Annotated in this window: 42 protein-coding genes and 1 pseudogene (1 of these 43 running past the window's edge); 26 read left to right on the forward strand and 17 right to left on the reverse strand. The window is 67.4% G+C overall.

Annotated features, from left to right (window positions below):
* Positions 1-67: 67 nt before the first annotated feature.
* A complete protein-coding gene (locus J3U95_RS02155; RefSeq protein ID WP_208277070.1) occupies positions 68-385 on the reverse strand; it encodes a hypothetical protein in 318 nt (105 codons plus the stop codon).
* Between the two features lie 8 nt (positions 386-393).
* Positions 394-852 (reverse strand): penicillin-insensitive murein endopeptidase, encoded by a 459-nt coding sequence (locus J3U95_RS02160; protein WP_208277071.1) that lies wholly within the window; start codon positions 850-852, stop codon positions 394-396.
* A 231-nt stretch (positions 853-1083) separates the two neighbouring features.
* Here J3U95_RS02160 and sodC point away from each other — a divergent pair, with 231 nt between their 5' ends.
* Positions 1084-1605 (forward strand): superoxide dismutase family protein, encoded by a 522-nt coding sequence (gene sodC / locus J3U95_RS02165; RefSeq protein ID WP_208277072.1) that lies wholly within the window; start codon positions 1084-1086, stop codon positions 1603-1605.
* Positions 1606-1656: 51 nt separating this feature from the next.
* Here the strand turns inward: sodC and J3U95_RS02170 are convergent, their stop codons facing one another.
* The 4 genes from J3U95_RS02170 to J3U95_RS02185 form a co-directional block, all read right to left on the reverse strand.
* Positions 1657-2505 (reverse strand): alpha/beta fold hydrolase, encoded by an 849-nt coding sequence (locus tag J3U95_RS02170; RefSeq protein WP_208277073.1) that lies wholly within the window; start codon positions 2503-2505, stop codon positions 1657-1659.
* Between the two features lie 171 nt (positions 2506-2676).
* Positions 2677-4293, reverse strand: coding sequence for a M28 family peptidase (locus tag J3U95_RS02175; RefSeq protein WP_208277074.1), 1617 nt, complete (start codon positions 4291-4293; stop codon positions 2677-2679).
* Between the two features lie 71 nt (positions 4294-4364).
* Entirely contained in the window at positions 4365-6605 is a 2241-nt protein-coding gene (locus J3U95_RS02180) for a M28 family peptidase (protein WP_208277075.1), read from the reverse strand.
* 122 nt (positions 6606-6727) lie between these two features.
* Positions 6728-7390, reverse strand: a complete 663-nt coding sequence (locus J3U95_RS02185; RefSeq protein WP_208277076.1) for an energy transducer TonB — start codon at positions 7388-7390, stop codon at positions 6728-6730.
* A 397-nt stretch (positions 7391-7787) separates the two neighbouring features.
* Here J3U95_RS02185 and J3U95_RS02190 point away from each other — a divergent pair, with 397 nt between their 5' ends.
* Genes J3U95_RS02190 through J3U95_RS02210 form a run of 5 tightly spaced genes read left to right on the forward strand, consistent with a single transcriptional unit; the run spans position 7788 to position 13438 of the window.
* Positions 7788-8438 (forward strand): response regulator, encoded by a 651-nt coding sequence (locus tag J3U95_RS02190; protein WP_123071681.1) that lies wholly within the window; start codon positions 7788-7790, stop codon positions 8436-8438.
* A gap of 4 nt (positions 8439-8442) precedes the next feature.
* The gene (locus J3U95_RS02195; RefSeq protein ID WP_208277077.1) at positions 8443-9390 is read left to right on the forward strand and encodes a hypothetical protein; all 948 of its coding nucleotides are present in this window, start codon (positions 8443-8445) and stop codon (positions 9388-9390) included.
* Positions 9387-10928, forward strand: coding sequence for a sensor histidine kinase (locus J3U95_RS02200; protein WP_208277078.1), 1542 nt, complete (start codon positions 9387-9389; stop codon positions 10926-10928). Before J3U95_RS02195 ends, J3U95_RS02200 begins: the two co-directional genes overlap by 4 nt.
* Positions 10929-10933: 5 nt before the next feature.
* Entirely contained in the window at positions 10934-12625 is a 1692-nt protein-coding gene (locus tag J3U95_RS02205) for a M14 family zinc carboxypeptidase (protein ID WP_208277079.1), read from the forward strand.
* A gap of 48 nt (positions 12626-12673) precedes the next feature.
* Entirely contained in the window at positions 12674-13438 is a 765-nt protein-coding gene (locus tag J3U95_RS02210) for a DUF6928 family protein (protein WP_208277080.1), read from the forward strand.
* Positions 13439-13499: 61 nt separating this feature from the next.
* On the opposite strand, the gene J3U95_RS02215 is transcribed toward J3U95_RS02210, so the two are convergent.
* The 3 genes from J3U95_RS02215 to J3U95_RS02225 form a co-directional block, all read right to left on the reverse strand.
* A complete protein-coding gene (locus J3U95_RS02215; RefSeq protein WP_208277081.1) occupies positions 13500-15305 on the reverse strand; it encodes a DUF885 domain-containing protein in 1806 nt (601 codons plus the stop codon).
* 19 nt (positions 15306-15324) lie between these two features.
* Positions 15325-16452: a branched-chain amino acid ABC transporter substrate-binding protein gene (locus tag J3U95_RS02220; protein WP_208277082.1), complete on the reverse strand. Its 1128-nt coding sequence runs from the start codon at positions 16450-16452 to the stop codon at positions 15325-15327.
* A gap of 86 nt (positions 16453-16538) precedes the next feature.
* Positions 16539-17024 carry an Lrp/AsnC family transcriptional regulator gene (locus J3U95_RS02225; RefSeq protein WP_109345463.1) on the reverse strand — a complete coding sequence of 162 codons (486 nt, stop codon included), beginning with the start codon at positions 17022-17024 and terminating at the stop codon, positions 16539-16541.
* Between the two features lie 152 nt (positions 17025-17176).
* On the opposite strand from J3U95_RS02225, the gene J3U95_RS02230 reads away from it, so the two are divergent.
* From J3U95_RS02230 to J3U95_RS28705, 4 genes and pseudogenes are all read left to right on the forward strand, one after another.
* A complete protein-coding gene (locus J3U95_RS02230) occupies positions 17177-18715 on the forward strand; it encodes an aminotransferase class V-fold PLP-dependent enzyme (RefSeq protein WP_208277083.1) in 1539 nt (512 codons plus the stop codon).
* A gap of 190 nt (positions 18716-18905) precedes the next feature.
* Complete coding sequence (locus J3U95_RS02235) at positions 18906-27020, forward strand: GH36-type glycosyl hydrolase domain-containing protein (RefSeq protein ID WP_208277084.1); 8115 nt, start codon at positions 18906-18908, stop codon at positions 27018-27020.
* A 10-nt stretch (positions 27021-27030) separates the two neighbouring features.
* Entirely contained in the window at positions 27031-27900 is an 870-nt protein-coding gene (locus J3U95_RS02240; RefSeq protein ID WP_208277085.1) for an outer envelope protein, read from the forward strand.
* A 40-nt stretch (positions 27901-27940) separates the two neighbouring features.
* A pseudogene (locus J3U95_RS28705) lies at positions 27941-28072 on the forward strand (YkgJ family cysteine cluster protein); the annotation flags it as partial.
* 24 nt (positions 28073-28096) lie between these two features.
* On the opposite strand, the gene J3U95_RS02250 reads toward J3U95_RS28705, so the two are convergent.
* Positions 28097-28654, reverse strand: a complete 558-nt coding sequence (locus tag J3U95_RS02250; protein ID WP_208277086.1) for a hypothetical protein — start codon at positions 28652-28654, stop codon at positions 28097-28099.
* A 210-nt stretch (positions 28655-28864) separates the two neighbouring features.
* Here J3U95_RS02250 and J3U95_RS02255 point away from each other — a divergent pair, with 210 nt between their 5' ends.
* Genes J3U95_RS02255 through J3U95_RS02265 form a run of 3 tightly spaced genes read left to right on the forward strand, consistent with a single transcriptional unit; the run spans position 28865 to position 30538 of the window.
* Positions 28865-29278, forward strand: coding sequence for a hypothetical protein (locus tag J3U95_RS02255; RefSeq protein WP_208277087.1), 414 nt, complete (start codon positions 28865-28867; stop codon positions 29276-29278).
* Positions 29278-30285 carry a helix-turn-helix transcriptional regulator gene (locus J3U95_RS02260; RefSeq protein WP_208277088.1) on the forward strand — a complete coding sequence of 336 codons (1008 nt, stop codon included), beginning with the start codon at positions 29278-29280 and terminating at the stop codon, positions 30283-30285. Before J3U95_RS02255 ends, J3U95_RS02260 begins: the two co-directional genes overlap by 1 nt.
* A gap of 16 nt (positions 30286-30301) precedes the next feature.
* Positions 30302-30538 carry a hypothetical protein gene (locus J3U95_RS02265; protein ID WP_208277089.1) on the forward strand — a complete coding sequence of 79 codons (237 nt, stop codon included), beginning with the start codon at positions 30302-30304 and terminating at the stop codon, positions 30536-30538.
* On the opposite strand, the gene J3U95_RS02270 is transcribed toward J3U95_RS02265, so the two are convergent.
* From J3U95_RS02270 to J3U95_RS02285, 4 genes are all read right to left on the reverse strand, one after another.
* Positions 30535-32229, reverse strand: a complete 1695-nt coding sequence (locus J3U95_RS02270) for an ATP-binding domain-containing protein (RefSeq protein WP_229519600.1) — start codon at positions 32227-32229, stop codon at positions 30535-30537. The genes J3U95_RS02265 and J3U95_RS02270 overlap by 4 nt on opposite strands.
* Before the next feature lie 34 nt (positions 32230-32263).
* Positions 32264-33247: a LacI family DNA-binding transcriptional regulator gene (locus J3U95_RS02275; protein ID WP_208277090.1), complete on the reverse strand. Its 984-nt coding sequence runs from the start codon at positions 33245-33247 to the stop codon at positions 32264-32266.
* Positions 33248-33263: 16 nt separating this feature from the next.
* Complete coding sequence (locus J3U95_RS02280) at positions 33264-35603, reverse strand: GH92 family glycosyl hydrolase (RefSeq protein ID WP_208277091.1); 2340 nt, start codon at positions 35601-35603, stop codon at positions 33264-33266.
* A gap of 184 nt (positions 35604-35787) precedes the next feature.
* On the reverse strand, positions 35788-36369 hold the full coding sequence (locus J3U95_RS02285) for a YdeI/OmpD-associated family protein (RefSeq protein ID WP_208277092.1): 582 nt from the start codon (positions 36367-36369) through the stop codon (positions 35788-35790).
* 163 nt (positions 36370-36532) lie between these two features.
* Between J3U95_RS02285 and J3U95_RS02290 the strand changes: the two genes are divergently transcribed.
* Positions 36533-38143, forward strand: coding sequence for a CehA/McbA family metallohydrolase (locus J3U95_RS02290; RefSeq protein ID WP_229519601.1), 1611 nt, complete (start codon positions 36533-36535; stop codon positions 38141-38143).
* A gap of 3 nt (positions 38144-38146) precedes the next feature.
* On the opposite strand, the gene J3U95_RS02295 is transcribed toward J3U95_RS02290, so the two are convergent.
* A complete protein-coding gene (locus J3U95_RS02295) occupies positions 38147-38722 on the reverse strand; it encodes a TMEM165/GDT1 family protein (RefSeq protein WP_208277093.1) in 576 nt (191 codons plus the stop codon).
* A gap of 182 nt (positions 38723-38904) precedes the next feature.
* Between J3U95_RS02295 and J3U95_RS02300 the strand changes: the two genes are divergently transcribed.
* A complete protein-coding gene (locus J3U95_RS02300) occupies positions 38905-40761 on the forward strand; it encodes a M1 family metallopeptidase (protein WP_208277094.1) in 1857 nt (618 codons plus the stop codon).
* Entirely contained in the window at positions 40758-42371 is a 1614-nt protein-coding gene (locus J3U95_RS02305) for a serine hydrolase (protein WP_208277095.1), read from the forward strand. Before J3U95_RS02300 ends, J3U95_RS02305 begins: the two co-directional genes overlap by 4 nt.
* A 47-nt stretch (positions 42372-42418) precedes the next feature.
* Here the strand turns inward: J3U95_RS02305 and J3U95_RS02310 are convergent, their stop codons facing one another.
* Entirely contained in the window at positions 42419-44032 is a 1614-nt protein-coding gene (locus tag J3U95_RS02310) for a S1C family serine protease (RefSeq protein WP_208277096.1), read from the reverse strand.
* A gap of 122 nt (positions 44033-44154) precedes the next feature.
* Positions 44155-44940 (reverse strand): class I SAM-dependent methyltransferase, encoded by a 786-nt coding sequence (locus J3U95_RS02315; RefSeq protein ID WP_208277097.1) that lies wholly within the window; start codon positions 44938-44940, stop codon positions 44155-44157.
* A gap of 330 nt (positions 44941-45270) precedes the next feature.
* Here J3U95_RS02315 and J3U95_RS02320 point away from each other — a divergent pair, with 330 nt between their 5' ends.
* The 10 genes from J3U95_RS02320 to J3U95_RS02365 all read left to right on the forward strand — a co-directional run.
* A complete protein-coding gene (locus tag J3U95_RS02320; protein WP_208277098.1) occupies positions 45271-46905 on the forward strand; it encodes a TldD/PmbA family protein in 1635 nt (544 codons plus the stop codon).
* 13 nt (positions 46906-46918) lie between these two features.
* On the forward strand, positions 46919-48253 hold the full coding sequence (locus J3U95_RS02325) for a TldD/PmbA family protein (protein ID WP_208277099.1): 1335 nt from the start codon (positions 46919-46921) through the stop codon (positions 48251-48253).
* Positions 48254-48349: 96 nt separating this feature from the next.
* Positions 48350-49987 (forward strand): TldD/PmbA family protein, encoded by a 1638-nt coding sequence (locus J3U95_RS02330; RefSeq protein WP_208277100.1) that lies wholly within the window; start codon positions 48350-48352, stop codon positions 49985-49987.
* 10 nt (positions 49988-49997) lie between these two features.
* Positions 49998-51335, forward strand: a complete 1338-nt coding sequence (locus J3U95_RS02335; protein ID WP_109345448.1) for a TldD/PmbA family protein — start codon at positions 49998-50000, stop codon at positions 51333-51335.
* 15 nt (positions 51336-51350) lie between these two features.
* Entirely contained in the window at positions 51351-51974 is a 624-nt protein-coding gene (locus J3U95_RS02340) for a DUF4159 domain-containing protein (protein WP_109345447.1), read from the forward strand.
* A gap of 3 nt (positions 51975-51977) precedes the next feature.
* A complete protein-coding gene (locus J3U95_RS02345) occupies positions 51978-52982 on the forward strand; it encodes an AAA family ATPase (RefSeq protein WP_208277101.1) in 1005 nt (334 codons plus the stop codon).
* 14 nt (positions 52983-52996) lie between these two features.
* A complete protein-coding gene (locus tag J3U95_RS02350; protein WP_208277102.1) occupies positions 52997-53881 on the forward strand; it encodes a DUF58 domain-containing protein in 885 nt (294 codons plus the stop codon).
* A 4-nt stretch (positions 53882-53885) separates the two neighbouring features.
* Positions 53886-54869 carry a BatA domain-containing protein gene (locus J3U95_RS02355; RefSeq protein WP_208277103.1) on the forward strand — a complete coding sequence of 328 codons (984 nt, stop codon included), beginning with the start codon at positions 53886-53888 and terminating at the stop codon, positions 54867-54869.
* A complete protein-coding gene (locus J3U95_RS02360; protein WP_208277104.1) occupies positions 54853-56949 on the forward strand; it encodes a hypothetical protein in 2097 nt (698 codons plus the stop codon). Before J3U95_RS02355 ends, J3U95_RS02360 begins: the two co-directional genes overlap by 17 nt.
* Positions 56946-57671 carry the 5' end (the start) of a hypothetical protein gene (locus J3U95_RS02365; protein WP_208277105.1) on the forward strand. Its footprint extends 810 nt past the window's final position, so 726 of the gene's 1536 nt are visible here — the first part of the coding sequence; the start codon lies at positions 56946-56948; its stop codon lies off the right edge, out of view. The genes J3U95_RS02360 and J3U95_RS02365 overlap by 4 nt, the downstream gene beginning before the upstream one ends.

The raw sequence follows: 57671 nt of genomic DNA on the forward strand, positions 1-57671 counted from the left end.
CAATGCCGCGTTGTAGTCTTTCCAGTTGGTCGTTCGGTACTTCAGCTTTACGGGAGCAATCATGCCGTCAGTTTACCCGTGCTGCGCCTCGGCCGCTGATGGGCCGATTTGTGCAACAAAGCCCTCGAAAGCGGGTTCCACTTCCCTCGGTGCATGCATCATGTTTGTCTGGTCCAATCGCATCGAAGATATGCCTGGCCGCTTCACCTTCAACAGAGAATGCAATCTTCTTGTCGTCCGCCTTCGGAGGGACTGGATCTCCAAGTCCGCCGCCGTACAGCCAGTATGACGCTGTTGCCGGCTTATACGGTTCGAGGTTGTCGCTGGCGACAGCAAGGGGCGAGACCAAGAGGATCAACAAAAAACGCGAGAGTTGAATGTTCATCGCCTGCCTCAAGCTAGCCCAACATGAAAGTGATCGTCGTGCCCACGGCTGGGCCGGACGCCAGTAATGGAAGTGTCATTAAAAATTATCCCTTGAACGTAGGGATGGCGCAGGAATAGTCCAATCAAGACAGCGGTTGCTGCCTGATCATATTGCGGATCGTCGATGCTGCATCCGATTTCACGGCCGTCTTTCCGGATTGTGCGGACATCTACTTGCAGCCCGTCTCGATGTGAGCGATGAGGCTTGAATTCGGCACCATTCGCGAGACTGATATTTCCCACGCCGAACTTTCGGCGGTCGAGTTGACTCCACTGGTAGCCCACCAATAACAGAAGCGTGATCATGCGAGGATGCGCATATTGTCCCTGTCCTTGGCCAGGCATGCCGTAAGTGTAGTAACCGCCACCCTCGTATCGCTGCGGGAGAACGAAGAAGCCACGATTGTCCTGCGGTGATGCTGTCATCGACGCTCTCCAGGATAGGCTTGGACACCATGCCTACTTTAATCAAGCGACATCGCTAAGAGATGACAAAAGGCAAGCATTGAAGAGGAGAGAAAAGGGTGTAGTCGACCAGAAGGTGCATTGATATATGGGGCGGCGCGCCACAGGCCAGCAGAACACCCCCATGCATGAGAATGGTCTACACTGAGTTGGCTTTTTACTATCCCTGTAGATTTCTCGAAGGAGCAAACAATGAAAATGCGATGGATGAGCGCCGTCCTGCTGAGCGCCGTATGCGCTACCGCAAGTGCCGCCGATAACACCGTGACTCTCAAGCTGGCCACCGACAAGGGCGATGGCGCCACCGTTGGCACTGTAAAGCTCAGCGAAACCAAATATGGTGTGGTGTTCACGCCCGACCTCAAGGACCTGCCCACAGGCCTGCACGGCTTCCACATCCACGCCAACGGCAGCTGCGCGCCGAACCAGGCCGACGGCAAGACCGTCCCTGCCGGCGCGGCGGGCGGCCACCTCGACCCGGCCAAGACCAACAAGCACGGCACCCCATGGGGTGACGGCCACCTGGGCGACCTGCCTGCGCTGACCGTTGATGCCAAGGGCGTCGCCACCAATCCAGTCCTGGCGCCGCGCCTGAAGATGTCGGACATCAAGGGAAAGGCCCTGATGGTCCACGTCGGCGGTGACAACCACTCCGATCATCCAGCGCCGCTGGGTGGCGGAGGCGGCCGCATGGCTTGCGGCGTGATCCAGTAAGCCTCGACTCGCACTGAAAGCGGATGGCAGCGCATGGCGCGCCGTCCGCGATCAATCCACGCGTACTTGCCCGCGCAGCCACACCAGGCTCGATGCGGCGTAGTTCATCACCGAGATATGCCCATCGTCCGGCCGCTGCCACAGCTCGGCCCAGCGGCAGTGACGCGCCAGCCATTCGCTGTGCGATGCTGGCACCACGCGATCGCGCATCCCATGCACGAACAGCGTTGGACAGGCGATATGCGTGCAATCGAACCCCCACGGCGTCACATAGGCGATATCGTCATCGATCAAGCCGTCGACCCCTTTGGCCACCGCCGGTCCCACCACGCTGTCGAACCATGACCACGGCCCCGCCAGCGCCTCCCAATCCTCGGGCGTGAACATCTCCCGGTCGAATTCGAGCCCGAGCGCCTCATGATATGCCTTGGCCGCGCGCCCCTGCGCCGCCGCGCGCAACGCCGCCGCGCCATATGCGCCCATGCCTTTGAACCAGTCGAGTCCCTGCGCGTCGGGCGGCGCCAGGCCCGCGATGCTGACCGCGCCCACTACCCGCTCGGGCAGCAGGGCGGCGCAAGCCAGCGCATGCGGCCCGCCGCCCGAATGTCCCATCACCGCGAAGCGCCTGACGCCCAGCCGGTCGGCGATACGCTCGACGTCGAAGGCCGCCGAGGCGACATCCCGCCCGCTGCGTTCCGACGAGCCGCCATACGCCGGGCGGTCGTAGCCGATCCAGCGTATGTGCAGCTGCGCCGCGAGGGCGAACAGCGGCTCGGGCGGGCGGCCGATGTTCGGCGTGCCGTGGTGCCAGAACACGGCCAGCTCCTGCTCGCCGGGTGGCGCCAGGTCGTAGAAGTGCAGCGTGCGGCCGTCGCCGAGCACCAAGTCTTCTTCCCGCATCGTTCGCCTCTCTCGTCAGTGGATCGGAAATCGTTGGCCCCAAAACGGGTCGTTCCCGCGGAGGCGGGAACCTAAGTGTGCCAGCGTTATCGTAACGCGAACAACTTGGGTTCCCGCCTGCGCGGGAACGACGTGCTACTGCTAACTAAACGTGAAGCCTGGCGGGTGCGATTACTTCGCCGCGCGCGCCTTACCGAACGGATCGCCTTCCTTCCACGCCGGCATTTTCGGCGCATCGGCCACCGCGCGGCCCAGGTTCAGCGTGTACTGCGCCTGCTGCACCATGCCCGACAGGTCCCAGCTCGGATCGTATTCGTCATTCGCCTGGTGGTACTTGTCGCGGTAGGTCGCGGCCTTGGCGTTGTTCGCTTCGACGTCCTTCACCCAGCTGCGGCCCGCGCCCACCGAGAAGGCAGGCACGCCGGCCTTGGCGAAGCTGAAGTGGTCGCTGCGGAAGTAGCCGCCGGCCAGGTCAGGCTTGGCCGGAGCCACGCTCAAGCCCATGGCCTGGGCGGTGGCGGCGGCCATCGCGCCCAGTTCGGTGCGCTCGCTGCCTGGTACGCTGACGTCCTTCACCAGACCCACCCAGTTCAGGCTGTCCAGGTTCAGGTTGGCGGCGGTCTTCTCGATCGGCCACAGCGGCTTGGCGACGTAGGCGGCGCTGCCCAGCAGGCCTTGCTCTTCGGCGGCCACCCACAGGAACATCTGGCTGCGCTTGGCCGGATGCTTGACGGCCTGCTCCGCCATCGCCAGCAGCGCGCCGGTGCCCGAGGCGTTGTCGACCGCGCCGTTGAAGATGGTGTCGCCTTCAGTGCCTTGCTTGCCCATGTGGTCCCAGTGCGCGCTGTAGATCACCACTTCGTCCTTCAGCTTCGGATCGGTGCCCGGCACCACGCCGGCCACGTTGAACTCTTCGAGCTTGCGTACTTCCGCGCGCGCCGTGCCCTTCAGGCGGGCCTTCAGGGTCACCGGTTTGAAGTTCTTGTCTTCGGCGGCGGCGCGCAGTTTATCCAGGTCCTGGCCGGCGGCGGCGAACACCTTGCGTGCGGTGTCATCGGTCATCCAGCCCTGCACGCCGGTGCCCACTTTACCTTCGGTGAGCTGGAAGCGCTCGGCGTTGGCCCAGCTGTTCTGCACCACGCTCCAGCCGTACGAGGCCGACTTGTCGGTGTGGATCAGGATGGCGCCGGCCGCGCCCTGGCGCGCCGCTTCCTCGAACTTGTAGGTCCAGCGGCCGTAGTAGGTCAGGCCTTCGCCGTTGAAGCGGTTCGGTTCCGCCGCGGTCGGCAGCGGGTCGTTCACCATCATCACCAGCACCTTGCCCTTCAGGTTCATGCCCTTGAAGTCGTTCCAGCCGCCTTCTTCCGGCGCCACGGTGCCGTAGCCGACGAAGACCAGGTCGGCATCCAGCTTGTGCTCTGCCTTGCCGTCGCCCGGGCCCCAGACCCAGTCAGCGCCGAACTGCAGCGGCAGCGCCTTGCCGCCAGCGGTGATCGCGATGTCGCTCTTGGCCGGCAGCGAACGCACGCCGGCGATCTTGACCGCCTGGCGGAAGCTGTTGCCGTTGGCTGGCTTGAGGCCAGCGGCCTTGGCCTGCGCCTCGAGGTAGGCGACGGTCAGCTCGCCGCCGCGCTGGCCAGTGCCGCGGCCTTCCATGGCGTCGTCGGACAGGTGGGCCAGGTGCGCGCGCAGTGGCGCTTCCTGGACGGTTTGCGCATGGGCCGGATAGGCCAGCGCCAGGCTGCCGGCGAGGGCGGTAAGGACGAGGGAAGAGACGATCTTGTACATAAAATCCTGCGACTTGAGTTGATCGGGAAGGGCACGTTCGTGGCGTGCGCGGAACATTTTATGACAAGTCATCAATAAAATCGCAGGATATCGGTGGACATCGTCATTCCCGATTGTTCCCGTAAATACGGGGCGTCTTCGTCGCGCGACGGTAGCAGGTGCTGGGGCAGGCCGGGCATGCGCTCCTGCACGGTGATCGCGAAAATCTCATCGGGCGCGCTCTCGATCTCGAAGTGCAGCACCCGGTCTTCCATCCCGTACAGCGACAGCAGCCACGGCGCCTCCTTCGACGTGAGCGGCACGCCGTCGAGCCGCGAGCGCAGCGCCTTGGCGCCCGACATGCGCAGCTCGATGTGCGGCGCGCGATTCTTCGAACGCACAGTGAACGTGCCGCGTCGCACCTTGCCGACGGTGTTGAGCAGGGCGAAGCATTCTGGGAAGGCGATCGCATCGTCGCGCGGCGCTTCGGCATACCACTGGCGCGGGCTGTTCCAGCCGAAGACTTCGACGAAGATGGTCGGCTGGCGGCCGGGGAACAGCTGGCCGATCCAGTCGCCCTGCGCCTGCTCCGGCAGCAGCCAGTAAGCGCGCCAGGTGTTCGCGTCCTTGTAGTAGACCAGCCGTTCGAGGCCATCGGATGCGGGTGGCAGCGTGGCGCGCGGCGCCGCCTGTCCGGGCAGGGCGAAGCAGCTTGCGGCCAGCAGCGCCAGCGCGGCGGCGACGGCCGGCGCGATGGACAGCACCAGCAGCAGGCTGGCGAAGCACAGCATCGGCAGCGCCATCAGCATCGGCGGCAGGTACATGTGGTGCGGCGCGAGCAGCAGCCAGGCATCGCGCAGCGCCGGGGGGAACAGCGCAGCGGCCGGCGCCAGCCCGGCCACCAGAATCAGCAGCCGCAGGGCGAAGGCCTGGCGCCGGCCCCAGCGCGACTGCAAGGCCAGGAAGGCGGCCAGCGCCGCCGCCAGCGGCCAGGCCAGCACATAGGCAGCGCCGGGCAAGAAGAAGACAACCAGCAGCAGCGTCAGCGCAGGCCAGGCCAGCGCGCCGAGCACCATCGCCGCGGCGCCGACGCTGCGCCGGAACAGATACAGCCCGGCGACGAAGACGCAGGCCGCGACCACCATTACCACCAGCGGCAGACGATGCTCGCCCGCGAGACCGGCGGCGGCAATCTCTTCGCGCCAGGTCCAGCTGCCGACCCGCACCACGAGCAGCAGGAAGCACACGCCGAACACGCCTTGCGCCGCCTCGACCGCGCCGTCCGCGCCGAACTGGCGGCGCCAGGCGAAGGCCAGCATCAGGCAGGACAGGATCGCCGGCGCCCAGGTGAGCCAAGCCGTGTGCTGCACCAGGCCCACGACGGGCAGCGAAAAATAGGCGGCCGCCGCCTGCGTCCCGCGCTCGAGCGGCGTGTCGCCGTAGGCTTGCGCCAGGCGCAGCATCGCGTCGCCCAGCTGCTGCGGATTCCCTTCGCCGCCGGCGAACAGCAGCACCGGCGTATCGAGCGCCGCCAGCGGACCGACGTGCGGCGCGTCGTTCAGCATGCGCGCCAAGGTCGTCTCGAGCGAGGAGCCGCGCAGCTCGGGCGCGGCGCGCATCCAGCCGGCCAGCGCGACGCCGCCCGCGCCGCTGGTCTCGACCAGGCGCAGCCCTGCATCGCCGGCAGGATCGAACTTGAGCGCCAGGCCGATATTGGGGGCCAGCGGATGCTGTTCGACGAAGCCCTTGGCGCCCAGCGCGCCGACGTGGTGGCCGTCGGCGAACAGCAGCACGACGTCGTTGGCGGGCGGCGCGGCGCGCAGGGAGCGCGCCGTTTCGAGCAGGGCCGCCATGGTGGCGGCGCCGCGCGCGGTATCGCGCATGGCGTTGCCGCTGTCGTAGTGCGCCGTTAGCAGCAGCGCCGGGCGGCGGCCCGCATCCGGCGCGCTGCCGGGAATCCTGGCGACGACGTTATGGACGATGCCGACCGTGTTGTGGATGGCGCCAAAATAATAGACGACCGACTTGCGCACCGTGGCGCGCTGCACCGCCGGCGCCAGCCCCATCGCTCGCAGTTCCGACAGCAGATAGGCGCGCGCCTGGGCATTGCCTTCGGTCGCGATCGAACGCGGACTGGCTGCCAGCACCCGCATGTGCTCCTGCACGCGGGCGTTCCAGCTGTTGGCCGCGATCTCTGCCTTCGGCTCGGGCGGCGCCGGTCGCGTCAACGCCATCCAGCCCAGGATGGCCAGGACTACCAGTCCCAGGCCACCGCCAAGGGCGTGCATGAACCCGGTGAGACGTATCGCCGGTATCGGTGCGCTTGCTTCCATGTGTTCTCTCTCCATTGTTGTTGTGATCGGATATCGCCCGCGCCGGCGTCTATGCGCCAGTCATAGGGGCGAAAAAAAGCCCGCCGGATGAAGATTGGCGGGCTCAAGAGGGGAAAACGGTCTTACTCGAGTGTCCAGACATAGGCGAGCTGCGCCCACCCGGCTTCGGCTGTGCCGCCGTTCATCGCCGGCTGGAATTTGCACAGGCTCAGGGCGTTCACGGCGGCGCGATCGAGCTCACGCGAGCCGCTGGAAGACTGGATGCGGGAGTCCTGCACCCGGCCATCGGTCCCGACCAGCAGCGCCAGCGTCACGGTCCCGGTCTCGCCATTGCGCGCAGCGCGCACCGGATAATCGGGTTTGGCGCAGCCATTGGCGTCGGCCAGCACGGCGCTACGCATCTGGCCGCTGTTCGACGACGGCTCGGCGGCCGGCTGCGGCGGGGCCTCGGACTGGGTCTGCTGGGCCGGTTCGGGCGACGGTTCGGTGCTCGCTTCGATGACCTGTTCGGGCGGCGGCTCGGCGATATCGACTTCCACCTTCGGCACCACGACTTCGGGTGGCGCGGCTTTCACTTGCGGCTTGGGTGGTTCAGGTGGCGGCGCAGGCGGAGGAACCTCAGGCTGAATCCACACCAGCTTGTCTTCCAGCATGGCCGGCAGCGAAATCGACTTGGCGTTCATCGTGCTGATCACGCCCATCGCCACCAGCACGTGCAGGCCGGCCACCAGGGCGAACTTGCCGGCCTTGCCGCCGGCGCCTTGATTGATGTCAGAAAAATGCATGGCAACCTCCTTTATTCGTCCCGCCATCCCTCGGGATGCCAGGTTTACTACCTTGGAAGAATGCATATCTACAGCTCGTTGGAATCAATATATGCTATGTCCTAGCAATTTGCAAATCCATAATCTGGTAAATTTGTTTCTAGTTGTGTGTGCGCCAACGTACCAAGCAGTGCCAGCCGTAGGGTGGACGGCTCCGCCGTCCACGCGTCCAGCAAAAGGAAGCGCCCAAAAAACGCCTGCCAGAGAGCACAAAAGTTCTCCGCCTTTCCATTCGCTTCCCCGCCCGTTGTATGAAATAATTCCCAACTGTGCCGTGGCTTTTCGCCCCGGCCTCAGCAAAGCCAGACCCACGCCAGACACTGGGAAAGCACACCGGCCACGCGCCAGGAGAATCAAATTGGCAGAACAGAACAAACCCATCCGCGTCATGCTCGCGGATGATCACCCGATCGTCATGACCGGTTTCGCCATGTCGCTGGAAGCGGCCGGCATGCAGGTGGTGGGACAGGCCAAGACCCCGAGCGAGGCGACCGCGCTGTACGCCGCCGAGCATCCCGACGTCGCCGTGCTCGACATGCGCTTCGGCACCGAGCTGACCGGCATGGACGCGGCCCAGGCCATCCTCAAGTCCGACCCGTCGGCCAAGATCGTCTTCCTGAGCCAGTTTGACCAGGACAGCCTGATCAAGGAAACCTACCGCCTCGGCGCCCACGCCTTCGTCACCAAGGATTGCGACCCGGCCGACCTGGCCACCGCGGTGCGCCATGCCCACGAGGGCAAGCTGTACTTCCTGCCGCATATCGCATCGCGCCTGGCCAGCATGGCGGTGCGCGGCGAAGTCACGCCGCAGTCGCAGCTCGACGAGCGCGGACTGGAGATCTTCAAGCTGATGGCCGAGGGCATGACCAATGCCGAGATCGCGGAGCGCCTCGACCTGTCGACCAAGACCATCAGCAACATCAGCCAGTCGATCAAGGAAAAGCTGGGCGTGCACCGCCAGGCCAGCATCACGCTGCTGGCGGTCAAGCACGGCCTGATCGAGCCCTGACGCGATGGCCATCCTCCCGCGCCGCATGCCCCACCAGCGCAGGCGCGCGCCCGCGCTGGCGCCGCTGCTGGTCCTTGCCTTCATGCTGGCGCTTGCCGGCAGCGTCCACGCCGCCCAGCAGGCGGAACGCGAGCGCGAAGAAACGCAGGGCTACCGCTTCCAGATCCTGACCGGCGACGACAGCGCCGTCACCCACCGCATCGCCGACGACCTGTACAAGCGCCTGGTGCCCACCTTCGCCGCCTTCCGCACCGAGCTGGCGCAGAAGCGCCGCATGCTGTATGTGGCGATCGGCCCGACCGCGCTGCGCGACGCGCTGTCGCGCCGCTGCGATTGCGTGGTGATCTCGGCCTATACCTCGAGCCAGGTATGGCGCACGCTCACCGCGCGCCTGCCCAAGCCGCGCCGCATGGCCATGACCGCGATCTATGCCGAGCCGGCGCCGAACGACCAGATGCGACTGGCCGAGCTGCTGTACGGCCGCCCGGTGCGTGTCGGCGTGCTGCTCGGCCCCGACACCGCCTTCCTGAAGCCGGCGCTGATTGATGCGACCGAGATCCAGATGTATGCGCCGGGCGACGACCTGAATCACACGCTGGGCAGCATGACGCGCGCCGAGACCTTGCTGGCGCTGCCCGACAGCGACATCTACAACGCCGAGAACGTGCGCAATATCCTGCTCTCGACCTACCGCCGCAAGCAGGGCGTGATCGGCTTCTCGGCCGACATGGTCAAGGTGGGCGCGCTGGCAACCACGTATTCCGAGATCGAGGAGATCAATGCCCAGGTGGCCGAGCTGGCCGCCGACTTCGTGCGCACCGGCGAACTCGATCCGCCGCAGTTCCCGCGCTACTTCCGCACGATCATCAACGAAGGGGTGGCCAGTTCGCTCGACCTGCGCGTGACCGACGCCGCCCGCAACTTCGCACGGCGCGCGCCGCTCCCGCAATGAACCTGCGTTTCTGGCGCGGCTGGGGTGTCGGACGGCGCATGGCCGTCATCACCATGCTGCCCGTGATCCTGCTGTTCACCTCCTTCGTCTGGTATTCCTGGTATGCGCACCGCGCCCAGGTGGCCGAGGAGCTGGCCGAGCGCGGACGCATCCTGGCGCGCGCGCTGGCCGAGACGTCCGAATACAACGTCATCTCGGGCAACCTGTCCGACCTGCGCCTGACCATCAACGGCCTGGTGCAGTCGGACCGCAGCATCTATAAAGTCGACGTGATCGACGGCAGCGGGCGCGCCGCGGTGCGCGTGGTGTCCGACTCGGCCAGCGACGCCCAGGCCCATTACTACGAGGCGCCGATCCGCAAGCAGGTGGTGTGGATCAACCTGTTCTCGGACAACGGCACGCCGCACGTGTCGGCATCGAGCGATTCGCGCCCGCCCACGCTCACCACCGAAGTCGTCGGCTGGGTGCGGGTGACGATGTCGCCGGCGAACATGATGGCCAAGCAGACCGACCGCTTCCAGATCGAGCTGTCGATGGCGGCGCTGGCGCTGGCCGCGAGCGGCATCCTGGCCTGGGTGCTGGCGCGCTCGCTGATCGTGCCGCTGCGCGAGGCGATCGGCACCCTGCGCCAGATCCGGGGCGGCAACTACCGTGTCCATCCGCCGGTCACCACCGGCGGCGAGATCGGCGAGCTGCAGGCCTCGATCGGCGAGATGTCGCTGGCGCTGGACGAATCCAAGCGCGACCTCGAGAACAAGGTGGCCGAGCGCACGCGCGACCTGCTGGCCTCGCGCAACGAGGCGCTGCGCGCCGACGCCGACAAGCGTAAACTCATCCAGAAGGTCAACGAGATCATCGAAGACGAGCGCAAGAGCATCGCGGTCGAGATCCACGACGAGCTCAATGCTTCCCTGATCGCGGCGAGGCTCGAGGCGCAGTCGATCGGCCTGCTGGCGGCCAAGGCGCCGCCAGGGCCCGAAGTCGACGAGATCCGGCGCAAGTCCGAGGCCATCACCAAGCTGGCGCTCGACCTGTACGCCAACGGCCGGCGCCTGGTGCGCCGCCTGCGCCCCGAAGTGCTCGACATGCTGGGCCTGCACGGCGCGGTGGAAGAGATGGTGCGCCACTACGACACCACGTCCGGCTGCCGCTTCGACCTGCACAGCGAGGGCGATTTCGCGCGCCTGTCGAACGAGCTGGCGATTTCCGCCTATCGCATCGTGCAGGAAGCCCTGTCCAACGTCATGAAGCACGCCGCCGCGCGCTCGGCTCACGTCAGCCTGCTGCTGGACGAAGGCAAGGGCATGCTGCGCATCCGCGTGGTCGACGACGGCGCCGGCTTCGACACCGCCAGCGCCTCGGAAGGCATCGGCATCATCGGCATGCGCGAGCGCGCCTATGCGCTGCACGGCACGATCGAGGTGCGCTCCAGCCCGGGCGAAGGCACCGACGTCGCGATCGCGCTGCCGCTCAACCTGCCGGCCCAGGCTCAAGCCGTGCCGGCGACGATTTCCGAAGCATCAACCTCACAACGATAAGATCCATGTCCACTGAACTGCTGACGCCCTACGAGAAGGGCAACCTGAACCAGACCACCACCTGGCTTGATTGCATCGCCTGGTACGAAGACCTCGCGCGCCGCTTCCCTTCCGTGCTGCGCTTCGAAAAGGTCGGCGTATCGGATGCGGGCGTGCCGATCCACGCGGGCGTGGTCAGCAGCGATGGCGTGTTCGAACGCGAGGCAATCAAGCTCGCCGGCCGGCCGGTCTTCTTCAACAATAACGGCATCCACCCGGGCGAGCCGGAAGGCGTCGACGGCTGCATGGCGATCGTGCGCGACTTCTGCCTGCAGCCCGAGAAACTGGCGGCGCTGGGCAAGACCGTGTTCCTGTTCGTCCCGCTGTACAACGTGGACGGCAGCTTCAACCGCGCCGACACCTCGCGCGTGAACCAGGACGGGCCGGAGCAGTTCGGCTTTCGCGGCAACAGCCGCCACCTCGACCTGAACCGCGACTTCGTCAAGTGCGACACCCTGACCGCGCGCACGTTCAATCAGCTGTTCACGAGCTGGGATCCGGACGTGATGGTCGACACCCATACCTCGAATGGCGCCGACTACAGCTACACGATGACCCTGATCCACACCCAGGCCGACAAGCTGGGCGGCGGCCTGGGCGAATTCCTGCGGGCCGAGATGCTGCCCGCGATGTACGCCGGCATGGATGCGCGCGGCTGGCCGACCTGCCCCTACGTGAATCCGGTCAAGGACAGCCCGGACCACGGCATCGCCGAGTTCCTCGAAACGGCGCGCTTCTCTACCGGCTACGCGGCGCTGCACCATACGATCGGCTTCATGCCCGAAACGCATATGCTCAAGCCGTTCAAGGACCGCTACGAGTCGATGGTGGCGCTGGTCGAAGTGGCGCTCGAGTTCACCGTCAAGAACGCCGGCCGCATCCAGGCGCTGCGCCGCGCGGCGCGCGAGGAAGGCCGCAAACAAAGTGAATGGCCGGTGCGCTGGAAGATGGACGAAGCCAATCCGTCGAGCTTCCGCTTCAAGGGCTATGAAGCCAAATACAGGAAGAGCGCCATCGGCGACTATACCCGCCTGTACTACGACCGCAGCAGCCCGTGGGAACGCGACATCGCCTATTACAACAGCTTCCCGGTCGACGTCGCGGTGCCGGCGCCGCAAGCCTATGTGGTGCCGCAGCAGTGGCGCGAGGCGATCGAACGCCTGGAATGGAATGGCGTGCGCATGGAGCGCATCGAGGCGGATCGCCTGCAGGAAGTGACGTACTACCAGATCCGGTCGGTGACGTCGCGCCCGTCGGCCTACGAAGGCCATCTGTTCCACGACGAGGTGGTGCTGGAGCGCCGCATCGGGCAGGTCCTGCTGCGCGCCGGCGACTACATCGTGCTGCTGGACCAGGACCGGGCGCGCTATGCGGTCGAGACGCTCGAGCCGCTGGCGCACGACAGCTTCTTCCGCTGGGGCTTCTTCAACAGCGTGCTGGAGAAGAAGGAGCATTACTCGGATTATGTGTTCGAGGACGAGGCCGAGAAGCTGCTGGCGGAGGAGCCCGAGCTGGCGGCGAAGTTTGCCGAGTGGAAGGCGGCGAATCCTGGGCTGCTGAGCAGCCAGGAGGCGGTGCTGGACTTCATCTACGCCAACTGCGCGCGTTATCGCGAGCCGGAGTGGAACCGCTATCCGGTGTTCATGATCGCGCGCTAGAAGCCAGCCGGCGACATGTTACGTCGGCGTAACGAGCAGGGGGAGACAGTGGGAAACAAGACCGCGATACTGGCTTACGTGGATGAAGGCAGTGATCTGCATTCTGTCCTGAAGTCGCGGCCAGTACTGGACCGCGAAGCCACGGCACTGGCGCTCGCTGAGTTGTTTCCCTCGCATAAGGCGATGCCACTTGCGGACGGTCACCTCGGGAGCGTCTATCCTCCGCGCGATGAAGTCGGCATCGCTTGCTATCCCGGCCTTACGATCGTGTCCGCACAAGCCCTGATTGTCGAACCAAGCCAGCTCGATCAGCGCTTCCTCGAATTCGCCAAGGGCAGGACGATGCTGCATCACGTGACAATCAGCACGGTCGATGCTTTCTCTTACGGGGTATGGAAGAACGGGGAGCTGGTCCGCGCGTTGTCGATGAGTTCGGATGGTGTCACTGAGGATATCGGTGCGCCACGTGCGGTCGAATTGCCCTACTGGGCCGGCAAGTATCCATGCGCGGACGACGACGCAGATGACGACGGGCTTGTCGAGCTCGATGAGCATGACCGCCCCGAGTTTGGCGACGATCTCGAAGGTAGTGCAGTGGATCGCCATGCCGGTTCGCTGCCATTTCACCCGCTTGAGCTGGGGGATGCGGTGTTGCTCGATTTGTTTGGCTATGCCTTGGACGGCTACGATGCCGAAACCCAACTGGATCCGGACAGCATCGCGCTCATGCGATTTACGCTGAGGCAGACTGCGCGCCAACAAACCGGCAGTGACCCGGTCGTAGGCATGAGACCGTGGTGGAAGTTCTGGTAGAGCAGCGTCAAGTGCGGAGACGAAGGACAAGCGTCCGCATCCGCACTCGCATCACATCACCTTATTTGGAAGCCGCAATCCACCGATCGACCTTCGCCTCCAGCACCGCCAGCGGCAAGGTGCCTTCGTCCAGCACGACCTCGTGGAACTTCGGCAGGCTGAATTTATCGCCCAGCGCCGCCTGCGCACGCTGGCGCAGTTCCATGATCTTCAGCGAACCGATCTTGTACGCCAGCGCCTGGCCCGGCATCACCATATAGCGCTCGATCTGGGCGCGCGCTTCCAGTTCGGAGTAGCCCAGCGTATCGCGGAAGTACTTGATGCCCTGGTCGCGGCTCCAGCCCTTGGTGTGCATGCCGGTGTCGACCACCAGGCGCGCGGCGCGCAGCATCTCGTCGTTCAGGTGGCCGAAATAATCTTCCGGCTGCTCGAACAGGCCCATCTCCTTGCCCAGGGTCTCGGCATACAGCGCCCAGCCTTCGGTGAAGGCGGTGTTGCCGCCGAACTTGCGGAAGTTGGGCAGGCCCAGCTCCTGCAGCAGCGCGATGTGGAAGTGGTGGCCCGGCTGGCCTTCATGCAGGTACAGCGTGACCATGCCGGTGCGGCCGTACTTGGTCGGGTCGTTCACGACCGACCAGAACACGCCCGGACGCGAGCCGTCGGCGGCCGGCGCCGAGTAGTGGTCCGATGCGGTCTCGCGCGTCAGTTCAGGCTCCAGCCGCACTTCCAGCGGCGCTTTCGGCATCAGGGTGAACAGGGCCGGCAGCTTGGCGCGCACTTGCGTGTCCAGCTTCTGGAACACCTCGATCACCTGCTGGTCGGTGGTGAACGGCTTGTACTTCGGCTGCTCCGACACCCACTTCGGCAGGCCGGCGGCCGGGCCGGTATAACCCATCTTCGGGCCGATCTTGCCGTATTCGCCCTGGATGCGCGCCACTTCCTTCAGGCCGATCGCATGGATCTGCTCCGGCGTCATATCGGTCGTGGTCATCGCCGCCACGCGCGCCTTGTACCACTCGGCGCCGTTCGGCAGCGCGTTCCAGCCGGCCGTGGTGCGGGTCTTCGGCAGGTAGTCCTTCTCGACGTAGCTGGCCAGGCGGTCCAGGGCCGGATTGAGCTTGTCGATCGTCTTGCGATAGGCCTCGCTCAGGCTGCGCTTGTCGGCGGCCGAGAAGCCTTCCGGCAGCTTCTTGATCGGGGTGTAGAAGATGCTGGCTTCGGCGGTCTTGGCCTGCAGCTGCTTGAGCTGCGGCAGCAGCGACTGGATCGGCTGGCGCGGATGCACGATGCCGCGCTTGACGCCTTCGCGCATGTTCGCGATCGACTGGTCGATGTAGGCCACCATCTGGTCCAGGCGGTTCAGGTAGTTGCGGTAGTCCTTCGGCGTGGCGAACGGCTGGGCGCCTTCGCCGCCGGCGTAGTTCGCGATGAAGGCCGGCATATTGAACATCTGGTCCATCGGCAGCAGGTGCTCGGGGAAGGCGCCCAGGCGCAGCGCGGTCTCGAGCTCGAACTTGACGATGTCGTAGCTGGCCTGCTCGTGCGCATTCAGGCGCTCGCGCGGGATCGAGGCCAGGCGCTTCAGGTAGCCGCGGTACAGCGCAAACTGCGCTTCGCGGTTCTTCGGCGCGATCGACAGGCCGAGCTGGTCGAAGAAGCGGCCGTCGCCGCTCTCGGTCGCCCACACCGGCTCGAAGCGGGCATAGGCCTCGTAGTACTCGTCGACCAGCTTGTCGATCGCCTTGCCGGCCTCGGTCGTGGCGACCTTCTGCCTGGCGGGGGCATCGGCAGCAGGCGCGGCCTGCACGGATGCGCAGACGAGCAGGGCGCCAATCGCCAGCGCGCCGAGCTTGAAGTTCTCTCTCATCGTTTTTTTCCTTGTTGGATCAGTAGCTGGCCAGCGGCGTCAACACGCCGTTCTTGAAGGTGTACACCGTCACGGCCGTTTTCTTGAGATTGCCCTTGGCGTCGTAGCCGTAGGCGCCGACCACGCCCTGGTAGCTGATCGCGTGCATCGCGGCGCCGACCTGCTTGGCATCGACCGACTTCGCCTGCTGGATCGCCTGGGCGATGAATTTGGTCTGGTCGTAGAACGACGGCGCGTAGACGTCCGGATCGCGGCCGAAGCGCTTCTTGTAGCTGGCCAGGAAGGCCGGGCCGCCCGGCTGCTGGGCGACGATGGCGCCGGCCTGCGCGCAGCGCACGTTCTCGCCGACCGCGGCGCCGCCCAGCCTGGCCATCTCGGGGCTGCACAGGGTGTCTCCGCCCAGCAGCGGCACGTTCAGGCCCAGCTGCTTCATCTGGCGCGCCATCGGGGCGCCTTGCGGGGCGTAGCCACCAAAGAAGATCGCGTCCACCTTCTTGGCGCGCAGCGAGGTCAGGATCGCGGCGAAGTCGCTCGCCTTGTCGTTGGTGAATTCGTGGCCCGCGACCTTGATGCCGGCCTTCTGCGCCTGGCGCTTGAATTCCATCGCGATGCCCTGGCCGAAAGCGGTGCGATCGTCGATCACGCCGACGTTCTTGACCTTGAGCTCCTTGGCCGCATAGCCGGCGACCGACGCTCCTACCTGCGTGTCGCTGGCCACGATCCGAAACACCGTCGGGTAGCCGGCGCTCGTGATCTTGGGGTTGGTGCCGACGGTCGACATCAGGATGCCGTTGTCGTTGTAGACGCGCGAAGCCGGAATCGCCACGCCCGAGTTGTATGGGCCGAGCACGTACTTGACGCCGGCGTCGGCGAACTTCTGGGCCACGGTCACGCCCTGTTTCGGGTCGCCCGCGTCGTCCTCGGACTGCAGCACGAAGCGCAGCACGTTGCCGCCCACCTGGATCTTCTGTGCGTTGAGTTCTTCGATGGCGAGGCGCACGCCGTTTTCATTGTCCTTGCCGGCGAAGGCGTTGGAACCCGACAGCGGGCCGCTCACGCCGATCTTCACGACTTGTTCCGCGGCGGTTGCCTGGACGGCGAACAGCGCCGCCAGCGCCAGCGGCGCCATCTTTATTTTCGATCGCATTCCCTTGGTCTCCGTTGATGTCAACGGCCGCCATCATCGCACGATCGCACGCCGGGCGAAAGCGCCAGGCGTCCGCGTAAACACGCTCAGGCCGGCACGCCGTGCGAGATCAGTTCGAGCGGCAGGGCGGTGGTGGACTTGATCTGTTCCATCGAGAAGGCGGACGACACGCCGTTCAGGCGCGCGGTCTTGATCAGCTTTTTATAGAAGCGGTCGTAGCCGGCGATGTCGGTGGTGACGACCTTGAGCAGGTAGTCGACGTCGCCGCTCATGCGATGGAACTCCAGCACTTCGGGCAGGGCGATCACGGCGGCGGCGAAGCGCGACAGCCATTTTTCGTCATGCTCGGTGGTCTTGATGCTGACGAAGACGGTCACCGGCAGGCCGACCTTTTCGCGGTTGACGATGCTGACGCGGCTTTCGATATAGCCGTCTTCCTCGAGGCGCTTGACGCGTTTCCAGCACGGCGTGCTGGAAAGGCCGACCTTTTCGCTCAGGCCCGAGATGGAGAGGGTGGCATCCGCCTGCAAGGCGGCGAGAATCGCACAATCAAACTTGTCGAGTGAGTTCATATTCCGTAAAGCTTGTTTATAAGAATAATTATTCTATTAACAGCCCACAAATCGAGAAATTTGGGACGTTTCGATTGGCGTAATTCCGTACCATATTACTGGACAATAACGTGTTGTGCGACACCTTTTTTTATGTTTATGGCAGCTAATCCATGATCACCGAAATCTACCTCGACGCCAACGCGACTTCGCCGGTGCTGCCGGCCGCCGCCGCTGCCGCCATGGCCGCGCTGCAGGAGTGCTTCGGTAATCCGAGCAGCAGCCATGCGAGCGGCCTGCGCGCCCGCGCGCTGCGCGAGGGCGCGCGCGCCTGCGCACGGCGGGTGCTGGGCGCCCCGAGTGGACGGCTGATGTTCAATAGCGGTGCCACCGAGGGCATCCAGACCGCGGTGCTGTCGGCGCTGTGCGCGGTGCGCGAACGGCGCGCGCGTGGCGAGGCATGCGGGGATGTGGTGCTGGTCGGCGCCACCGAGCACAAGGCGGTGTCCGAAAGCCTGGCGCACTGGAACCGGCTGCTGGGAACCGGCCTCGAACTGCGCGTGCTGCCCGTCGACGGCGACGGCCGCCACCGCCTGGACGTGCTGCGCGCGCTGGCGCCGCGCCTCGCCTTCGTCTGCACCATGGCCGCCAACAACGAGACCGGCGTGGTGTCCGACCTGGACGGCATCGCGGCGGTGTTGATTGATACGGCCAGCCCGGCGCTGTGGATGGTCGACTGCGTGCAGGCGCTCGGCAAGCTGCCGTTGGCGCTGGGCGCGAGCCGCATCGACTACGCGCCGTTCTCGGGCCACAAGCTGCATGCGCCGAAAGGCATCGGCATGCTGTACGTGCGCGAAGGCGCGCCGTTCACGCCGCTGATCTGCGGCGGCGGCCAGGAAGACAACGACCGCTCGGGCACCGAGAACATGGCCGGCATCGCGGCGCTGGGTGCGGTGCTGGAAGCACTGGAACGCGGCGACACCTTTCTTGGCCATGAAGCGTTGCAGGCCTGCCGCGCGCGCCTGGTGGACGCCCTGACCCGCGCCTTCCCCGGCATCGTGTTCAACGCGCCGCCCGCGCATACGCTGCCGACGACGCTCAACTTCTCGATCCCCGGCGTCGCCAGCGCCGAGCTGCTGGACCTGTTCGATGCCGCCGGCATGCGCGTCAGCGCCGGTTCGGCCTGCGCCGCGTCGAAGGCCGCGCCGAGCTATGTGCTCGACGCGATGGGCTTGCCGGCCTGGCGCAGCGCGTCGGCGGTGCGCCTGTCGATCGGGCCGCTGCTGGACGCCGCCGCGCTGGAGCAGGCGTGCGAGCGCATCGCGCGCTGTGGGGCGGCGCTGGCCATGCCGGCGCCGGCGGCGGCGCCCGAGGCAGCGCAGCCGGATGCCGCGCTGGACGCAGGCATGGAACTCGACGCCATCGCGGCGCGCCGCTGGCTGGCGGCCCATCCCGACGCCATCGTGGTCGACGTGCGCGATGCGCGCGAGCACAGCGTCGCCGGCCAGGTGGAACTGCACGGCCGCATGGCGCTCAACGTGCCGCTGGCGAGCGTGGCCGAACACGCCGCCGCCTGGCTGGGCGCCGATGCCCGCCCCTTGCTGTTCGTGTGCCGCAGTGGCGCACGCAGCGCCCGCGCCGCGCGCACCCTGCGCGCCCTGGGCCATCCGCGCGCCTGCTCGCTGGCCGGCGGTTTCGCGCTCGCCAACTGACCATCCCGGACGCCTGCCGGCCCGGCAGGCGGTGTGTGTACGCCAGCGCACGGTAACTTTTCGTTCCTTTCCCTAGCATGGAGTCAGCCGTGCGCGCCCAGCATTGTTTGTCTGGTCCTTTGCCCTGATTGTCCCGGGGTGTCCCGTCCTCCGGCGGTCCGCCGCGCACGCCTCCGTCCCGAGGTCCCCGTTGAAAGTTGAGAACGACAAGATGCCCTCCGGGCAGCATGCGCCACATGGCGCCGGCGCCACCGCCCCAGTGGCGCTGCTGGCCGCGAATGCGGAGGCCATCGTTCGTTCCTGCGATACGCTCGACCGCGCCATGCGCGCCGGGATCGAACTGCCGCCCGCCGGCGCACGCCTGCTCGATGGCTACCACCTGCTCGACACCCAGCTGCGGCTGGCGCGCGCGCAGGCGCGGCAGGTCGCCGCCCGGGATGGCGATGCGCGCGTCTGGCGCCTGGCGGCCGATGCGGTAGCGCGCGCAGATGGCGTCGTCGACACCGAAGAACTGGCGCGCGTCCTCGCCGCCAGCCAGCAAGACGCGCCCCTGCGCGTCGCCGAACTCGATGCGCTGCCCGCGCTGTTGCGTCTTGCGCTGATCGACCGGCTGGCTGCCATGGCGGCGCGCGCCGCGCATGCCTGCACCGGCCGCGAACGCGCCGCCGCCTGGGCCGCACGCTTCCTCGACACCGCCGAGGCCCGCCCGGGCGACCTGGTGCTGCTGTTCGCCGACATGGCGCGCAGCGAAGACGCGGACAACAGCGCATTCGTCGCCGAGCTGGCGCGCCGCCTGCAGGGCCGCGGCGCGCCGCTGGCCCAGGTACTGGACTGGATCGACGCGCGCCTGGCGGATGGGCAGGGCAGCATCGCCTGCCTGACGCAGGACGAAAGGAGCAGCCAGGCGCAGGACGCCATCTCTGCCGGCAATGCCCTGGCCAGCCTGCGCGCGCTGGGCGGCGTCGACTGGCGCGCCTTTGCCGAGCAACTGGGCGTGGTCGATGCGCTGCTGCGGGACGATCCGGACGGCAGTTATGCGCGCATGGACGGCGCCACGCGCGACCGCTACCGCCACACGGTCGCGCGCCTGGCGGACTCCCTCGGCGTGAGCGAGGCCGCGGTGGCGCAAGAGGCGGTCGCGCTGGCCGGCGTCCATCGCGCGCCGGGCGAGGGCGGGCTCGATACGCGCATCCGCCACGTGGGCCACTACCTGGCCGGCCCCGGCCTGGCGATGCTCGAGGCACGGCTGCGCGGACGGCGTGGATGGGCATCGCGCGTTCGCGCCGCGTTGCCGGGCGCTTCCTCCGGTATGCATACGGGCGCCACGGCGGCGCTGGCCCTGCTGTTCACGGGCGCTGGCCTGGTCCATGCCTGGCAGGGCGGGGCCGGGCCACTGCTGCTGGTCCTGATGGGCATCCTGGCGCTGCCGGTGGCCGGCGCCCTGGCGCGCGCCCTGGTGGGGATGGCCGGGAGCTGGCTGGCCCGGTCCCAGGCCACGCCGCGCATCGACGTGGCGGCCGGCATTCCCGACGATGCGCGCACGCTGGTGGCGGTGTCGGCGCAACCGGCCGACGCCGCCCAGCTCGCGGCGCTGTGCGAAGACCTCGAAGTGCGCTACCTCGGCAACCGCGATCCGCGCCTGCGTTTCTGCCTGTTGCTCGACCTGCCCGACGCGCCTGAAGCGACGCTGCCTCTCGACGCCGACTTGCTGGCCCGGGCGGGTGGCGCGATCGAGGCGCTCAACCGCAAGTACGGTACTGAACAGGATGGCCCCTTCATGCTGCTGGTGCGCCCGCGCGCCTGGAGCGAAGATCAACAAGCCTGGATCGGCCGCGAACGGCGGCGCGGCCAGCTGGCCGACCTGAATGCCTGGCTGTGCGGCGTGCGCGACCGCTTCGCGCTCGCGGTCGGCAATACCGGCGGCGCGGCCGGGATGCGCTACGTGATCGCGCTCGATGCCGATACCGGCCTGCCGCGCGACGCCGCGCGCAGCCTGGTGGCGGCGATGGCGCACCCGCTGCACCGGCCGCTGCAGGACGAAGCGGGCCGGGTGCTGGAAGGCCATGCCATGCTGCTGCCACGGCTCGGGACCGCCTTGCCGAACCAACGTGCGATGCGCTACCAGCGGCTGTGGCCCGACGGTGGTGGTGGCTGGGCCGCGATCTACGACGTCGACGCCTGGCGCCGCGCGATGGGTCTCGAGCTGCGCGACGAGGGCCGGGCGCAACCCGGCGCGGTCGAGGAAGACCGCCTGCGCGCCGCGCGCGTAAACGACGTGCGGCTGGATGCGGCGCATCCGGGCAGTTACGGCGAACACGTGCTGCGCCGTCATGGCGCCTTGCGCGCCGCCTGGCAGGAAGCGCGCCGCCTCGGGCGCGGCGCCGAGCGACTGCGCGCCGCGCGGGTGCGCCGGCGGCTGTTCGACGCGTTGGCCGGGAGCCTGGCCGCGCCGGCGTCGATCGCGCTGCTCGTGTTGTGCTGGAGCTTGCTGGCCGCGCCCGTGTTCTGGACCGCGGCCATCCTGGCGCCGCTCTGGCTCCCGGCGCTGCTCGACATGCTGGCCACGCTGGCCGGCCGCGCGCCGGACGCGCCGCTGCGCCAGCACCTGGACGCCTGGGTGCGCGGCGCACGCACGACCCTGGTGCGCGCCGCGCTGGCGCTGGCCTTCCTGCCGCACCGGGCCTGGCTCGACGCCGACGCGGTCGTGCGCGGCCTGTGGCGGCGCGACGTGAGCCGCCGCAAGCTGCTCGAGCTGCGTCCCCCGGCGCTGGCGCGTCCCAGCAGCGCGATGGAGAACAACTGGCGCACGATGTGGTTTCCTCCGCTGCTGGCGGTCGGCGTCGCGGTGCTGCTGACCTTCGCCAACCCCTACGCCCTGTTCGCGACCGCGCCGCTGCTCCTGGTATGGTTCCTGTCGCCGGTGCTGGCCTGGTGGGTCAGCCAGCCGTCGCGGCGCGGCATGCGCCTGGCGAAGGGGCAGACCCTGTTCCTGCGCACGCTGGCGCGCCGCAGCTGGGCCTTCTTCGAACAGCACGGCGCGGGCCAGAACGGCCTGGCGCCGGAAGCCGTGTTCGACCATTCCGAACCTACCGTCGACGAGCGGGTGTCGCCCGCCGGCATGGGCATGACCTTGCTGGCGACCCTGGGCGCGCGCGACTTCGGTTATCTGCCGCTGGGCGGCCTGCTCGCGCGCAGCGAGCAGGCGCTGGCGTCGATGGCCTTGCTGGAACGCTGGCATGGCCACCCCTTCGAATGGTATGACGGCGTCACGCTCGCTCCCCTCGAACCGGCCCATGTCGATACCGCGGCCAGCGGCGGCCTGGCGCTGGCGTTGCGCACCTTCGCCGCCGGCCTCGATGAGTTGCCGGATCGGCCGATCCTCGATGCCGCCGCGCTGGACGGCATCCGCGTCACGCTGTGCGTGGTGAGCGAGAATGCGCCGCCCGGCGTGGCGCCGGCGCTGGACGCGCTGGAAGAATCGCTGGCGCCGGGCCGCTGCCGCGCCACCGATACCTTGCCGGGCCTGGCCGACTGCCTGCGCGCGGTCGCGGCCAGGGCGGCCGAGCTGGATGCGGGCCTGCCTGGCGACGTCACGCCTGCGCTGCGCGCCTGGACGGCGCGCCTGGCGCGGCAGTGCGCGGCGCAGCTGGACGACCTGCATGCGCTCACGCCCTGGACCCGCGCGGTGCAGGAATACGTGCTCGATGCCGGCCTGACCCGCATCCCGACCTTGCGCGAACTGGCCGCGTTCGAGGCGCCAGGGGGCAACGAGGGCCTGGGCCAGCTGGTCGCACAGGGACGCGACTGCGCGCGTGAACGCATGGAGAACATCGCGCGCCTGGCCGCGCAGGCGCGCGAAGCGGCGCGCATGGATTTCGGCGCGCTGGTCGACCCGTCTACCGGCCTGCTGGCCACCGGCTGTCACGTGCGCGAGGGGCGCGATGGGCGCCTGGACGGCGACAGCTGCGACCTGCTGGCGTCCGAGGCGCGCATGGCCAGCTTCGTCGCCGTCGCCCAGGGCCAGCTGCCGCAGCAGCACTGGTGGTCGCTCGGCCGTCCCTTGCGCATGACGGGGGGGGGCGCATTGCTGCTGTCGCGTGCGGGCGCGCTGGCCGACTACCTGGCGCCGCAGCTCGTGATGCCTTCGTTCCGCGACACCCTGCTGGACGACGCCAGCCGGGGAGTAGCGCGCCTGCAGGCGGCCCACGCCAGGGGCCGGGGACTGCTGTGGGGCTATACCGAATCGGGCTGCAACGCGGTCGACGCGGCGGCGCGCTACCGCGTTCAGCGCTTCGGCCTGGACGCCGCGGCCCTGCAGCGGCGCGCGGGCGACGACCTGGTTGCCGCGCCCCATGGCGCCGCGTTGGCGCTCGGCGTGGCGCCGGCGCTGGCGGCGGCCAACCTGCGCCGCATGGCGGAGCAGGGCCTGCTGGGCGAGACCGGCTTTCATGAGGCGCTCGACTATGCCCCGGCGCGCCTGCCGCAAGGCGAACGCCAGGCGGTGGTGCGGGCCCAGCTCGCGCGCCACCAGGCCACGACCCTGCTGGCGCTGGCGCGTCACCTGCAGGGCCAACCGATGCAGCGCCGCTTCATGCGCGATCCCGAATTGCGCGCCGCGCTCGGCCTGCTGCAAGAGGCGGCGCCGGCAGCCGGCGCCGAGCCGCCCCTGCGCATCGATGCCGGCGTGGCGCTTGACGGCGTCGCGGCGACCCGTCCATATGCGCGCGTGCTCGAGCCGGACGCTTCGCCGCTGCCGGAAGTCCAGCTGCTGTCGAATGGCCGCTACCACCTGGTCGTCGACAGCGGGGGCGCCGGCGCCAGCCGCTGGGAGGGAACCGGGCTGACGCGCGGCGGCGAGACCGGCCTGGCCCTTCACGTGCGCGATACGGCCTCCGGCGCCGCCTGGGCCAACGTCTTGCTGCCCGGCGCGTCGGCGCCGGACGAGGTCGAGGCGGTGCTGGCCGAAGGACGGGCCAGCCTGCGCCGCGTGGACCACGGCATCGAGATGCGTACCGATGCGGTGGTAGCGCCTGGCGACGACGTCGAGCTGCGCCGTATCCGCATCGTCAATCGCGGGCTTGAACCGCGCACCCTGGAGCTGACGGGCTGCGTGGCGCTGGCCGGGCCGCCGCTGGAAGAGGGCGGGCGCAGCAGCATCCGGATCGAATTCGACGGCGCCGCCGACAGCCTGCTGTGCGTGACCACGCCAAGCGCGCCCGTGCTCGTGCAGCGCATGACGGTGCGCGAGATGGCGGGACAGCCGAGCGTGGAAACGAATCGCGCGCGTTTCATCGGGCGCGGGCATGAGTTGTGCCGGCCGCAGGCGGTGAGTAACGGCGGCGCGCTGCCGGGCCTGGACCCGGAGCCCGACGAAGCGCTGCTGGCATTGCAGCGCAGCGTGACGCTGGCGCCGCAGCAGGAGATCACGGTCGACCTGGTGCTGGGCGCTGCCTCCAGCCGTGCGCTGGCGCGCGAGCTGGCGGCGCGCTATGGCGTCGCGCACGAGGTCGACCACGCGATCGAGGCCGCCTGGACCCTGGCCCAGGCCGAGCTGCGCCGCGCCGAGATCGGCGAAGCCGACGCCCAGCTGATCAACCGCCTGGCCGGCTGCCTGCTGCAGCCCGTGCCGGCGCTGCGCGCCGATCCCGCCGTCATCGCGCGCAATCAGCGCGGGCGGGCCGACTTGCCGGCCTATGGCGTCACGGGCGACTTGCCGCTGCTGTTGCTGCAACTGGGCGACGGACCGGACACCGGCCTCGCGCGCCAGCTGCTGCAAGCCCACGGTTATTGGCGCGACCATGGCCTGGCGGTCGACCTCCTGGTCCTGTGCGACAGCCGCTCCGCCCGCGAAGCCCTGATGCACCTGGCGGCGCCGCTGGTCGATCCGTCCAGCTTCGACCAGCCCGGCGGACTGCACCTGCACCTGAAGGAAGACGTGCCGCAAGAAGACCGCATCCTGCTGCGCTCCGCAGCAAGCGTGCTGCTGTCCAGCGAGCGCGGCGACCTGGCCGACCAGCTGCGCCGCGCCGGACGCCCGGGCCACGCCGAGGCGCCGCCCTTCGTCGCCACCACGCCGGCGCAGGCATGGACTGCGGACCCCTTGGCCCAGGCCGCGCCAGAGCTGATGTTCGACAACGGCGTCGGCGGTTTCACGCCGGACGGCCGCGAATACGTGGTTCGTAGCAGCCAGGGGATCGCCGCGCCTGCGGCGCCGTGGATCAACCTCCTGGCCAACGATGCCTTCGGCAGCATCGTCTCGGAACGCGGCCATGCCGTCAGCTGGAGCGGCGAGCGCGCCACGCGCCTGACGGCGGGGAGCATTGATGCGATTGCGCCGCAGGGCGGCGAAGCCTTCTACCTGCGCGACGAGGACAGCGGCGCTTTCTGGTCGCCGACCCCGTGGCCGGCGCCGTCGCCAGAGGCGTACACGACGCGCCACGGCATCGGATACAGCGTGTTCGAGCACCGTGTCCACGGCATCCATTCCGAGTTGCGCTGCTTCGTTGCCCAGGATGCGCCGCTCAAGTACAGCGTGCTGCGCTTGCGCAACGACAGCGATGCGCCGCGCCGCCTGAGCGCGACGGGGTATGTGGAATGGCTGCTGGACGAGCGCGACGCGCCGCCCGGCCTGCAGGTGGTGACCGGACGCGATCTCGCCAGCGGCGCGCTGTTGGCGCGCAATGCCTTCGGCGCGGGTTTCCACGACAAGGTCGCGTTCTTCCACGTCGATGCCGAGCAGGCCGCCGTGACCTGCGACCGCCAGGAATTCATTGGCCGTTGCGGATCCATCGCGCGGCCGGCGGCGCTGGGGCGCGCCGGCCTGTCGGGCGCCGCCGGCGCGGGCTTCGACCCGTGCGCGGCGCTGCAGGTCGGCGTCAGCCTGGCCCCGGGGGCCGAGTGCGAACTGGTCTTCGTGCTGGGCGTGGCCGGCCCCGGCAGCCTGGACGCCAGCGCGGTCGTGCAGCGCCATGGCACGGCGCAAGCCGCCGCCGCCGCATGGCAGCGCCAGCGCGACTGGTGGGACGACACGCTCGGCGCCCTCGCCGTGCATACGCCCGACCCCGGCTTCGACCTGCGCGTCAACCGCTGGCTGCCTTATCAGGCGCTCGGCGCCATGATGGGCGAGCGCGACCCGGCGCTGCGCCTGCAGTCGGCCCTGGCCTGTGTCCACGCCCGTCCCGAGCTGCTGCGCGAGGCCTTGGTGCGCGCCGCGCCCGCGTTCACGGCGGGTTGCGCCGTCGAGGACTTCCTGTGGCTGCCGTATGCACTGACGCGCTATCTCGCGGTCACGGAAGACCATGCGCTGCTGGCCGTGCCCCTGTCGGACCGCGACGATCTGTACCAGCACTGCGTGCATGGCCTGCGCGGCTGCCTGCGCTTCGGGCCGCGCGGCCTGCCGCCGGCGGCGGGGCGCCTGCACGAGGAGGGCGTTGCCGGCCGCGTCGAAAGCGTGCGCCTGGGCTTCTTCATGGCCGCCGTGCTGCAGCGCTTCGCCGAGGTGGCCGACCGGCGCGGCGACTTCGGCTTCGCCACCGCCTGCCGCGGCGCGGCGCTGGCGCTGCGCGCGCAATGCGAGGAACACGGCTGGGACGGCGACTGGTATCGCTGGACCTGGCTGGACAGCAGCAACGCCCTCGGCTCGATCGCCAATGCCGCCTGCCGCGTCGAGCTGTCGACCCAGTGCTGGGCGCTGGAGGCGGGCGCGGCGCAAGGGCCGCAAGCGCTGCGCGCGGCGGTGCGGCGCTTGCGCATCGATGGCGCCGTGCCGCGCTGCGATCCGCCGGTGGATGGCGAATGGAGCGAGCGGGTAAGGTCGAGTCCCGGCCAGGACCACCGCACCACCGCCTGGGCCGCGGCCGGATTCGCACGGCTGGGCGACGCCGGCGGCGCATGGCGGCTGGCGCGCATGCTCGACCCGATGGCGCATGGCGGCGGGCCGCCCTACCTGATGAGCGATGGCCTGCGCACGATCGCGCCGCATGCCGGCCGCGCTACCGGCGGTGTCGCGACGCCGGCGGCGGCGTGGACCTGGCTGCTGTTCGTCGAAGCGCTGCTGGGCCTGGAACGCCATGGCGACATGCTGCGTTTGAGGCCGCGCCTGGCGCCAGGCTGGGATGGTTTCAGCCTGCGCTACCGTCATCGCGGCGCGTTCTACGAGATCACGGTGCGCGCCACGGATGGCTTCGAAGAGATGCTGCTGGACGGCCAACCCTGCCCGGATTGGACCATCGTGCTGCGCGACGACCGGCGTGACCACAAGGTAGAATTGCGGGTTGCGCGCGCCCCTGGCGCGCCGGAAGCATAGGATCAAGATCATGAACATCGTCACCCGCGTCCTCGGCTGCGGCGCCTGCCTGCTGGCCGCCGGATTCGCGGCCAGCCCCGCGCAGGCGCTCGACTGGAGCGATACCGCCGTCAGCTGGCGTTACGGCAGCCGCTTCGCCGAGCCCTTCAATCCCGACCACATCGACAAGCACGTCCTCGCGCTGACCCACGCCAGCGGCTACAAGTACGGCAGCAACTACCTCAACCTCGACTGGCTCAAGTCGGACCGCAACGATCCGCGTTCGCTCGACGGCGATTCCGGCGCCGAGGAAGCTTATCTGCTGTACCGTCACACGCTCGACATCGGCGCGCTGAGCGGGCGCGAGCTGCGCTTCGGGAAGGTGAAGGGCGTCGGGCTCACCGCCGGCTTCGACGTCAACACCAAGCACGACGTCGGCTACAACTCGCGCAAGCGCATGCTGGTGCTCGGGCCGACCCTGATGTGGGACGTGCCGGGCTTCCTGAGCACCAGCATCCTCCTGGTCCGCGAAAGCAATGCGCCGAGCGGCGCCTTCGCCCCGATCTCCGACGTGCGCGGGCGCTACAAGTACGAGAACCATCCGATGCTCAACGTCAGCTGGGGCATCCCGCTGAACGAACGCTGGGCCTTCGAGGGCTATGCCAACTTCATCGCCGAGAAGGGGCTGGACGAAACCGGCAACCCGACCGGGGCCGAGACCAATATCGACATGCAGCTGATGTACGACGTCGGCGCGCACTTTGGCCAGAAGAAGAACCGCTTCCGTGTCGGCGTCGAATACCAGTTCTGGAACAGCAAGTTCGGCAATACCCGCGTGACCACCGGCGGTCGCGGGCAGCGCGCCAGCACGCCGATGATCCGCGCCGAATACCACTTTTAGCCGTTGCGACGGCGCCTGCCGACATTTCGACGAGGCCAGCCGTGGTTGCACCATCTATGCCTCCCGTCCGCTGGTCTGCCGGGTGCAGGACTACTACGTCCAGCATCTGGCCGAGCGCTTGCCATGGCCGGAATTCGTGAAGATCAACCTGGAGATCTGCGCCAGCCTCTGATCCCGGTCGCTGTAGGCATCGCCCTCATGTCACCAAGGTAAGTACCGCACGCCGGCCTGCGGACTCCGGCGCGGCGTCGTGATCCGGCGCCAATACGGGCGCCCCGTCGCAGCCGCGGCGCGATGCCATCGCCCGGAAGCGGTTCCAGAATACCGCCCGCCACGCCGTGATGCCGGCGCCGTCATTGGCCAGAGCGTCGCGCAGTCCGGCGAGGCGTCCGACCACGAACGCGCCGAGCCAGTCGCGGCCGGTGGCCACCTGCATCGCCGGGCCGTTGCCGCCCACCGCGTCGGCTACCGAGCCTGGCCACGGCGCGCGGCTGGCGCTGACCTGATCGTCGAGCGCCCCCAGGGCGAGGCGCAGGTCGAAATCCCTGCTGTCGACGCAGGCCAGCAGCGCCGCCAGCTTCAGGTGCGGGGACAGCGCCGACATGCCAATGAAGGCCAGCAGGGCGTCGTGATGGCGGACCGGATTCTGGTCCGGCAGGCTGGCCGCCTGCTCGAGGAGGGGACGCCACTGGCGACGGATGGCGTCGAGGCTGCGGCATTGTTCGAGCGGGAGATACCAGCGCAGGTCGGTCATTGATTCCTTGTCGGGCAGTGGAAGACGGGAGACAGCATAAGTGGCGGTGGCGACAGCATGTGTCGCAGTGCACGCGCTGCCGCGTGCGACACGGATCGTCGCGGCCGTGTGCCACGCTGCGCCTCTCGGAGCGACTAACAATTTCCCGAGAGTAAGTTATTTGCTAACATCACATCTTGAACGCGCCAAGTCGGCGCGCCGAAAGCCACCATGCCAGCACTGATAGAACACATCGACGCCATCGCGCGCCAGAAGGGCCGCGCCGCGCTCTACCTGGAGTTCCACCCGAAATCCGCCGCCGAGCGGCGCAGCTACCGGTTCGAGGACGACCCGATGCGCGCCCAGGTGCTGGCCTGGCTGGACGCCAACGGCGTCGCGTGGCGGCCCTGCGGTCCGCTGGCCAATCCCGCTGTGATGGCGTCGTGGCTGGGCCAGGTCTACCTGGACCTGCCGTGGGACGAGGCGCTGCCGGCCTACCGGGTGCTGCGCGACTATCTCGAACTGCCGGACGGCAGCATGCGCCATGCCAGCGTGCGCTTCTATGCCATGCCGCTCGAGCTGGCGATGGAAAACGCGGAGCACGACGAGCCGGGGTACTGGCAGCGCTGGGCGGAGGAATTCTGATGGCGAACAACCAGCAGGCGCTCCTGCGCCAGTGGCATATGTTGCAGGAGGTGCCGCGCGAACCGATGTCGATCGAGGCCGGCGAATTGCGCGAGCGGCTCAGGAAGCTCGAATTCCCGGTCACCAAGCGTACCGTCGAGCGCGACCTGGCCGCTCTGGCCGGGGTGTTTCCGCTGGCCTGCGACGACAGCGAGAAGCCCTTCAAGTGGAGCTGGATGCGCGGCGCCCAGCGCTTCGACCTGCCCGGCCTCACGGTGCCCGAGGCGCTGACCATGACCCTGGTCGAGCAGCACCTGCAGCACCATCTTCCGCCCAGCACCGCCGAGGCGCTCCGGCCGTATTTCGAATCGGCCGCGCGCACCCTGTCCACCGATGACGACCCGGCGCCGTCCAAGGCCTGGCTGCGCAAGGTGCGCAGCGTGCCGCCGCACCAGCCGCTGATCCCGCCGCGCATGGACCACGATTGCCAGCGCACCGTGTACCTGGCGCTGATGGAAGACCGCCAGCTCACGCTCCACTACCGCAAGCGCGACGCCATCGAGCCCACCGTGTACGAGACGGTCCATCCACAGGCGATCGTCCAGCGCGGCGGCATCGTCTACCTGGTCTGCATGTTCGGCAGCTACGAGGACGTGCGCACCATCCCCTTGCACCGTATCGTGGCGGCCGAGGCGCGCTACGAGGATGCGCGCAGGAAGGAAGACTTCGACCTCGACGCCTACATCGCCTCGGGCCAGTTCGGCGTGATCGCCGGCGAACCGCTGCGCCTGCGCGCCGTGTTTACGCGCGCGGCCGGCGAGCACCTGTACGAAACGCCGCTCAGCACCGACCAGGAACTCACGGCGCATGGCGACGGCCACCTGCGCCTGGTGGCCACCGTCCCGCATACGCGCTCGCTGGTGTGGTGGCTGCTGGGCTTCGGCGACGGCGTGGTGGTCGAGGAACCGGCCGCCTTGCGCCATGAGATGGCAGGCATCGCAACCAGGATGGCGCAGGCTTATATGTGAGCCGCAAACCTGCCTGGTGGTGATCGCCGTCATCGGTGCGCCGGCTCCGCAGCTGGTGGCCGCCCTGGCCCGCTTCGCGGCGCGCGGCGCGTACTTGGCGCGGCAGCCGGACGAGCGCCTGCCGGCGCGCCACGAGGCGCTTGCGCTATCGTGCATCGACTTGAAGGACGGCGCGATCCTGCAGCCGTATGACGATGCGTCGTTGCTCCAGGTTAGCGTGCTGATCGAGGCATTCCTGGCGCGGGGAGACTAATCCGCCGCCTTTTGCAGCGCCGCCGCCAGGCAGCGTTCGGCCTCGGGCGACAGCACCAGTTCGACCGCCATCTGCGCCCGCGTCAGGGCGACGAACAGCATGCGACGCGCCCGGTCGTCGAGGGTGTCGAAATCGAATTCCGTCACCACCACGGCCGGCGCGCTCTGGCCCTTGTAGCGGTACACCGATTCCACCAGCAGCTCGCCCGTACTCCAGCGGTGTTCGCCGCCGCGGTCGTACTCGCCAGTGAAGCGGCGCGTCTGCCATTGGCCGATGCCGACCCGGTTCAGTAGCTGCGAGCTGCCACGCCCACGGCCGCAGACGACCGCGATGTCCGCCGGCAGGAAGCCGCGCGCCAGCAGCGCGGCCACCGCCGCCTCGGTCGCCGCCAGCAGCTCCTCATCGGACGCATAGGTGCGGATGCCCGGCACCTCGCCGTCGTAGGGGTTCATGCTGCGCACCGGCGGGCGCACCAGGTCCAGCGCGTTGATCAACTGGCACAGGACGCGCGGCGTGCGGAAGTTGTCGCTGCAGCGGATCACGGTCGCCTCTCCCAGCTCGAAGCCATCCTGTTCGTACAGGCGCTGGGCCTCGTCTTCCAGCACGTACAGGCGGCCATCCTTGCGCAGCAGGCGGCACAGGCTGGCCACCCAGTCGGCGCGCAAGTCCTGGGCCTCGTCGATGACCAGCAGGTCGAAGCGCGCGGCGAAGCCATCGCTGTCGTCCAGGTAGGCCTGCCCCATGCGTTCGAAGCCTTCGGACGAGAAATCGGGCTCGCCGTGGCGCCGGCGATAGTGCTCGACGCAAAGCTCGTGGTAGTTCATGACTTCGCAGGACGGCGGCGCCAGGCGGCGCACGTGGTCGGCCAGGGTGCGGTTGAAGCAGACGTAGAGCGCGTCCCGGCGCGCCGCGCGCGCGTCCTGCAGCAACTGCAGGGCCAGCTGTGTCTTGCCCGAGCCGGCCGTGGCCTGCACCCGCACCACGCCGGACGCCGTCTCGACCCGCGGCACCCAGGTCGCCAGGCCGTCGGACAACTGGCGCACCGTGCCCTGCAGCTGGTCGCGCAGCACGTCCAGCGCCGGCATCACCTGGAACTGGTTGAGCAGCAGGCGGCGCAGCGCCTCGCGGTCGACCGGGCGTTGGGTCGGCGCCAGCCAGTCGCGCACCGTGCTCACCATGCGATCATAGCCGTGGGCGTCGACGATGCGCTCGCGCGGGATCGCCGACACCTGGCCGTCGCCCAGCGCATAGTCAGGCAGGACCAGGCAGCTGATGAGTTCAGGATGGATCCCGGCCTGCTGCAGGCGGTTCTGCATGGCGGCGCGCTGCACCGTGGTCTGGCGCGCCACGTCGCATTCGCGCTGGCCATACAGCTTGAAGATGCCGCCTTCGCGCAGCACGACCGCACCGGCCTTCACTTCCATCAGCAGCAGGTTGCCGTTCGGGGCCAGCACCACGATGTCGATCTCGCCGTAGCGGTCGCGCCCGTTGTGCAAGGTGTGCAGCGGCACGCTGTGGAAGACTTCGAAGCCATCCGGCAGGTGGTCGCGCAGCCGTTCGAGGACCTCGAGTTCGCGGTAGCGCCCGGCGTCGGTGCGTAGTGGCGGGAGCAGGTGGGGTGACAGGGTGGCCATGGCGGGAGCGATCTTCAGAAGTTGCTCATTATCAAGCAACTGGCGGGGCGACACCATGGCTTGTCGTTTTTTTGCGCCGGCCGCGCGGGATTCAATCGTCGTTGCTGCTCTCGCGCACCACCAGCTGGACCGCGAGCGTCTGTTCCAGGCTGGCGCCGTCCGCCTTCTCCAGCAGCGAATCGACGCCCATCCGTCCCAGCAAGTCCTTGTCGATCTGGACGCTGGACAGCGGCGGGATCGCGCTGGAGGCGGCGCTGATGTCGTCGAAGCCGACGATCGCGATGTCGTGCGGGATCTTCAGGCCGCGCTCCAGGCAGTGGCGCATGGCGGCGAGGGCCGTGCTGTCGTTGTAGCAGAACAGCGCGTCCGGCCGCGGCTGGCGCGCCAGCAGGGCGTCGACCGCCTGACGCACGTTGTCGAGGCTGTTGCCGATGCTGGGCAGCTGGACCTCGAGGTCGGGATCGGCCAGCATGCGCGCCTCGAACAAGGCCTTGCGAAAGCCGCGGTAGCGCTCCAGGATGCTGTGGTGGGCCAGCGGGCCGGTGAGCATGGCGATGCGGCGCCGGCCCTGCCGGACCAGGTGGCGCGTGGCCAGGTAGCCGCCCAGGGCGTGGTCGGGATTGAGCGAGCGGTAGCCGGGCAGGCGCATGTCGAGCAGCACCAGTGGCTTGCCGGTGTCGCGCAGCGCCGCCACCAGTTCCGGCTCGAAGTAGCCGGCGCACAGCAGGGCGTCGGGCTGGTGCAGGCGCACCAGGTCGAGCACCGGCTCGGCCGGGCCGACCACCACGAACGAGAGCGCGATGCCGCGCTTGCGGCAGGCATCCTCGGCGCCGTGCAGCACCGGCAGGTAGAACGGGCTGGCCGACTGCGTGTTGTGCTGGCGGTGCAGCAAAAAGGCGATGCGGCGCACGTCGCCTTCGCGCAGCTTGGCGAAGTCGTAGCCCATTTCGCGCGCCACCGCGCAGATACGTTCGCGCGTCTTGTCGGTCAGGCCGTCCTGGTTCTTCAGCGCGCGCGAGACCGTGCCGATCGAGTAGCCCGTGGCGCGGGCGATGTCGCGGATCGTGACGGCCATGGCGCGCTTTCCTTCGTCAATATCTGGTCTGGGTGTAGGGGCGGGCGTTCTGCTCCTTGCCCCAGTCCTTGTTCGGCGTGGCTTGCATGGTGAACACCAGTTCGCCGCCGGCCATGATGTCCTCGTGGCGGATGAAGGTGCGCATCAAGGGCTTGCCGTTCAGGGTCACGCGGCCGATGTAGCCGTTGCCGCTCGAGAGATTGTCGGCGCGCACCGTGAAGTGCTTCCCGTTCGGCAGGTTCAGGGTCGCCTTGTCCAGGAAGGGGCGGCCGATCACGTACTCGTTGCTGGCCGGGGCCACCGGATAGAAGCCGAGCGCGGTGAAGGCGAACCAGGCCGACATCTGTCCCAGGTCGTCGTTGCCCGACAGGCCGTCCGGCTTGTCGCTGTACTGGGTGGCCATGATGTTGGCCAGGCGTTCCTGGGTGCGCCATGGCGCGCCGGCGTAGTTGTACAGGTAGGCCACGTGGTGCGAAGGCTCGTTGCCGTGGGCGTAGTGGCCGATCAGGCCCGAGATGTCTTCCATGTGGGCGTACACGGTCTCGTCGACCTTGGCGTCGAACACCTGGTCGATCTTGCCCACCAGGCCAGCGTCGCCGCCCAGGAAGGAGATCAGGCCGGCGTTATCGTGCGGCATATACCAGGAATACTGCCAGGCGCTGCCCTCGGTGTAGTCGCTGCCGAAGTTGGACAGCTCCGGATTGAACGGGGTGCGGAACTCGCCGGTGGACTTGCGGGCGCGGATGAAGCCGGTCTCCTTGTCGAACACGTTGCGGTAGTTCTGGGCGCGCTTGTAGTAGCGGGCCGCGACGTCCTTCTTGCCCATCTTCTCGGCCATGCGCGCGATGGTCCAGTCATCAAAAGCGTATTCGACGGTCTTCGATGCCGCTTCCTTTTCGAGGTCGATCGGCACGTAGCCCAGCTTCATATAGTGTTCCAGGCCGCCGTAGGGACCATATTCGGCGCTGGCCGTCATCGCCGCCAGTGCCTTGTCGGCGTCGAAGCCGCGGATGCCTTTCATGTAGGCGTCGGCGATCACCGGCACCGCGTGGTAGCCGATCATGCACCAGGTTTCCAGGCCATGGAACTGCCATACCGGCAGGATGCCGTAGGGGCTATGCTGCTGCGAGGCGATCAGCGAGTTCACGAAGTCGGCATTGCGCTGCTCGGGCGCGACGATGGTGAGCAGCGGGTGCAGCGCGCGGTAGGTGTCCCACAGCGAGAAGGTCGAGTGGAAGCGGAAGTTCTTCGCCTTGTGCACCTGGTTGTCCGGGCCGCGGTAGCTGCCGTCGATATCCATGAACAGCGACGGCGCCAGCATGGTGTGGTACAGGGCGGTGTAGAACTTGGTGCGCATCGGGCCTTCGGCCTCGACCTTCACCGCGCCCAGCGCGTCGTTCCAGGCCTTGCCGGCGCGCTCGCGCTCCTGGTCGAAGTCCCAGCCCGGCATCTCGGCCAGGTTGGCGATCGCATTGTCTTCGCTCACCGCCGACAGGGCGACCTTCACCAGCAGCGTGCCGTCCTGCGGCACGCCGAAGTTGAAGTCGGCCATCAGCTGCTTGCCTTCGACCAGCGCTTTGTCTCCAGGCGTTTTACCCGGCGGGGCGAAGCCGCGGTAGGGGATCGCTTCTTCGCGGTTCAGCAGCTGGCGGGTGTCGATCGGGCGCGAGAACTGGATCGCGAAGTGCACCTGGCGGCCGGGCGCCCAGCCGCGCGTCTCGCGCATGCCGGTGATGGTGGTGCTGTTGCGCACGCGCAGGCGCGCCCACAGGTTCTTCTCGTCGTAGTTGTAGATGCTGGTGCGCAGGTCGAGCAGCACCTTGGCCGGCTCGCCGGCCTTGAATTTATAGCGGTGCAGGCCCACGCGCTCGCTGGCGGTCAGCTCGACGTCGACTTCATGATCCTTCAGGCGCACGGCGTAGTAGCCCGGTTCGGCCTTTTCCTGGTCGTGCGAGAAGCGCGAACGGTAGCCCGAGAATGGACGCTCCGGATAACCCGGCTCCAGCTTGGTCTCGCCGCTGTAGGGCATCAGGAGCACGTCGCCGAGGTCGGAGTGGCCGCTGCCCGAGAAGTGAGTGTGCGAGAAGCCGAGGATCGAACTATCGGCGTAGTTGTAGCCCGAGGCCCAGGGATAGCTCTGGCGGAAGTGGCGGTGCTGGGTGTCGGGGCTGAGCTGCACCATGCCGAAGGGGCGGCTGGCGCCGGGGAAGGTGTGGCCGTCGCCGCCGGTGCCGATGAAGACGTCCACGGCTTCGGCCGGGCTGCCCGGCGGGGCGGCCAGGGCGGGAACTGCACTAAACAGGAATGCCGCAGTGGCGGCGATCGAGAGTTGTCCGAAATTGAGTCTGGCCGTCATGAAGTCTCCACGCGTGGCGGCAGCGATGGGCGCCGCCTGTTTTAATTGCACTATACCCAAATGCAACTTATATGTGGAGACTGGTTTCCGGGCAATCCTTACCGTGTTTCAACCCATCTGTTTAGCCGGTTTACTAAACATTTTTGTCCCCGGCGCTTGATTGCGGGCCGGTCGATCATGGCATTCAACCGATCGCCAGGCGCTGTCCCGCGCCGCTTGCCTCGATCAGGCGCGCCAGCCGCGCGCTACGGGTTTCCTGTTTCTTCGCACTGGCGATCCAGTGCAGCACCCGTCCGCGGTAGCCGGGCGGACAGGCCGAGAAACTGGCCCAGGCCGCCGCATGCGATTGGAACAGCGCCAGCTCGGCCGGCGCCAGCTCGGCCGGCGTTTCGCGCTCGTGCGAATAGACGCGTGAACGCGCATCGACGCGGCCGGCAAAGGCTTCTTCGCCGGCTGCCTGCATGAGGCCCTGTTCGCGCAGCGCCCCGATCTTGGCGATGTTCACGGCGCTCCAGATCGACCCCGGCTTGCGCGGAGTAAATCGGATGCTGTAGCTGTCTTCGTCGATGCGCCTGCGAACGCCGTCGATCCACCCGTAGCACAGCGCCTGGTCGACCGATTCGGACCAGCTCATGCACGGCCGTCCGCTACCCACCTTGTGAAAGCCCACCAACAATTCGGCGGCGCTGGCGGCGTGCGCGTCAAGCCAGGCGCGAAACGCCTGGGCGCTTGCGAAGAACACGGGGGCGGCGGCGGGCTTGGACATGTCGGAATGCTCTGATCGTGTGATGGACCCGGCAACCTTAACCGGCAGGGGCGTGCCCGGCAACTTGTCTTTTTTGAAATCCATCAAAGAGTGTGATCGAAATGACAATTTTCAGGAGATGCGGCTCAATATCTACATGGCATGAAATTGCAAAAATTGCATCATGAAAGCCTCACTCCTGCCCCCACTTCTGGCCCTGTCGCTGTGCTGCAGCCTGGCGCAAGCCGCCCCCGCAGAACACCAGGAATTCGAAGCCACCCTGCTCGCGCCGTTCCAGGCCGGCGCGGCCCAGGGGCGGACTTTCACCCTGCAGTTCGCCTATCCCGGCCTGGCGCGGGCAGACACCGTCGACTGGCGGGTGGAACTGGTCCGGCCCGACGGCCGCGTCGCCCTGCGCTGGCGCGGCGCGGCGCCGTTCACGGGCGATGAAATGACGGTCGCCGTGCCATGGTCGGGCCGCCTGGGATTGTCTTCGGCGCCGAGCGGCATCTACCGCGTCCGGCTGCGCGCGACCGTGCGCGGCGACGCGCATGAGGAAATCGAGCAGGACTGGGAGATCGCGGTCGGCGCGCCTCTGCTGCCTGCCATGCCGGCATTTTCGCCGCTGCCGCGCGCCTTCGAGCCGGCGGCCGTTGCGGCGCCGGGCGCGCTGCCCTACACGGTCTATCTCGGCAACCTGCACAGCCAGACCAATCACAGCGACGGCGGCGCCGACATCGCCGAGTGCAAGGGCGCCCAGTCGCCATTGACGTCGCCGCACGGCCCGATTGATGCCTTCGGGTATGCGCGCGGCCGCGGCCTCGACATCCTGGTCGCCTCCGAACACAACCACATGTACGACGGCTCCGAAGGCAGCGCGCCGGACGCCGACCCCGCCGCCGCCAAGGCCCTGTACCGCGCCGGCCTGGAAAGCGCAGCGGGCTTCTCCAAAAAACACCCGGATTTCCTCGCGGTATACGGCCTGGAATGGGGCGTCATCAACAACGGCGGCCATATCAACATCTTCAATAGCGACGAGCTGCTGGGCTGGGAGACCAATGCCAGGGGCGAGCTGATGGCCGACACGCGCACGCCCAAGGGCGACTACGCGGCGCTGTACACGCTGATGCGCGAGCGCGGCTGGGTGGGGCAGTTCAACCATCCGGCGCACTCGGGCCAGTTCCAGGTCGATGGCGTGCCGCTGGCCTATACCGAGGATGGCGGCGAAGCGATGGCGCTGTGCGAGGTGATGAACAGCACCGCCTTCTCGACCAACGTCAGCGAGACCGAGACCCGCCGCAGCAATTTCGAAGGCGCCTGCAACCGGCTGCTGGAGGCGGGCTATCGCCTGGCCTTCAGCACCAACCAGGACAACCACTGCGCCAACTGGGGCGCGTCGTTCACCAACCGCACCGGCGTGCTGCTGCCGAACGGCACGGCGCTGAACCGCGCGTCGTTCGTCGAGGCGCTCAAGGCGCGTCGCGTGTTCGCGACGATGGACAAGGATTCGCAGCTGGTCCTGACCGCGAACGGCCGCCTGATGGGCGAGCGCTTCACCAATCGCGGACCGCTCGCGCTGGTGGCGAACTTCGCCAGTTCAACCGGCCGGAAGGCGGCCTCGGTCGCGATCATGGAAGGCGTCCCGGGCCGCAATGGCACGGTCACGCAGATGTCGGACCAGGCCGAGACCAGCTTCACCCCGAGCCCGGGGGCGCACTTCTATTATGCGAAAGTGACCCAGGATGACGGCAACGTGCTGTGGTCGGCGCCGGTGTGGGTCATGCAGGAAGAATGAGGACTAGAACCCCAGCCCTTCGCCCATCCCCAGCAGGGTCGCGATGCCGAGCACTGCGAAGATCAGCGCGGCGATGCCGTGCACCAGCTTGAGCGGCACGCGGTTCGCGATGCGTTCGCCGAAGTACACGGCCGGCACGTTGGCCAGCATCATGCCGAAGGTGGTGCCGGCGACGATGGCGGCCATCGATTCATAGCGCGCGGCCAGCGCCACGGTGGCGACCTGGGTCTTGTCGCCCATCTCGGCGACAAAAAAGGCGATCAGGGTGGTCAGGAACACGCCGTACTTCGCCAGCTGCGCTTCCTCGGCGTCGATCTCGTCCGGGATCATCGTCCATGCGGCCATCGCGAGGAAGGACAGGCCCAGCACCCAGCGCATCACACTGGCGCCAAGCAGCTCGCTGACGAGGGCGCCGACGGCCGCGGCGAAGGCGTGGTTGGCCACGGTCGCCACAAAAATACCGAACACGATCGGCAGGGGGCGGCGGAAGCGCGCGGCGAGCAGGAAGGCCAGCAACTGGGTCTTGTCGCCGATCTCGGCGAGGCCCACGATGCCGGTCGAGACGAGAAAGGCGTCCATCAGTCGGATGAGTACACAGCAGGAGGAAGGGCGCGATCATAGCAGAGGCGGCCCGGTCGCTGCGCCGCGGCATGCGTATTTATCCTGCGCGAAGGGGCGGGCGGCGTGCTTTCGCTGGCCTGGCGTGCATGCTATCCTGCACCCGCCTCGGCCTGCCGGGCCGACCTTCCCTGCGAGAGACCATGAACAAAAGCACCCTGCTGCGCGCGAGCACCGCAGCCCTCCTGAGCGCCTGGAGCGCCTACGCCTTCGCCCTCGATCCCCTCAGCTACGCCAAGTACGACCAGGTCAAGACCACGGCGCTGCACCTGGACCTGAAGGCCGACTTCGCGAAGAAAAGCCTGGATGGCTACGCCGAGCTGACCCTCGACTGGCTGGACAAGAAGGCGACCACGCTCGACCTGGACACGCGCGAGCTGACGATCTCGAAGATCGAGGCGCAGGATGCGAAAGGCGCCTGGCGCAAGGCCGACTACTCGCTCGGCAAGTTCGACGAAGAGAAGGGCCAGCCGCTGCACGTCAAGCTGCCGGGCCAGCAGAAGAAGGTGCGCATCCACTACCGCACCGCGCCGACCGCCACCGCGCTGCAATGGCTGCAGCCGGTGCAGACGATGTCGGGCAAGTACCCGTTCATGTTCAGCCAGTCGCAGGCGATCAATGCCCGCTCGTGGGTGCCGATCCAGGACACGCCGGCGGTGCGCTTCACCTATAGCGCGCGCATCGAGGCGCCCGAAGGGCTGCGCGTGGTGATGAGCGCCGATAACGACATGAAGGCCACCGGCAAGGGTGGCTGGAAGTTCAATATGCCGCAGCCGATTCCCTCCTACCTGCTGGCGATCGGCATCGGCGAGCTCGAAGCGCGCACGCTCGGCGGGCGCACCGGTGTCTACGCCGAGCCGCAGCGCATCAAGGCCGCCAAATACGAGCTGGCCGATACCGAAAAGATGGTGGAAGCGGCCGAGAAGTTGTACGGCCCGTATCGCTGGGGACGCTACGACATGCTGGTCCTGCCGCCGTCGTTCCCGATCGGCGGCATGGAAAACCCGCGCCTGACCTTCCTGACCCCGACCATGATCGCGGGCGACCGCAGCCTGGTCGACCTGATCGCCCACGAACTGGCGCACAGCTGGTCGGGCAACCTGGTGACCAACTCATCGTGGAAGCACTGGTGGCTCAACGAGGGCTTCACCACCTACGTCACCACCCGCATCCTGGAGGAGATCTACGGCAAGGAAGTCGCCCTCATGAACCTGCAGCTGGAGCAGGAAGAGGCGCTGGAGATGCTGAAGGAGCTGCCGCCGGCGAAGCAGGCGCTGGTCTCGCGCCAGCCGGACACCTCGGCCGAATACTACCCGGACACCTCGCTGGCCTATCCGAAGGGCGCCTGGTTCCTGCACACGCTCGAGCAGCGTGCCGGCCGCGCCGCTTTCGACACCTTCCTGCGCGGCTGGTTCGACGGCCACGCCTTCCAGAGCGTGACCAACGACCAGTTCCTGGACTACCTGCGCAAGAATCTGCTGGCCAGGAATCCGAAGATCATGAGCGAGGCCGAGCTGGACGAGTGGATCTACGGTCCAGGCATCCCGCAAAGCGGCCAACGCGCCGTGTCGCAGCGCCTGGCGCAGCTGAACGCTTCGATCGACGGCTGGATCAAAGGAACCGTCTCGACCGAGCAGCTGAAGGCGAAGGACTGGAACGCCGCCGAGTGGATGAAGTTCCTGAACGATATCGACAACAAGGCCGATGCGAAGAAGCTGGAAGAACTCGACCGCGCCTATGACCTTGCCAACACGAAGAACAACGAAGTGGCGTTCCGCTTCTATCGCGCCTCGGTGCATGCCGGCTACAGCGCCGTGCGTCCGCAGCTCGAAGCGTTCCTGATGAGCGTGGGCCGCCAGAAGTTCGTGGTGCCGCTGTACGCGGCGCTGCGTGAAAAGCCTGACGACCGTGCCTGGGCCGAAGGCATCTACAAGAAGGCGCGCGAGCGTTACCACCCGGAGACGCAATCGAGCGTCGATAAAGCGATGGGCAAGCAATGATGATCATGAACCGACTCGCTGGAGTAGTAGTGCTTGCGCTCTGCAGCATGGGCGCCGCAGTGGCGCAAACCGCCGCCGCGCCAACGGCAGCCGCCGCGGCGCCAGCCTATAACCTCGAAGCCGACGTCAACCGTGTCCTGAAGACCTTCGACGTCCCCGGCATCGCCATCGCCGTGGTCAAGGACGGCAAGGTCGTCGTCACCCAGGGCTTCGGCGTGCGCAAGCTGGGCGACCCGACGCCGGTCGACGGCAAGACCATCTTCGAGATCGCCTCCAACTCCAAGGCCTTCACGGCGGCGGGGCTGGCGATGCTGGTCGACCAGGGCAAGCTGGAATGGGACGACCCGGTCATCAAGCATCTGCCGGACTTCCGCATGTACGATGCGTACGTGACGGCCGAGATGACGGTGCGCGACCTGCTCACCCACCGCAGCGGCCTGGGGCTGGGCGCCGGTGACCTGATGTGGTGGCCGACCACCACCTTCAGCACCGACGAGATCATCCACAACCTCCGCTACATCAAGCCGGCGACGAGCTTCCGCAACAGCTACGCCTACGACAACCTGCTGTACATCGTGGCCGGCAAGATCATCGCCCAGAAGTCTGGCAAGGACTGGGGCGCGACCATGCGCGAGTGGATCCTCGATCCGGTCGGCATGCAGGCCACCACCACCAGCCTGGACCAGCACAAGCCGGGCATGAACGTGTCGGCGCCGCACAGCAAGATCAATGGCAAGGCGGCGGTGGTCAAGCCGATGCCGGTGGCGAACGCGATCGGCGCGGTGGGCATCAACACCAATGCCGAGGACATCGCGCGCTGGATGAACGTGCTGCTCGACCAGGGCCGAGTGAAAACGGACGCCGGCGGCAAGGAAGTGCGCCTGTGGTCCGAGAAACAGGCGCGCGAGATGTGGACCGCGCAGACGCCGATGAAGATCAACGAGCCGCGTCCACCGCTGGCGGCGACCAAGCCGAACTTCTTCGCCTATGGCCTGGGCTTCCAGCTGCGCGACTACCAGGGCAAGCTGGTGGCGATGCACGGCGGCGCGCTGCAGGGCTTCTATTCGCGCGTGCTGCTGGTGCCGGAAGCGAAGCTGGGCATCGCGATCTTCACCAATGCCGAAAGCGGCCCGTCGCTCAATGCGCTGCAATACCGCCTGCTGGACCAGTACCTGGGCGTGGCGCCGACCGACTGGATCGGCCGCATCGCCGAGGTCGCCGAGGAAGCGAGCCAGAAGGAAGCGGCGCGCGTGAAAACCGAGACCGCCAGCCGCGCCAAGGCCTCGAAGCCGTCGCTGCCGCTGTGGGACTACGAGGGCGAGTACGAGGACGCCTGGTATGGCAAGGCGATCGTCAAGCGCCAGGGCAGCAAGCTGGTGATGTCGTTCTCGCGCACCCCCGACCTGACCGGCGAGATGGAGCACTTCCAGCACGATACCTTCATCGTGCGCTGGAAGGAACGCAACTTCAACGCCGACGCCTATGCGACCTTCTCGCTGGATCATGACGGTTCGATCGAGCGGATGCGGATGAAGCCGGTGTCGACCGAGACGGACTTCAGCTATGACTTCCAGGACTTGCTGTTCACGCCCGTGAAAAAGGCGAAGTAAGAAAAAAGACGCCCGCAAGTGCGCGGGCGTTTTTCATGGTGGGGAGCTTATTTGCGCTCCCACACCTTCATCATGTCTTCCGACCCCTGGGTCCTGATCCCGTTATCCGACAGGATGGACTCGGTCGCCGCCAGCGTTGCCTGGCGCGGCAGGATCATGGTCTCGCCGTAGCGCTGGTCGAAGCGCAGCACTACCTGGTCGTCCTTCAGGTCGCGCAGCAGTTCCACCAGGTGACGCAGGCTGCGCACCTTCTCGCCGTTCACCGATTCGATCACCGAGCCGAAGCGGTTGTTGTAGCCGCTCACCAGCTTGTGCGGGAAGAACGGCGCGCTGATCACCACCAGTTCTTCGCGCTCGGGCGTCGGCGAATCGCCGCGCCGCGTGACCAGGGGGCTGGCGTTGAAGGCATAGGCGTTCATCCCCGGCGCGCTGCCGGCGACGAAGCTCATGAATTCGCTGGTCGCGCGCGAGAACGTGATCGGGCCGTAGATGAAGTAGGACGGATAGCCGCCGTCCAGGTCCGAGATCAGGAGCGGACGCGGGCCGGTGGCCGGCACCTCGACCTTCATCTGCTTGCCGCCGCGGATGATCGTCATTGGCACCTTGCCGTTCTTCGCCACCTGCTGGATGCGGTACTGGAAGCGCACGCGCAGGTTCGAGCCCAGCTTGACCATGCCCTGGTTGTCGACCGCGTACTCGCCGATATGGGTGATCACGTCCCATTCCTTCAGCGGCCAGCTGTCGTCGACCCGGTAGGGGCGGTGCACCACCGCGCCCTCGACCGATTTATCCAGCTTGAGGAACTGGCGCAGCGCCGGGTTCTCCAGCGTCTGCACGCTGTCATGCAGCAGCGGCTTGCCGTCGTAGCGGCCGTCGGCCACGTCGCGCAGGAACAGTTCGATTTCCTCGTTGGGGATCACGTAGCCGATGTTCTGCGCGTTGGTCGCGCCGGCAAAGGCCAGGCCGACCATGCGGTCGCCGGACACCACCGGGCCGCCGCTGTTGCCGGGATTGATCGGGGCGTCGATCTGGATCCGCAGGCCCGAGCTGAAGGCGCCGTAGTTGACGAACTCCACGCGCGAGACGATGCCGGTGGTGGTCGACAGCGAGTTGCCGCCGACCGGATAGCCGTAGGCGAACACCTGCTGGCGCACGTCGGGCAGCACGGGTGCGCGCGGCACCGGCGGACGCTTGTCGAAGAAGGACGGGTCTTCCAGTTCCAGCACGGCGAGGTCGATGCCGCGCGCCAGCGCGATCACCTTGGCCGCCACCTTGTCGCCGGACTGGCTGGCCTGCACCTCGACCTGGCTCGCATAGCCGACCACGTGGGCATTGGTCAGGATGCGCTTGCCCTCGATGATGACGCCGGAACCGGTGACCGAGGCTGGCGCCGCCTTGGTCCAGGGCTTGTAGGGTTCGGGGCGGCGGATCGTGGCGAAGATCTTCACCACCGAGTTCTCGACCGCGGGCAGGACCGGCGCGGGCACGGCGCTCTTGGCGGCAGGAGGAGCAACTGCGGGAGCACCAACGGGCGCCGGGACGGGGGCGGGTGCCGGAGCAGGCATGGCCTGGGCTTCGGGCGGCACGGTATCCTGGGCGTGCGCGGCGCCGCAGACGGCTAGGGCGAGGGCGGCCAGGCGCAATGTCGGCAGAGTCTTCATGGTTTCCTTCGGTTGGACGGTTCAGGATGCATCCGGAAGAATAACCACAGGCGGCGTAAAAGGAAATACGAGAATCGTCGCGGAGGGAGGCATGGCCTTCCTCCACGACGGGACCGACGTGCTTACTGCTTGACGAACTTGAGCGTCATGCGGTCGCTCTCGCCGATGGCGAGGTACTTCTCGCGGTCCTTGTCCTTGTTGGCCAGCACCGGCGGCAGCGTCCACACGCCTTTTTCATGGTCGGCGGTGTCCTTCGGATTGGCGTTCACCTCGGACTTGGCGGCGAGCTTGAAGCCGGCGCGTTCGGCCATGCGGATCACATACGCCTCGTGCATATAGCCGCTCGATGCCTTGGCATCCTGCTCCATCTTGGCCGGCAGGCGGTGCTCGACCACGCCCAGCACGCCGCCCGGTTTCAGGACCTTGTGCGCTTCCTTCAGCACGGTGAGCACGGCGTCGTCGCCGTTGCCCAGCCAGTTGTGCAGGTTGCGGAAGGTGACCACCATGTCGGCGCTGTTCGGGGCGCCCAGCGCGATGCTGCCTGGTGGCGCGAACTGCACCGGGGTCACCTTGCCGTACACGGTGCCATTGGCCGCCAGCTTGTCGCGGAAGGCCTTGCCGCCACGGCTCTCCGCGTCCGGCACGGCGCCATACAGCTTGCCCCCGTCGCGCAGGTAGGGCGCCAGGATCTCGGTGTACCAGCCGCCTCCCGGCGACAGCTCGATCACCGTCATGTTCGGCTTGATGCCGAAGAAGGTCAGGGTTTCGTAGGGATGGCGGTAGGTGTCGCGGGCCTTGTTGGCGGCGGCGCGCTGGTCGCCGGCGATGGCGGATTTGAGGGCGTCGTCGGCATGCGCGGCGCCGGCGAGGCCGGTCGCCAGCATCGCAGCCAGGATCAGTCGTTTCATCGTGCGAGGTCTCCTTGGTGGATCGGACGGCCGGCGGTTCGCCGCCGTCAACCCGAAGATGATCGAACAGGCAACCTCCATAGTCAAGCGTTCCCCGCATATGCATATGCGTGGAATGTTCATCGTACAGACAGTGCCCTGCACAGGCAGAGAACGTTGCATTGCGGTGGCACAAAGATTGCCTATTCAAAACGCTAAGTCGATGCTATGGTTGAGAGGTTTGCCGCGTGGGCACACAGGCAAATCCAAAACAATAGCGATGTACATACAAGAGCGGCGCCGAGCTGTTTGCGGAACCGCTGCCCGGAAGTAGGTCATTCAGGAGAACACATGGAACGCCGTACCTTTCTCAATCTCAGCAGCCTGGCCGCCGCCTCGATGCTGCTGCCATTCGGTCGCGCGATCGCTGCCGAGGAACTGGTCAGCACGATGCCCGTTGCCGCCAAGAAGGCCCTGGCCGACGTCGCGCTGAACGCCGCCACCAAGGCCGGCGCCAGCTACGCCGACGTGCGCATCGGCCGCTACCTCAACCAGTTCATCACCACCCGCGACCTGAACGTCGAGAACGTGGCCAATACCGAGTCGGCCGGCGTCGGCGTGCGCGTGATCGTGAACGGCGCCTACGGCTTTGCCGCGACCTCGGACATGTCGAACGACGGCATCGCCAACGCGGCGCGCCAGGCCGTGGCAATCGCCAAGGCCAATGCAAAACTCCAGACCGAACCGGTGCAGCTTGCACCAGTCAAGGGCGTCGGTGAGGTGTCGTGGAGCACGCCGTACACCAAGGACTGGCGCACGGTGCCGATCGCGGAGAAGACCGACATGCTGATCGCCGCCAACAAGGCGGGCATGGAAGGCGGCGCCAACTTCATGCGTTCGATGCTGTTCCAGGTGAACCAGCAGAAGTACTTCGCGTCGACCGACTGCTCGTACATCGACCAGGACGTGCATCGCCTGTGGGCGCCGGTGTCGGCCACCGCGGTCGACAAGGCCACCGGCAAGTTCCGCTCGCGCGACGGCCTGAGCTCCCCGGTGGGCAAGGGTTATGAATACTTCGACGCCCGTCCCGAGCACAAGATCAAGGCCGCGGGCGGCGTCGCCACCCTGTACACCGAGACCTACGACATCGTCGAGGACGCGCGCGCCGCGGGCCGCGACGCCAAGCGCAAGCTGACCGCCAAGTCGGTCCAGCCGGGCAAGTACGACCTGATGCTGTCGCCGGAACACCTGTGGCTGACCATCCACGAGAACGTCGGCCACCCGACCGAGCTCGATCGCGTGCTGGGCTACGAGGCCAACTACGCCGGCACCAGCTTCGCCACCCTCGACAAGCTGCAGTCGAAGAGCTTCAAGTACGGCGCCCCGATCGTCAACATCTACGCCGACAAGACCACCCCGGGTTCGCTGGGCGCGATCGGCTACGACGACGAAGGCGTCAAGTCGAAGCGCTGGGACATCATCAAGGACGGCATCCTGGTCAACTTCCAGGCCACGCGCGACCAGGCCCACATCATCGGCGAGAAGGAATCGCACGGCTGCTCGTACGCGGACGGCTGGAACACGGTGCAATTCCAGCGCATGCCGAACGTGTCGCTGGCGCCGGGCAAAGCGCGCCTGACCCCGGACGAGATGGTCAAGGGCATCAAGAAGGGCATCTACATCATCGGCGACGGTTCGTTCTCGATCGACCAGCAGCGCTACAACTCGCAGTTTGGCGGCCAGCTGTTCTTCGAGATCAAGGACGGCAAGATCGGCCAGATGCTGGAAGACGTGGCCTACCAGTCGAACACCCAGGAATTCTGGGGCGGCTGCAGCGCCATCTGCGACGAACGCGACTGGCGCATGGGCGGCTCCTTCTTCGACGGCAAGGGCCAGCCGCCGCAGATCAGCATCGTCTCGCACGGTTCGTCGACCGCGCGCTTCAACGGCATCAACGTGATCAACACCGCTCGCAAGATCGGCTAAGGCAGGGACGCACATGAGCATCTTGACCCAGGAACAAACCAAAAAGATCAGCGACCGCGTGATGTCGCTGACCAAGGCCGACGAGTGCATCGTCAATATCGAAGGCAGCACCATCGGCAACATCCGCTTCGCGCGCAATGCCGTCTCGACCGCCGGCCTGGCCGACGACACCCGCGTGCAAGTGCAGGTCGCCTTCGGCAAGAAGCAGGGCACGGCCACCATCAACGAATTCGACGACAAGTCGATCGAGCGCGCCGTGCGCCGCGCCGAAGACCTGGCGAAGCTAGCCCCGGACAATCCGGAATTCATCCCGGCGATCGCCAAGACCGCCTATAAACCGTCGGACACCTTCGTCCAGAAGACCGCCGACATCGATCCGGAATACCGCGCGCAGGCCGCCGCCTACGCGATCGAGGGCTGCCGCAAGCGCGGCCTGGTCTCGGCCGGCTTCTTCACCGACCGCACCAGCTTCGAGACCATCGCCAACTCGAACGGCCTGTTCGGCCACCAGGTCGCGACCTCGCTCGACTTCACCCTGACCGTGCGCACCGAAGACGGCCGCGGTTCGGGCTGGGTCAAGCGTTCGGCGCGCGACGTCACCAAGTTCGACCCGCGCGAAGCGGCCGAGATCGCGATCGAGAAGGCGCTGCGCTCGGTCGACGCCAAGGCGCTCGAGCCGGGCCGCTACACCGTGATCATGGAGCCGGCCGCCACGTCCGATTTGCTGTCCTTCATGCTGGGCGGCTTCGACGCGCGCCGCGCCGACGAGGGCCGCAGCTTCCTGTCGAAGGCCGGCGGCAAGAACCGCCTGGGCGACAAGTTGTTCGACAGCCAGGTCAACATCTGGTCCGATCCGTGGGACAAGGACGTCGCCGTGCTGCCGTGGGACGAGAACATGCTGCCGCGCGAACGCGTGGAGCTGGTCAAGGACGGCAAGATCAACGCCCTCGACTACTCGCGCTACTGGGCGCAGCAGAAGAAGCAGCGCGCGGTGGGCGCGGCCGGCAACATCATCATGGCCGGCACCAACAAGACCACCGAAGAGCTGATCGCCAACACCAAGAAGGGCGTGCTGGTCACCCGTACCTGGTACATCCGCATGGTGGACCCGCAATCGGTGCTGCTGACCGGCCTGACCCGCGACGGTACCTTCTACGTCGAGAACGGCAAGATCAAGCATCCGATCAAGAACTTCCGTTTCAACGAAAGCCCGGTCTCGATGCTGAACAACATCGAGGAAATCGGCAGGCCGGCCGTGATCGGCGCCGATGAGGCGCGCTACTCGATGCTGATTCCGTCGATGAAGATCCGCGACTTCAACTTCACGTCGCTGTCGGACGCGGTCTGATCTGAACGTTAAAAAAATGTAGGGTGGACCGGGGCGCTCAGCTGGGTTTCCCGTCCACGCGGCCTCTCGTATCGAGGCGCCGCATTTGGAGGATACATGGAACGTCGTAAATTCCTGCAGATCGGCGCCGGCACTGCCGGCGCCATGCTCATTCCGGTCTTCGGCAACGCGATCGCGGCCGAAGACCTGCTCAAACCGATGGCGGCAAGCGCCAAGAAAGTCCTGGCCGATACCGCCATGGGCGCGGCCACACAGGCCGGCGCGTCGTATTGCGACGTGCGCATCGGCCGCTACCTGAACCAGTTCATCGTCACACGCGACCTGAACGTCGAAAGCATCAACAACACCGAATCGAGCGGCGTCGGCATTCGCGTGATCGCCGACGGCGCCTATGGCTTCGCCTCGACCAACAGCATGACCGCCGACGGCGTCGCCCAGGCCGCGCGCCAGGCGGTGGCGATCGCCAAGGCCAACGCCAGGCTGCAACTGGAACCCGTGCGCCTGGCGCCGGTGAAGGGCGTCGGCGAAGTGGCCTGGGCCACACCGATCAAGAAGGATTGGCGCACCTTGCCGGTCAAGGAAAAAGCCGACATGCTGATCGCCGCCAACAAGGCCGGGCTGGATGCGGGCGCGAACTTCATGACCGCCTCGCTGTTCCAGATCAACCAGCAAAAATACTTCGCATCGACCGACGGCTCCTACATCGACCAGGACGTGCACCGCCTGTGGGCCCCGATCAATGCCACCGCGGTCGACAAGGCCACCGGCAAGTTCCGTTCGCGCGGCGGCCTGGGCGCCCCGGCCTCGATGGGCTATGAATATTTCGACGCGCGCGCCGAAGACAAGGTGCGCGCCGCCGGCGGCGTCACCACGCTGTACACCAAGTCCTACGACATCGTCGAGGACGCGCGCCTGGCGGGCAAGCAGGCACGCGAAAAGCTCAGCGCCAAGTCGGTCGAGCCGGGCAAGTATGACCTGGTGCTCTCGCCCGAACACCTGTTCCTGACCATCCACGAGAACGTCGGCCACCCGACGGAACTGGACCGCGTGCTCGGCTACGAAGCCAACTACGCCGGCACCAGTTTCGTGGGTCTCGACAAGTGGCAGAGCAAGAAATTCAAGTACGGCGCCGAGCGCGTCAATTTTGTCGCGGACCGCACCACGCCGGGCTCGCTGGGCCTGATCGGCTACGACGACGAGGGCGTGCCGGCCAAGCAGTGGGACATCATTCGCGACGGTATCCTGGTCAACTACCAGGCCACGCGCGACCAGGCCCACATCATCGGCGAGAAGGAATCGCACGGCTGCTCGTATGCCGACAGCTGGAGCACTGTGCAGTTCCAGCGCATGCCGAACGTCTCGCTCGAGCCGGGCAAGGCGCGCCTGACGCCGGACGAGATGGTCAAGGACGTCAAGAAGGGCATCTATATCCTGGGCCGCGGCTCCTATTCGATCGACCAGCAGCGCTACAACTTCCAGTTCGGCGGCACGCTGTACTACGAGATCAAGAACGGCAAGATCACCGGCCCGCTCGAGGACGTGGCGTACCAGGCGAATACCCAGGAATTCTGGAATGCCTGCTCGGCCATCTGCGACGAGCGCGACTGGCGCATGGGCGGCTCCTTCTTCGACGGCAAGGGCCAGCCGAGCCAGGTGAGCGCGGTGTCGCACGGATCGAGCACCACCCGCTTCAACGGCATCAACGTCATCAATACCGCACGCAAGATCGGATAAGGAGACCAGGATGAAAGCCCTGAACCAGGAACAAGCCAAGAAAATCACCGATCGCGTCCTGTCGCTGTCGAAAGCCGACGAATGCACGGTATCGATCGAAGGCAGCCGCGTCGGCAACGTGCGCTTCGCGCGCAACAGCGTGTCGACCGCCGGCCTGACCGAAGACATGCAGCTGCAGGTACGGGTGGCCTTCGGCAAGCGCAGCGGCACCGCCGTGATCAACGAGTTCGACGACAAGTCGCTGGAAAAAGCCGTGCGCCGCGCCGAGGAGCTGGCCAGGCTGGCGCCCGAGAATCCGGAGTTCATGCCGGCCATCGCGAAGCAGGAATACCGCGCCACCACCACCTTCGTGCCCAAGACCGCGGCGATCGACCCGGACTTCCGGGCCGAGGTGGCGGCCACCTGCATCGAGCTGGCGCGCAAGAACAAGCTGGTCACCGCCGGCTTCTTCACCGACAGCACCCGCTTCGCCACCATGGCCAACTCGAACGGCGTGTTCGGCCACCAGGACTTCACCGACCTGTCGTTCAGCCTCACCGCGCGCACCGAAGACGGCCGCGGTTCGGGCTGGGTGACCCGCTCGGCGGTCGACGCCGCGCGCTTCGACGCGCGCGAGGCGGCCGAAGTGGCGATTGAGAAGGCGCTGCGTTCGGTCGAGGCGCGTGCGCTGGAACCGGGCCGCTACACCGTGATCCTGGAGCCGGCGGCGACCTCGGAAATCCTGGGCAATATGTTCAGCGCCTTCGACGCGCGCTCGGCCGACGAGGGCCGCAGCTTCCTGTCGAAGGCCGGCGGCAAGAACCGCCTGGGCGACAAGCTGTTCGACAGCCAGGTGAACATCTGGGCCGACCCGTGGGACAAGGACGTGCCGGTCGCGCCGTGGGACAACGAGTCGCTGCTGGCGCGCGAACGCACCCAGCTGGTCAAGGATGGCCGCGTCGCCTCGCTCGACTATTCGCGCTACTGGGCCCAGAAGACGGGCAAGCGCGCCACCGCGGGCCACGGCAACATGATCATGGCCGGCGGCACCAAGTCGCTGGAAGAGCTGATCGCGGGCACCAAGAAGGGCATCGTGGTCACCCGCACCTGGTATATCCGCATGGTCGATCCACAGTCGCTGCTGCTCACGGGCCTGACCCGCGACGGCACCTTCTATGTCGAGAACGGCAAGATCAAGTACCCGCTCAAGAACTTCCGCTTCAACGAGAGCCCGGTCACGATCCTCAACAATATCGACGAACTGGGCAAGCCGCAGATCATCGGCGGCGACGAAGTGCCGTTCCAGATGGTGCTGCCGCCGATGAAGGTGCGCGACTTCAACTTCACCTCGCTGTCCGACGCGGTCTGACGGCTGCAAATCTCCATGGCGAGTTACGACTTCTACTTCACGCGCCTGATGTATGAATCGGGCAACTGGGACGTAGATATCCGCATGCCCAGCAACGTGCTGAACTCCCTGGTGGAGTACACCACGTTGCGGGTCGATACGACGGAGCGCATGGTGGCGCTGTCGGATCCGAAGATGCTGCAGGCCCCGTTCTGCTACCTGGCCGGCCACAAGCTGGTGCAGTTCACCCCGGCGGAACGGAGCAATTTCGAGAAGTACGTGCGCGGCGGCGGCTTCGTCTTCGTGGACGACTGCAACCACGACATCGACGGCCTGTTCGCCAAGTCGTTCGAGGCCGAGATGGCGAAGATCTTCGGCGCGCAGGCACTCAAGAAGATCCCGAACAACCATCCGCTGTACTCGTGCTTCTTCAAGTTCGAGGACGGGCCGCCGACGACGTCGATGGAACTCAATGGCTGGGGCGACGACCTGGTGCACGAGTACCTGAAGGCGATCGAGATTGGCGGGCGCGTGCGCGTGCTGTACTCGAACAAGGACTATGGCTGCGAATGGGATTACGACTTCCGCAACAAGCGTTTTCTCGCGGTCGACAACACCCGCTTCGCGGTGAACATCATTCAATATGCGTTGGGAGCATGACCAGTGTCGCAACAAGATGCAGTAGCGTGGAATGAACAGGATATCGCCGCCCTGACGGCGAAAGTGGGCGCGCTGAAGGCCAGCATGGCGCGTGTGATCATCGGCCAGGAAGACGTGGTCGACCTGCTCGTGACCTGCCTGCTGGCAGGCGGCCACGCGCTGGTCGAAGGCGTGCCAGGGCTCGGTAAAACCTTGCTCGTCAAGTCGCTGGCGCAAGCCACCGACATGCAGTTCCGCCGGGTGCAGTTCACGCCCGACCTGATGCCGTCGGATATCGTCGGCACCGAGATCCTGGAAGAAGACGCCGCGACCCACCAGCGCGTGTTCCGTTTCCAGCCCGGCCCGGTATTCACGCAAGTGCTGCTGGCCGACGAGATCAACCGCGCCCCGCCCAAGACCCAGTCGGCGCTGCTGGAGGCGATGCAGGAGCGTTCGGTGACCTTCGCCGGCCAGACGCACAAATTGCCGCGTCCTTTCTTCGTGCTGGCCACGCAAAACCCGATCGAGCAGGCCGGCACCTATCCGCTGCCCGAGGCCCAGCTCGACCGCTTCCTGCTGCGCATCGACGTGGTCTATCCGACCGAGGACGAAGAAGTGCTGATGGTCTCGCGCACCACCCACGCGGGCCTCCTTGACGCCGAGCCGGTGATGGACGTCGAAACCCTGCTGCGCCTGCAGCAGCTGGTGCGCGACATCGAGATTGGCGACCATCTGGTGCGCTACGCGACGCGCCTGGTGCGCGCCACCCGGCCGAGCGAGACCACGGTCGACGCGGTGAAGAAACACATCGGCTGGGGCGCCGGCCCACGCGCCGGCCAGGCGCTGGTGCTGGCCTCCAAGGCGCGCGCGCTGATGCAGGGCCGCCTGGCGGTGACCCGCGACGACATCGGGGCCATGCTGCTGCCGGTGCTGGCGCACCGCGTGCTGCGCAACTTCGAGGCCGAGGCCGACGGCATCGCCATCGCCGACGTGCTGCAGGCCCTGCGCAACGAGATCAAGGTGCCGTAACCGGCTTTCGTATCATGTCGCTTGCGAACACCGCGCTGATCGCGCACACGAAGAAGCTCGACCTCGTGATCCGCCATGTGCTGGCGGGCCTGGGCCACGGCATCCACGCCGGGCGCGAACGCGGGGCGGGCGTCGAGTTCTCGGAATACCGTGCCTACGTCCCCGGCGATGAGTGGCGCCGCGTCGACTGGAAACTGGCGGGGCGCGCCGATCGCTACTTCGTGCGCGAGGCCGAGCGCGACAGCCATGTGGCGGTCTGGCTGGTGCTCGACGCCAGCGCCTCGATGGCGGAGCCGAGCCGCAGCGTCCCTGGCCTCGACAAGCTGGCCTACGCGCGCATGCTGCTCGGCTGCGTCGCCGCGATCGCGCAGCGCCAGGGCGACGCCTTCGGCGTGGTGGTGCTCGGCGGCGGCAAGGTGGCATTTACGCCAGCCTTGCGCGGACCGCGCCACCTGCAGAGGGTGCTGTCCCAGCTCCAGCGCGCCGAACCGGATGGCGAGCTGCCGGATACCGAAACCCTGAAGGCGAGCCTGCACTTCGCCCAATCGCCGAGCGCGATCTATGCGGCCAGCGACCTGCTCGACTGGCCGTCGCCGCTGTCGGTGGCCCTGACGCGCCTGCGCCAGATGCGCCACGACGTGCGCGTGCTGGGCCTGCAAACACAGGCCGAGGTCGACGCCAGCTTCTCCAGCGACCTGGCCTACCGCGATCCGGAACGCGAAGAAGGCGTGTTCCGCTTCGGCGCCGACCTCAAGGAAGGCTACCGCCGCAACCGCGAAGCCCACTTCGGCGCCGTCACGGCGCAGTGCCGCAAGAACGATATGCCGCTGACGCTGGCCGCGATCGAGCAGTCGCCGATCGAGGTGCTGCGGCGCTGGCTGCGGCGTCCCGGAAGGTAAACCCATGAATGCATTCTGGTGGCTCGCGCTGCCTGTTCTTATCTTGCCGATCTGGTGGCACCGCAAGAAGCGCGTGCAGAACCAGGCGGCCTTGATGTCGACCGCGCGCTTCCTGCCGCGTACCGAGCCGCGCCAGACCCGGGTCTGGCGCTGGAGCGATCCACTGTTGCTGCTGGTGCGCTGCCTGCTGCTGGCCGTCCTGGTCGCCTGGCTGGCCGACCCGGTCTATCCGTGGCGCGGCGATACGGTCGTGGTGACGCAAGGCGCCGTCCCCGCATGGGTCGAGCGCGAAGCGGCGCAAGCCGGCCTGGCGGACGCCGAGCGCGTCACGCTGCCCGCCGCACAGGCGCTGGGCTGGGTGCATACGCACGAGCGCGAGTGGCGATCGGACGCGCGGCTGCTGGTGCTGGGCGAGGTGCCGATGCCGGCCGCCAAGCCCAAGTTCGGCCGTTCGGTCGAGGTGCGTACCCATGCCGCCGCACCCGCCAAGGTCGAGCGCCACGTCTATATCGCCAGCGAGCGTGCGGCCGAGTGGCGCCGCATGTTCGCGGCGCAGGGCGGTCCTGAAACCGTCATCGTCGACGACACGCCTGGCGCCAGGACTTCGCTGATCGTCTGGGACCGTGCGGAAGCGCCACCCGCCGCGCTGCGCGCGCCGTTGTGGTGGGTGACGCAGCCGTCGGCCTTCCCCGAGCTGGCCAAGGCGCGCGTACTCGACGGCCTGCGCTACGCCGACAGCGCGCGCGGACGCCTGTGGCATCATGCCGATTGGCCCCCACGCGATGCGGATGCCGCGCGTGCGCTGCTCGACGACTGGCAGCAGTTGCACGTCGGCCCGCGCCACTTCACGCTGGCGCCGCAGACGTTCGCGGCGGTCGATGGCGCCAAGGCGCCGGCACCGGGAGGCGCGCTGCGCGGCGTCCTGCTGGCCGTCCTGGTCGCACTTTTTGTACTGGAAAGGAGTCTCACGCATGCACGGAGGCGTTGAGATCACCAAACGGGTATGGCGGGCAGCCCAGCTGCGCCGCCTGCCGCTGTGGATAGGCGGCGCGCTGCCATGGCTGGCGATTCCATCTGGGCCGGGCCTGCTGGCCTGGGCCGGCTGGTGCGCGCTGGACTGGGTCAAGCTGCGCCGCCGCGTCACCTTCGAGTGGACCGCCTGGCTGGACGGCGCCGTGCCCGAGATGGAAGACAGCGCGGCCCTGCTCGAGGGGGCCGATTCCCCGATCGCGCGCCTGCAGCAGCAGCGCCTGTTCGACCGCCTGGACGCCGTCATCTCGCCGGCCCAGCTGCGCCGGATCGTCGCGCGCCACGTCTCTGTCGGCTATCCGATCGTCCTGGTCAGCGCCGTGCTGGCGGGGATGGTGTGGTATGCGACCACCAGGCCGTCCGATGGCGCGGCCCCTGTGGCGCCGAGCGCGGTCGGTAGCGCGGCCGCGGCCACGCTGGCCCAGCTCACCGTCAAGCTGGCGCCGCCGGCCTATACCGGCATCAAGGCGTCCGAATCGGGCCCGGGCGACCTGCAGGCGCCGGAACAGACCGTCGTCAGCTGGTGCCTGAAGGACGGCATGGCAGGCGACAACAAGATCGAACTGGGCAACGGCCAGGTGCTCGAGCCGGGCAAGGAGTGCGCACGCTGGACCGCCACCGAGTCGGTGGTGTGGCGCTGGCGCGGCGAGCGCCACACCCTGCGCGTGATCCCCGACCAGCCGCCCGAGATCACCATCGCTGCGCCTACCCAGATGATCCAGGACCTGCGCGAGAATGCGACCGGCACCGCGATGGCGATCCAGATCCGCGACGACTACGCGATCCGGCGCGCCACCCTGCACATGACGCTGGCGCGCGGCAGCGGCGAGAACGTCAAGTTCACCGACCGCGAGATGCCGCTGCCGGCATCCAGCGATCCGAAGCGGCGCGACTGGTCGAAGCAATGGTCGCTCGCCGAGCTGGAAATGGAACCGGGCGACGAGCTGTATTTCTTCGTGCGCGCGACCGACAACGCCGGCCGTCCCCAGACCGTGCAGTCGCCCACCTACACCGTGCGCCGCCCGGCGCCGGAACAGGAGGCTGAAGAAGAGAGCGCGGCGATGCCGTCGCTGGTCAAGCCGGCTTCGCTGCGCAGCCAGCGCCAGATCATCATCGACACCGAGCAGCTCATTGCCGATATGCGCGGCACGAAGATCGCGGCTGACGAGGTGCGCGACCGCAGCGAACGCATCGCCAACGACCAGGCGCAACTGCGCCGGCGCTACGGCCAGTTCCTGGGCGAGGAGTCGTCGCTATTCGCCGACAACGCCGGTTCCGGCATGGCCGGCACCCAAAAGACCGACGATCACGATGATCACGATGATCACGAAGGCCACGATCACGATGAACATCCGCACGAGGAAGGCCACGGCCACGACCACGGCAGCCCTAACACCCGCAAGAGCGCCATCGTGAACGAAACCCAGCACATCCTCGAAACCTATGGCCACGCCCACGACGAGGCCGAGAACGCGACGATGTACGACGAGGGCACCAAGAAGGTATTGCGCCGCGCGCTGGTGGCGATGTGGGATGCCGAGAAGTCGCTGCGCGCGATCGCGCCGAAGACCGCCTTGCCGCCCGAGCACAAGGCCCTGGAAGCCATCAAGGAATTGCAGCAGGCCGAACGCATCTACCTGCACAAGACCGCCTTCACGCCGCCGCCGATCAAGGAAGAAAAACGCATGACCGGCGAAATGGCAGGCGCCGCCAGCTATCGCCGCGAACAGGCTGGACACGATTCTCCGCTGCCGGAAGAGCTGCGCACATTGGTGGTGGCCTTGTCCAGCGAAGCCGCGCTGCCGTCGCTGTGGATGCGCACCGCCAACGACTGGGTGCGTACGCGCCTGCAGGACGACGAGCAGCGCCTGGCCGCCCAGCGCGCGATCCAGGACGTGGCCGACGGCTGCATCGCCTGCCGTCCGGTGCTGCGCGCCTGGCTGCGTACCGGCGCCGGCGAAGGCCAGGTGCTGCTGCAGGCCAGCAGCAAGGTCGAGACACCGTTCGCGCGTCACTGGCGCGAGGCGGGCGCGCCATGACCCAGACCCTGCTCATCGCCGTCATCGCCCTGGCCGGCATCGTCAGCGCCGCGCTCTACCTGCGCCGCCGCCAATGGCTGGACGCGCTCTTGATCGTCGTCGCGGCCACGGCCCTGGGCCTGTTAGCGGCCGACCTGCGCGTGCCCGGCGAGGCCGGCCGCACGCTCGCCGTCGACCCGGCCGCGCCGCCGCGATCGGTAGAGGGCGTGAATGCCCTGCGACTCGAAGGCGACGGCCTGCGCGCCGCCGCCTGGAACGACCTGCCGGCCTTGCCGCTCGGCTGGCAGGCGCCGAAGGGCGGCGCGCTGCGCCTCGACTTCCCGAGCCAGGTGGCCCTGGGCCGGCTGTTCACCCTGACCGTCGAGCGCGAAGACAAGAGTGAAGCTCGCCTGGAACTGCTGGCCGAGAACGGCCAGCCGATCGCCCAGGCGCGCGGCGCGGGCAAGCTGACCGTCGAGTGGATGCCGCCGGTGGCCGAGCGTGTCGTCCTCAAGGCGCGCCTGCTGGATGCGAAGGACAAGGTCGTCGCCGAAGGCCCCGTGCCGTTCACCGTGCACGAGCCGGTCCAGTTGCAAGTCGTCGGCCGCTTCGGCGCGCCGTCGTTCGACTTGCGCGTGCTGAACGATCTGATGGCCGCCAGCGGCGCGCTGCTCGACTGGCAGGTCACGCTGGGCCGCGACGTTACCCGGCTTGAACAGCCGCGCGAAGAGATGACGGCGCCG

Source organism: Massilia oculi, assembly GCF_017582745.1.
Taxonomy (GTDB): Bacteria; Pseudomonadota; Gammaproteobacteria; order Burkholderiales; family Burkholderiaceae_D; genus Telluria; species Telluria oculi_A.

Coding starts and splice junctions, on each gene's coding strand:
- J3U95_RS02155 (WP_208277070.1), bottom strand. CDS start 385: ATGAACATTCAACTCTCGCGTTTTTTGTTGATCCTCTTGGTCTCGCCC.
- J3U95_RS02160 (WP_208277071.1), bottom strand. CDS start 852: ATGACAGCATCACCGCAGGACAATCGTGGCTTCTTCGTTCTCCCGCAG.
- sodC (WP_208277072.1), top strand. CDS start 1,084: ATGAAAATGCGATGGATGAGCGCCGTCCTGCTGAGCGCCGTATGCGCT.
- J3U95_RS02170 (WP_208277073.1), bottom strand. CDS start 2,505: ATGCGGGAAGAAGACTTGGTGCTCGGCGACGGCCGCACGCTGCACTTC.
- J3U95_RS02175 (WP_208277074.1), bottom strand. CDS start 4,293: ATGTACAAGATCGTCTCTTCCCTCGTCCTTACCGCCCTCGCCGGCAGC.
- J3U95_RS02180 (WP_208277075.1), bottom strand. CDS start 6,605: ATGGAAGCAAGCGCACCGATACCGGCGATACGTCTCACCGGGTTCATG.
- J3U95_RS02185 (WP_208277076.1), bottom strand. CDS start 7,390: ATGCATTTTTCTGACATCAATCAAGGCGCCGGCGGCAAGGCCGGCAAG.
- J3U95_RS02195 (WP_208277077.1), top strand. CDS start 8,443: ATGGCCATCCTCCCGCGCCGCATGCCCCACCAGCGCAGGCGCGCGCCC.
- J3U95_RS02200 (WP_208277078.1), top strand. CDS start 9,387: ATGAACCTGCGTTTCTGGCGCGGCTGGGGTGTCGGACGGCGCATGGCC.
- J3U95_RS02205 (WP_208277079.1), top strand. CDS start 10,934: ATGTCCACTGAACTGCTGACGCCCTACGAGAAGGGCAACCTGAACCAG.
- J3U95_RS02215 (WP_208277081.1), bottom strand. CDS start 15,305: ATGAGAGAGAACTTCAAGCTCGGCGCGCTGGCGATTGGCGCCCTGCTC.
- J3U95_RS02220 (WP_208277082.1), bottom strand. CDS start 16,452: ATGCGATCGAAAATAAAGATGGCGCCGCTGGCGCTGGCGGCGCTGTTC.
- J3U95_RS02225 (WP_109345463.1), bottom strand. CDS start 17,024: ATGAACTCACTCGACAAGTTTGATTGTGCGATTCTCGCCGCCTTGCAG.
- J3U95_RS02230 (WP_208277083.1), top strand. CDS start 17,177: ATGATCACCGAAATCTACCTCGACGCCAACGCGACTTCGCCGGTGCTG.
- J3U95_RS02240 (WP_208277085.1), top strand. CDS start 27,031: ATGAACATCGTCACCCGCGTCCTCGGCTGCGGCGCCTGCCTGCTGGCC.
- J3U95_RS02250 (WP_208277086.1), bottom strand. CDS start 28,654: ATGACCGACCTGCGCTGGTATCTCCCGCTCGAACAATGCCGCAGCCTC.
- J3U95_RS02255 (WP_208277087.1), top strand. CDS start 28,865: ATGCCAGCACTGATAGAACACATCGACGCCATCGCGCGCCAGAAGGGC.
- J3U95_RS02260 (WP_208277088.1), top strand. CDS start 29,278: ATGGCGAACAACCAGCAGGCGCTCCTGCGCCAGTGGCATATGTTGCAG.
- J3U95_RS02270 (WP_229519600.1), bottom strand. CDS start 32,229: ATGGTGTCGCCCCGCCAGTTGCTTGATAATGAGCAACTTCTGAAGATC.
- J3U95_RS02275 (WP_208277090.1), bottom strand. CDS start 33,247: ATGGCCGTCACGATCCGCGACATCGCCCGCGCCACGGGCTACTCGATC.
- J3U95_RS02280 (WP_208277091.1), bottom strand. CDS start 35,603: ATGACGGCCAGACTCAATTTCGGACAACTCTCGATCGCCGCCACTGCG.
- J3U95_RS02285 (WP_208277092.1), bottom strand. CDS start 36,369: ATGTCCAAGCCCGCCGCCGCCCCCGTGTTCTTCGCAAGCGCCCAGGCG.
- J3U95_RS02290 (WP_229519601.1), top strand. CDS start 36,533: ATGAAAGCCTCACTCCTGCCCCCACTTCTGGCCCTGTCGCTGTGCTGC.
- J3U95_RS02295 (WP_208277093.1), bottom strand. CDS start 38,722: ATGGACGCCTTTCTCGTCTCGACCGGCATCGTGGGCCTCGCCGAGATC.
- J3U95_RS02300 (WP_208277094.1), top strand. CDS start 38,905: ATGAACAAAAGCACCCTGCTGCGCGCGAGCACCGCAGCCCTCCTGAGC.
- J3U95_RS02305 (WP_208277095.1), top strand. CDS start 40,758: ATGATGATCATGAACCGACTCGCTGGAGTAGTAGTGCTTGCGCTCTGC.
- J3U95_RS02310 (WP_208277096.1), bottom strand. CDS start 44,032: ATGAAGACTCTGCCGACATTGCGCCTGGCCGCCCTCGCCCTAGCCGTC.
- J3U95_RS02315 (WP_208277097.1), bottom strand. CDS start 44,940: ATGAAACGACTGATCCTGGCTGCGATGCTGGCGACCGGCCTCGCCGGC.
- J3U95_RS02320 (WP_208277098.1), top strand. CDS start 45,271: ATGGAACGCCGTACCTTTCTCAATCTCAGCAGCCTGGCCGCCGCCTCG.
- J3U95_RS02325 (WP_208277099.1), top strand. CDS start 46,919: ATGAGCATCTTGACCCAGGAACAAACCAAAAAGATCAGCGACCGCGTG.
- J3U95_RS02330 (WP_208277100.1), top strand. CDS start 48,350: ATGGAACGTCGTAAATTCCTGCAGATCGGCGCCGGCACTGCCGGCGCC.
- J3U95_RS02335 (WP_109345448.1), top strand. CDS start 49,998: ATGAAAGCCCTGAACCAGGAACAAGCCAAGAAAATCACCGATCGCGTC.
- J3U95_RS02340 (WP_109345447.1), top strand. CDS start 51,351: ATGGCGAGTTACGACTTCTACTTCACGCGCCTGATGTATGAATCGGGC.
- J3U95_RS02350 (WP_208277102.1), top strand. CDS start 52,997: ATGTCGCTTGCGAACACCGCGCTGATCGCGCACACGAAGAAGCTCGAC.
- J3U95_RS02355 (WP_208277103.1), top strand. CDS start 53,886: ATGAATGCATTCTGGTGGCTCGCGCTGCCTGTTCTTATCTTGCCGATC.
- J3U95_RS02360 (WP_208277104.1), top strand. CDS start 54,853: ATGCACGGAGGCGTTGAGATCACCAAACGGGTATGGCGGGCAGCCCAG.